Origin of the sequence: Kribbella antibiotica, from assembly GCF_004349055.1 — a bacterium.
In the GTDB taxonomy this organism is placed as follows: Bacteria; Actinomycetota; Actinomycetes; order Propionibacteriales; family Kribbellaceae; genus Kribbella; species Kribbella antibiotica.
This window is the reverse complement of sequence record NZ_SMKX01000014.1, coordinates 1-55,200: the sequence shown is the minus strand read 5'-3', so window position 1 is coordinate 55,200 and position 55,200 is coordinate 1. Positions and strand designations below refer to the sequence as shown.

Sequence of the window (55,200 nt, the reverse complement as noted above, 5' to 3'; positions counted from 1 at the left end):
TGGTCGTCGGCGCCCGCAGTACGGCGTTGGCGGCCGTCAACCCGGTCGTCCGCCGAGTCGTCGCCTCGAGCCGCTGCCCCGTCGCAGTCGTCCCTCACCCGGTCTCGTCCGCGGAACGAGACCGGGTTCGGCGTCGGACCCGCGAGTCCGACCCGGCGGTGAACATCCTGTACTGATAGTCCGGTAGTTACTGCGGGATGGGCGGTGCCGCGGTGGTACCCGGGTGCAGGATTCCGTGGTGCTGCAGGTGGTTTCGGGCCGCTCGAATGGCCTCGGGTGTGCTGGGGAAGACGCGGCCTTCGGCGCTGAGGGTCCTGATCACGTCGAGGGCGTCCAGCGGTCGGTGATGGCCGGGGCGGATGCCGGAGACGAGGACGGTCATCCCGCGGTGCTGGAGCTTCTCGATCGCGTCCTTCAGGACGAGGGCGCCGCTGGCATCGATCGCGCTGACTGCCGACATGCGCAGGATGATCACCGATGTGTGGGCGACCTCGGACAGTTCCAGCAGGAACCGGTGGGCGGCGAACAGCAGCGGCCCGTCGATGCGGTAGGCAACGATGTGTTCGTCCAGTAGAGCGCGCTCTTCCGCGGTGTGGTCGCCGGGGAGGTCGTGGTCGAGGGGTGTCTGCTGCAGCCGTGCGCTGCGTGCAACTGCACGGAGCGCGAGCGCACCGGCGACGATGAGCCCGAGGATCACGGCCTTGACCAGGTCGAGTGCGAGGGTCGCGATGGCGGTGAGTGCGAGGACGATCGCGTCCGCGCGTGTTGCGCGAGTCATCGCGCGGACCGATCCGACCTCGACCATTCGTACGGCGGTGGCCAGCAGGACGCCTGCCAGAGCCGCGAGTGGGATTCGTCCGACCAGGGGGGCGGCGGTGTAGATGATCGCCGCGAGGAGGGCGGCGTGGACCAGAGCGGCCAGGCGCGACCCTGCCCCAGACCGCACGTTGACGGCCGTTCGGGCGATCGCTCCGGTAGCGGGCACTCCGCCGAACAATGGCGTGACCAGGTTGGCCAGCCCTTGGCCGAACAGTTCGCGGTCGGGGTCGTGCTTGTGGTTGACGCCCATGCCGTCGGCGACAGCTGCGGAGAGCAGGGATTCCAGCGCGGCCAAAGCGGCCACGGCCAGTGCGGGGCCGGCCAATGACCAGAGTGCCGACGGGTCGATGAAGGCCAGCGACGGGGACTGCAAGCCGTGGGGGAGCTGGCCGATCTGGGCGATCTCGAGTCCGGCGAGATTCGTGACGAGGGTCGCTGCGAGGACGGCAACGATCGAGAACGGGATCGTGGGCCGCAGGCGTCCCCCGACCAGGATGACCACCGTGACACCTCCTGTGACAGCAGCAGCCGTCCAGTGCGGGTGGCCGGCGAACGACGCGACGGCGCGGGCGGCGACGAGGACGACCTGGTCGCCTTCCGGTGGGTCGATGCCGAGCGCGGCGGGCAGTTGTTGCAGCCCGATGACGCAGGCGATGCCGAGGGTGAATCCTTCGACCACCGAGGCGGGGACGTAGGCCATGTACTGTCCGGCCCGGGCAGCCGCCAGTCCGACCAGGATCAGCCCGGCCATGAGCCCGACCGTCAGGACCCCGCCCGCGCCGTGCGCGTGCATGATCGGAACCAGTACGACGGTCATCGCGCCGGTCGGACCGGATACCTGTAAGGCAGATCCGCCGAACACGGCTGCCAGCGCCCCGGCGACCACAGCGGTGGTCAGACCGGCCGCGGCGCCGAGACCGGACGAGATCCCGAATCCCAGCGCGAGTGGTAAGGCGACGATGGCCACGGTCAGACCGGCGATCAGGTCGCGCCGGGGCTGACGAACCATGGCCGCGAGGTCGTTACGGGCCGGAAGCAGAGCGAGCATCCGGTGAGCCACGCTCATCGGTTGACGGCCTCGGCCTCACGCAGCTCCGCGAGCAACTCGCTCTGGCCGACCAGCAGTTCGGTGAGGATGCGGCGCGCGGTCCGCATCAGCTCCGCGATGTCGCCACCGGCGATCTCGTAGACCACCGTCGACGCCTCGCGGTGCGACACCACGATGCCGTAGCGGCGCAGAACTCCGAGCTGCTGGGACAGACTGGACGCCTCGATGCCGATCTCGGCCAGCAGGTCGCGCACCGGCCGTGGACCGTCCTGGAGCAGTTCGAGGACTCTGATCCGGACCGGGTGGCCCAGGATCCGGAAAAACTCCGCCTTGGCCTGGTAGAGCGGAACGGGCGCGCTCACCGGTCGACACTCACGTCGCCGACCTCGACGCCGTGCTCCATTGCCAGCCTCAGCATGCTGTCGAGCTCACCGAGCCGAACGTCGGCGGCGTACAGATCGTCCTCGGCGCGCGCTTCTGCTAGCGCCTGTCGTGCCTCGCGCACCCGGCGCCGCAGATCGACCGCGAACTCACCGCTGTTCATCAGGTCTCCGCCCTTCGATCTGGTGACTTCATCATGTAGTGACTTGAAGAACTTTGCAAATCCGATCGCGGTGCCGGGGCCGAAAGCCGGGGCCGAGAGTCCTGTTCGGACAGGCGAACGACCGGCTTCCCGGCCATCAGGCGCTGCTCGGCGTCCGGCGGTTCTTCACCAAGGAGACGGTGGCGACCACGGCCGAACGCTGCACCAGATCGGCTCCGGTGCCTGGGAGTCGTTCTACCGCGATCGGTGGAGCTACGACCGGGTCGTGCGGTCGACGCACGGTGTGAACTGCACCGGGTCGTGCTCGTGGAACGTTTTCGTCAAGGACGAGCTGATCACCTGGGAGCACCAGGCCACCGACTACCCGACGACGGGTCCGGACAGCCCCGACTACGAGCCGCGCGGGTGTCCGCGGGGCGCGTCGTTCTCCTGGTACGAGTACTCGCCGTCACGCGTGCGCCACCCGTACGTGCGCGGGTCGTTGCTCACCATGTTCCGGGCAGGCCTGAAGCGGTTCAGGCCGGTGGCGTGATCGGCTGGACCAGCGGTATCGCCGCCTTCGGCCCGTTCTTTTCGGCGTCGGCCTCGCTATCGTGTCGCCCGTCGCCTTCTACGCGATCGGCGCGGCCTTCGCGGTCATGTGCATCACCATCACCTGGATCCGCTACGCCCGCCCCGGCGCTCCCAAACCGTCCTGAATCGGGCCGACTCCGAGGAGATGGACCCATGCGCCGATCGACGAAGCCGCTCGTCCCCCTCAGCACGGCGCATGGGGTTTCCTCGGCTTCCCGGTGTCGAGGGGGCTAACTCTCGCAGGCTGGTCGCCCTGGCTCATCGCGGCCGCGGTCGCCTGGGTGGCGGCGTACCCGAGCAGTTGGGCGGCTGACCGGCATTCTGACGGCCCTTCGGCCGGCCCGCTACTGTCGAGCAGCGATAGTCTGGATGCCGATCTGCATCGTCGCCGGCGCTTTCGTGCTCGTCGCCAGGCTCTGGTTGACGTGGGTGCTCACGGCGTATGCCGTCCTCTTCGGCGTCAATCTGCGACAGGCCTGGGCACACCGCGAGCGTTCCCTGACCAACGACCTGGTACTTGTCGCCTAATGCGTGCTCCTGGTCGGCGACGCATTAGACGGATCCGGATTCCAGCCGCCACTCCCGCCGGTGACAACAGTCTCAGTCCAGATCGCTTCCAGCTTTCGGCACCAACCTTCACCCACCGCGGCGAGACCGGACGTCGCCGGTGTTCGGTCCGGGTATCTCCTTGGAAGTTGCCCGCTGCATCGAGCGGCTGCGGAAGGCTGTGGCATCAACGTAGACCAGCTCCCCGTCGCTCATCGCCTTGCCGAGCGTCGACCGGACTTGGTGCCGTTTCGCCTCAGATACCAGCGCAAACCGGGTGCGGGCTGTCGATCTCGCCGGTATTGACGACTGGTCGATCGGGGCGCAGCAATTTTGGATCCCGGCAGGGTTCAGGTGCCGTGGTCTCGCCTCCGGAGTTGGCTCTGGGAGACGTCGCCCGCCTGAACGGCCTCGGTGAGGTGCAAGGTGTGGATCATCGGGCAGGCTCCATCTTGTAGTGCAGACGCATCATCCAGGTGCTCCGGATCCGCAGCTCGTGGTCGGTGCGGAGCACCCCGTAGGAGTCGCAGTACAGGCGGAAGGTCTCGTGGAGCGGGACGCGCGCCGCGAAGTCCCGTCCGTTGTCGTGGACAACGACGTACGCGCCGTCCTGTCCGAATCGCCCTGGGGGCGACTCCAGGACAAGCCCGCCGTCGTCGCTGATGACCGGGCGTAGGAAGATCTGGACGTTCCCGGACTCGAGTGGGAACGCGACATGGACGCTCGGCTGCGCCGCGCCGGGGAGACGCCGCGCCGAGTAGCAGCCGCTGAACACGTAGCGGCCCGACGGCCGGAGCGTCCGCAGCCACGCGGCGCCGACCTGCTCGCCGTCACGGTCGCGGATCACGCGGACCTGGCTGTCCATTCCGTACGCGACGTCAAGCGGGCGCATCGGCAGAGACAGCTGCTCCACCCGGCGGCCGAACAAGCGCGCGATCAGCTCACCTGCCGGCCAGAACAGCGGTGACCATCCGGACCACACCTCCATGTGCCAGGCGGCGGTGTGCTCATAGAAGTCGCGGATCCGTGGATCCAGTCGGGAGGCGTCGAACCCGGGGCCGTCGAGGATGGTCATCGCAGGGAGCAGGCCGGGTGCTGGGCCCGCTGAAGGACCTGTGGTCGCGGCACCCTCGTCGACCGTGCCGCCGTGGTGCGCAGCCTCGGCGGAAAGCCAGCCGTCCCCGACCGCGGAGGAACGACTCATCGGGGCGCGCAGCCAGGAGTGGTTCGCGGCGAGGTCGACAGGCCTGCCGACCAGTCGCCAGAACTTCCGGGACCCGAGGTCCAGCACATGGTTCACGACAACGCATTCTTGCAGGGGTCCGCCGATGAACTCGCCTGTGGATGGGTGCGGGGCTCACGCGATCTTGCCCACATCAACGTGGCCTCGGCGCTCCGGCGACGACCAGAACCTCGCCAGTGAACCGAGGTGACCTGACCAGTATGTATGTACTGTCTGCGCCGATACGAGAGTCGACCATTTGGACCACGGCATCAACGTCGACGAGATCCCGCAGCCGCACCGCCTCGCCGAGCGCGGCTGGTAATCGACCGGACCTCTACCAGGGCGACGGCTCGTAGTCCTTGAGGAAGCAGCCGTACAGGTCGGTTCCGGCCTCGCCCTGGACGATCGGGTCATAGACGCGGGCGGCGCCGTCGACCAGGTCGAGGGGCGCATGCCAGCCCTCGGCGGCGATTCGCAGCTTCTCCTGGTGTGGGCGCTCGTCCGTGATCCACCCGGTGTCCACCGCGGTCATCAAGATCCGGTCTTTCTCGAACATCTCCGCCGCGGAGGTCCGGGTCAGCATGTTGAGGGCGGCCTTGGCCATGTTGGTGTGCGGGTGCCCCGGGCCCTTGTAACGGCGGGAGAACTGCCCCTCCATCGCCGAGACGTTGACGACGTACCCGCGGCGCGCCTTGGACGTCGCCGCCCGCAGCGCGGGCCGCAGCCGGGAGATGAGCAGGAACGGCGCGATCGAGTTGCAGAGCTGGACCTCCAGGAGTTCCAGCGGGTCGACCTCGTCCACGACCTGGGTCCACGAGTTGCTCGTCTGCAGGTCGGGGAGAAGCCCGCCGGCGTCGACAGCCGTGCCGGCCAGGTGGGCCTCCAGGGAGGCCGAGCCCGCCCGAAGCGTCAGCGCCGTCAGGGACGCCGCGGTGTGCATTGCGACGGCGTCGTCCTGCGACTGCCCCTCGTGGTGGGCGACCGACAAGGCAGTCAGCGCCCCCGCCATCGCGGCAGGGTGTGCCTCCGAGACGTGTTCGAACGTGACCATCTCCGGCTGCTCCAGCCCGTAGGGAAGCGGGGCGACGGGCGACGACTCGCCCGCGACGAGCTGCGAGTAGGCCCCGGGGGACCGGCGGACCGTCTGGCAGGCGTTGTTGACCAGGATGTCGAGCGGACCCGCGGCGGCGACGTCGTCGGCCAGGGCGATCACCTGGGCGGGATCGCGCAGGTCGATCCCGACGATCTTGAGCCGGTGCAGCCAGTCGGCGGCGTCGGGCATCGCCGAGAAGCGGCGCACCGCGTCTTTCGGGAAGCGGGTGGTGATGGTGAGGTGTGCGCCGTCGCGCAGCAGGCGCAACGCGATGTACATGCCGATCTTCGCCCGCCCCCCGGTGAGCAAGGCGCGGCGGTCGGTCAGGTCCGTGCGCTGGTCGCGCCGCGTGTGGCTCTTCGCGGCACAGGACGGGCACAGCCAGTGGTAGAACGAGTCGACCAGCGTGTAGTCCGTCTTGCAGATGTAGCAGCCGCGGGCGGTGCGCAGCTCCCCGGCGAACGACCCCGGCGCGGTCGAGACCAGCGGGATGCCGGCGGTCTCGTCGTCGATCCGCGCCGGCGAACCGGTCGCCGTCTGCTCGATGATGCTCCGGTCGTGCGCCTGACGCTCCTCGCGGATCGCGCCCCGACGGGACTTCTTGAGCAGCTTCCACATGTAACCGGTCGCCCGTTTGACCGCCTGGACGTCGGGATGGTTGGGCTCGAGGTCGTGGAGCCGGCTCAGCACCCGAAGGGTGATGGCAAGCTCGTCCGGGTCGATCCCCGTGTTCGTCGGCACTGCCGTAGGGTAACCGGCCCCCGCTCGGCGCCTGGCTCGGTCCCCTCGAAGCGCCATCACTGCTCGCCTGACCGGCCGTTCAGCTCACTGAGCTGGTGGCCGCTGTCGAGGGTAGGCGATGGGTGATCACAGTCAGCCTTCTCGGTCGGCAAGGTCAGACACCGCGGGCCGCCAGGCCGCCGTCGCCCGGGAGCAGGACGCCGTTGACGTAGGCTGCGCGGTCGCTCATCAGGAAGAGTGCTGCGTTTCGACGACTGCGCCGCTGATCGGGACTCCGACGTTGTTGTGCAGTCCACCGGGTGGCTGCCACGCGGCGACGACCTCGGCCACGGCACGTGCGACGTCGTCCTCACGAGTTGCATCGGCCTGTACGGCGAGCGCCGTACCGCCTGCTGCGTTGATCTCCTTGGTGATCCGGTCTGCCGCGGCTGGGTCGCGATCCACGCAAGCGACCGCTGCGCCTGCTCGGGCGTAAGTCAGCGCTGCCGCCTGGCCGTTGCTGAGCCCAGCCCCACTGGAACCGGCGCCGAACACCATCACGACCCGGCCGTGAGCCAAAACGGGTCGTCGGCTGGGGCGGCGGGTTGCTAAGGTCGCCGACGTGCATCGAATCATCACTCCGCCGACCGCGGTTTAGCGGACGGCAAACCTCAGCGCGCCCAGGGTTCTGACCTGGGCTTCTTTGGGCTGTTCGCAGACGCCCCGATCTCTTCGTGCGAACACCCTGGAGTGTCTGATGTATCACCGTCTCGCGCCGTCGTCGGCGCGCGGTCTCCTGTACGTCGCTTTGGCCGGAATTGCTTGGGGCACTGGCGGCCCCACCGGCGCCCTGCTCTTTCAGTACAGCGGCCTGAACTCGACAGCGATCTCCTTTTGGCGTCTTGTCGGCGGCGCCGTCTGGCTGGCTGTCGCCTGCCGCCTGCTCGGGCGGCGCCGGACTGTCCACGAGTTCGCGGCCGCCCCACTGCGGTACCTCCTGAGTGGCCTCGGCCTCGCTGTTTGCCAAGTCGGGTATTTCGCCGCGATCCCACGCGTCGGCATCGCCGTCGCTACCGTGGTCTCGCTCGGCGTCGGGCCACTCTTCATTGCCCTGGGCGCTCGCGAGCGCATCACCGGTGCGTTGCTGCTCGCCGTACTCGGGCTTGCCCTACTTGTCTGCGGGGGCGGCGGTGCCGGCGGTACATCGATTGCGGGCATCGCCTTCTCGCTGCTTTCCGGAGCCGGTTACGCAGTCGGAACCCTGCTGAACCGTGGTCAGCAAGATCCCATCAGTAGCGCCATGCTGGGCCTCGGTGCCGGTGCCCTCATTCTGTTGCCGTTGGCAATGACAGAACGGATCACCCCGGCCTCGGGTAGCTGGCCGCTACTCGCGTACTTCGGTCTGGTGCCGACCGCCCTCGCCTATGCCTCGTTCTATGCCGGCCTCAAGGCGGTCCGCGTGTCCACTGCCGCCGTGGTGGCCCTGATCGAACCCCTGCTGGCCGCGCTGATCGGCGTACTCGCATTTCATGAGCATCTGAGGCCCCTCAGCCTCATCGGTGCGGCCGTACTCCTCGTTGCCATCGTCGTCCAAGCTGTGGGCGGTGGCAGTGGAGATCGTCGTTAGCGGACACCGAGGATGACGTCGACGCTGGCTGTGATGGCTGGGCTTAGTAGCGGGTGGTGGGGTCCTGTCCGGCCGTGTACACGGCCCCGGTGTGGTCGAGGGCCGCGCGGGTGAAGATTCCAACTCGAGCACGATCAGATCGGCACGCCCACAGGCTGAATCGGTCAGTGCGCCTTGGACACCCTGGCCCACTGACCAGTATGGCGATGCACCCGTAGTCTGAGGGGGCGATCGTGCGGTGGCCGTCACCGTGAGGAGCGAGTTCAAGCGCCTGCATGGCAGACGAATATCGTGCCCCACGAGAGGGAAGCCGATGGACGAGCGACCAACGCCTTCAGAACGACCGGACGACGCAGGTGTGCGCGAGGCCGCGTTGGAGTCGCGAGAGAAGGCCGTTGAGGCCAAGGAGTCCGCGCAGGCGGGTCGTGAGGAGGAAACTCGCGCCATTCTCGAAGCCGCGGACGCGCGGGACGCGCAGGCGGACAAGCGCGATGCGGTGGCCGACGAGCGGGACAAGGCGGCCAGCTTGCAGTCGTTTCTTCGGGATGTGGACTTCGCGCCTGCGCACCAGGCGCGATTGTCCGCCGGTATGGATCGTTCGGACTCGAAGGGCGATCGGACTTCGGCGGCCGACGACCGCTTCAAGCTGGCCCAGGACGACCCGGAGCCGCCTGAGCCTGACGAGGCCTAGGCCCGGCGGTGTCAGGACAGGTCAGCCGGCCACTGCCAGTTGCGGACCTCGGGAAGGTCCTCGCCGTGCTCGACGATGTAGGCGTGATGCCGTGCGCGTTGGTCGGTGAGCCATTGGCGGGTTTCGGCCGCGCGGTGGCCGAGGCCGGGGACGCGGTCGATCACGTCCATGGCCAGGTGATACCGGTCCAGGTCGTTGCGGACCACCATGTCGAACGGCGTGGTCGTCGTACCCTCTTCTTTGTAACCACGGACGTGCAGATTGGCGTGATTGTGCCGGCGGTAGGTGAGCCGGTGGATCAGCGACGGGTAGCCGTGGTAGGCGAAGATGACCGGCTTGTCGGTGGTGAAGATGGCGTCGAACTCGGCGTCGGACAGCCCGTGCGGGTGCTCGGAGGCGGGCTCTAGACGCATCAGGTCGACGACGTTGACCACGCGGATCTTCAACCCAGGAACGTGTTCGCGTAGCAGGCTCACCGCGGCCAGCGTCTCGAGAGTCGGTACGTCGCCCGCGCAGGCCAGTACGACGTCCGGGTCGCCGTCGTCGTTGCTCGCCCAGGGCCAGACGCCGATACCGCGGGCACAGTGCAGTACGGCGGAGTCGTGGTCGAGCCAGCTGGGCTGCGGTTGCTTGCCTGCGACAACGACATTGATGTAGCCGCGACTGCGCAGGCAGTGGTCGGAGACGACGAGCAAGGTGTTGGTGTCCGGCGGCAGGTAGACGCGGATCACTTCGGCCTTCTTGTTCACCACATGGTCGATGAAGCCGGGATCCTGATGGGAGAACCCGTTGTTGTCTTGTCGCCAGACGTGGGACGTGAGGAGGTAGTTGAGTGACGGAATCGTACGTCGCCAGGGGAGCGCCCGGGACACCTTGAGCCACTTGGCGTGCTGGTTGACCATCGAATCGACCAGGTGCACAAAGGCTTCGTAGCAAGAGAACCAGCCGTGCCGCCCGGTCAGCAGATAGCCCTCGAGCCAGCCCTGGCAGGTGTGCTCGCTGAGGATCTCCATCACACGTCCGCCGGTGGCGAGATGCTCGTCGGTCGGGAGTATCTCGGCGTTCCAGGCCTTGGCGGTGGTTTCGTAGATCGCGTCGAGGCGGTTCGACGCGGTCTCGTCGGGTCCGAAGACCCGGAAGTTCTGGAGGTTGGCGCTCATCACGTCGCGGAGGAAGGTCCCGAGCACCCGGGTGGGCTCATGCGGTCCGCTGCCTGGCTGCGGGACGTCAACGGCGTACTGCGACAAGGGTGGAAGATTCAGCGATCGGGTGAGCAGCCCGCCGTTCGCGTGCGGCGTGGAACCCATCCGGCGTTCTCCGGCCGGAACCTGGTCGGTCAGCTCGGCGACCGGGCGACCATCTGCGTCGAGCAGTTCCTCGATCCGGTAGCTGCGCAGCCACGTTTCGAGCATGGCGAGGTGCTCCGGGGAGGTCCGTACGCCGGTCAGCGGCACCTGGTGGGCACGCCAGGTGCCCTCGATCGGGACACCGTCGACCTCGCGCGGTCCGGTCCAGCCTTTCGGCGTCCGGAGAACGATCATCGGCCAGGGGCGACGCGGCGTACCGGGGTTGGTGCGTGCCTCGGTCTGGATCTCGGCGATCTCGTCCAGTACGACGTCGAGTGTCGCGGCGATCGCCTGGTGGACGAGCTCGGGGTCGTCGCCGTCGACCAGGTAGGGCCGATGGCCGTATCCCTCGAGGAGCTTGGTGAGTTCCTCGTCGCCGATCCGGGCCAGGACTGCCGGGTTCGCGATCTTGTAGCCGTTGAGGTGCAGGATCGGCAGTACGGCGCCGTCGGTGCGCGGGTCGAGGAACTTGTTGGAGTGCCAGGACGCGGCCAGCGGCCCGGTCTCGGCCTCGCCGTCGCCGATCACGCAGGCGACCACGAGGTCCGGGTTGTCGAAGGCAGCGCCGTACGCGTGGCTGAGGGAGTAGCCGAGTTCGCCGCCCTCATGGATCGAACCGGGCAGCTCGGGTGCGACGTGGCTGGGAATTCCGCCAGGAAAGGAGAACTGGCGGAACAGGGTTTGCAGGCCGGCGGCGTCGCGGGTCACGTCGGGGTAGGTGTCGGTGTAGCTGCCCTCAAGCCACGCGTTCGCGGCGATGGCGGGACCACCGTGCCCGGGCCCGATGACGTACATCATCGACTGGTCGCGTTGTTTGATGACTCGGTTGAGGTGGGCGTAGATCAGGTTCAGGCCAGGCGTCGTACCCCAGTGACCGAGCAGGCGTGGCTTGATGTGTTCAGGTTGCAAAGGCTCGGTCAGCAAGGCGTTGTGCATGAGGTAGATCTGGCCGACCGAAAGGTAGTTGGCGGCTCGCCAGTAGGCGTTGATCGCCTGGAGTTCGGCGCTCGCGAGTGGCTTGTCCAGCAGTTGGCGCATGGGGGACTCCCGATCCTCGGTGCAGGTCACCACCAGCGTCGCTCCGCACCATCGCCTACCGCTGCGGTCAACGGTCCTGAACCGTCGGGCCTTTCGGCACCTGCGCGGGTGACCACGGGCTCTGCCTGCAACCGGCATCCGGGAGACACGATCGGGGCACACTCTCCGAACCGGAAGGAACCACCGTGTCTTCCACCACGCCGTCATCCGAAACCGTTCGCCCAGTGATCCAGGTCGGGATCGACGGTGCGTGGCGCGAGGCCGGAGCGCTCCACTGGGCGCTGTACGAGTCCCATCTGCGCGACGAGCCGCTGCATGCAATCCACGCCGTCGACGAGACGGTCCGGCGGTCCCGGTACTACGAGCCGATCGTCACCACGCAAGCCGAGTCGGACCTGGCCGACGACGTACGGACCTGGATGAAGGATCAGGCCGACGGTCTCGACCATGAGGCGACGCTGGTCGAAGGCTCGCCCGCATCTGCCCTGTCTGATGCGGCTCAGGGGAGCCGGATGCTCGTGGTCGGCCGGCGGGGGATGGGAAGTTTCAAACGCCTGCTGCTCGGGTCCACCTCCGAGGCGGTCGCAAGTCGGGCACAGGTGCCCGTGGTCGTCGTACCGGACGGCTGGACCGCTCGTACGGCGGGTGGCCCGGTGGTTGCCGGTTTAGATGACTCAGGAGAGAACGGGCCCGCTGTCGAGTTCGCCGCCGAGCTGGCCATCGAGCGGAATGTGTCGCTGCGGCTGGTGCATGTCTGGGACGTTCCGCCTGTCTACGGCTGGGACACAACCTTGGTGGCGGGCGTCGCGGAGGACTGGGCGGCTACTGCCGACAAGCACTACGAAGCCGTTGCGACGCAGTGGCGGCACAAGTACCCCGACCTGGAGATTCAGCTCGATATCCGTCGCGGTCACGCGGTCGAGGGCCTACTGGATGCGGCGGCGGCCTTCCAGGCACAGATCGTCGTGATGGGCGGGCATCACCGTTCGCACCTGTCGGTTCTCCTGCTCGGCTCGGTCGTCCGTGGCGTCCTCCAGCACGCGACCTGCCCGGTCGCGGTGGTGCACTGCGATCACTCGGACTCTGCCTGATGCCCAACGCGCCAAGTGCCGGTCCGGTTGCGATCGTGCCGCACCGCCCTGCCTACGGGAAGCAACCGAGTGACCCGCGTGTGCCTCTCGAGGATGCCTCCCGTGACCTGCGATGAGCCCATCGGTTGAGTCGGGCATCGAGCTGTACTGGCTTCCGCTGGGGGCGGGCGGCCGGTCGGTGCGGTGGAACGGCCGGGTGCTGGAGCGGTTGCTGTCGTGGCGGGATCATCGGCCGGCTGATGATCTGTTCCACTCTGCGTTGCAGGTGCGTGCTCGCGGGCAGCGGTTCGTGATCGAGATGGCGCCGGTGTGGAGCAACCGTGAACCTGATCGCGGTGTGGTCTGCGAAGGCCCGGTCGGGTTCGCTTGGCTCGGCCGGTCGCGATATTTCCGGTACGAGGTGCGCTGCTGGGCGGGCGGGCAGATTCCGGACGTGGCCGAGGCAGTGGCCGGACCGACCATGGTCAGCCAGGACGAGAACCGCGCGGCTGCTCTGATCGACCTCATCGGGTCGGTCCCGCCCCTGACTTGGGGGAGGGACGAACTGGGCGCGGGCGACATGTGGAACTCGAACTCACTGACCGCCTGGCTGCTCGCCCGAACCGGTCACGACCTCAGCACCATCCATCCGCCAGCCAGGGGCCGCGCTCCGGGGTGGAACGCGGGCCGCATCCTCGCAGCGAGGCAGCCGCGGTCAGCGGACGATCGCGACCGGGCAGCGGGCGTGGTGGAGGATGGTCAGGCCGACGGATCCGAGGAGCAGGCTGGCGAAGCCGTTGCGGCCGCGGGAGCCGACGACCAGGAGTTCGGCGTTGTCGGCTGCGGCGACTAGTGCCTGGGCCGGGTGGCCGGTCAGCAGGAGCAGTTCGAATTCGACGTCGGGGTAGTCGGTTTGGGCGCCGGCCAGTGACTCCGCGACGAGCAGTCGTTCCTCGTTGGCGCTGTCGGCCGGGTCGAAGATGAGTAGTCCGAGGCCGCCGCTGAAGGTGGGCGACGGGTGCGGAGTCACGTTGACCACGGCGACCCGGGCTCGGCGGGACTCGGCCTGGGCGAAGGCGAAGTCGATCGCCTTGGCCGAGCTCTTCGAGCCGTCGACGCCGACGACGATCGTGGGCTTGTCCTGGATCCAGGGCGAGGTCACTGCCGGAACCACGACGACGGTGTTGGCGGAGTGGATGCTGACTTGCAGGGCAACGGAGCCGAGCAGTACGTCGGTCCAGCCGCCGAGCCCTCGTGATCCCAGCACGGTGAGGCGGGCGTTGGCCGATTCGTCGACCAAGGCCGAGGCGGCAGAGTCTTCGATCAGGACGCTGTCGACGGTGAGCTCCGGGTGCTGCAACTGGACGCCTTCGGTGAGGGTGTCGAGGGCGCGTTCCTGGAGGCGACGCAAGTCGGCGACCGGCACTGTGCCGGCCGTGAGGTAGTCGGCCGGGATGGGCTCGGACACCTCGACGATTCGCAGCGGCGCGAGGTACCGGACCGCCTCGGCGGTGGCCCAGCGCAGGGCAACGCGGCTGCCGGGCGAGCCGTCATACCCGATGACAACAGGATTGGGTGTGGTCAGTGCCATGAGATCTCCTCGGACAGCGGGTAGACGGGCGGGGCATAGGCTGACAGTGGATCGAGGGCGTGCAGCCGTCGGCCGGCCCGGGATGAGGCAACATGACGATCAGCGTGTTTCTGCTCGACGATCATGAGGTGGTCCGGCTCGGGGTCCGGCAACTGCTCGAAAGCGAACCGGACATCGAGGTGGTCGGTGAGGCCTCGACCGCGGCCCAGGCACTGGCCCGGATCCCGGCGCTGCGCCCCGATGTGGCCTTGCTGGATGTCCGGTTGCCTGATGGAGACGGCGTGACGGTGTGCCGCGACGTCCGTTCGGCGATGGAGCATCCGCCGGCCTGCTTGATGCTGACGTCGTTCTCCGATGACGAGGCCTTGTTCACGGCGATCATGGCCGGAGCCGCCGGGTATCTGCTGAAGCAGGTCAGCGGGCTCGACCTGGTGGGTGCGGTTCGCCGGCTCGCGGCGGGGGAGTCCCTGCTCGATCCCGCGATGACGAACGCCGTACTGGAGCGGTTGCGCAATCCGCTCGGCGAAAGCGAGGACGATCCGCGCTATGCCACGCTCACCGAGCAGGAACGACGGATCCTCGACCTGATCGCCGAGGGGAGGACGAATCGGCAGATCTCCGTGACGATGTTCCTGGCCGAGAAGACGGTCAAGAACTACGTGTCCGGGCTGCTCCGCAAGCTGGGCGTCGATCGCCGGACCGAGGCTGCCGTGTACGCCGTCGAACGGGCGCAGCGCATTCCACCGCAGTAGTGTGGACGGGATCATCTGCCGGCCGGGGTCAGGACTGTCACTTCCGCGAGGTCGGTGACCACGACGTCCGCGCCATGGGCGGTGAGGTCCGCAGCGTGACCGGTGCGGTCCACGCCGATCACGAGACCGAATCCACCGGCCCGTCCGGCCATGATTCCGGCGGGCTTGTCCTCGATCACCACCGTCCGGCTCGGCTGGACGACCAGCCGGCGCGCGGTGGCCAGTAGGACAGCAGGATCCAGGGCCGTCGCTCCTGCGTCGCTCCGAGGCGGGACAACGTCGACGGTCAACCCGGCCGCCTTCAGCCCGGCGATCAGCGCCAGGGTGCCGAGGCTCGCTACGCGCCAAACCTCGGGGCCGAACAGGACAGCGTCGTACCGGTCGGGGCTGAGTTCCATCGGCTGACCATGATTGCGGAGCGGAGCGTCGGGGCCGGACCACGCCATCCGCCTGGTCCAGTCGCCGAGAGTGGCCCGGCCCGGGCCCGGCCGCCCGGCAGCTTGCAGGCTGTCGTGGATGTCCACGGTCCACTGCTTGATCGCTGCCCAGTCGCGGGAGTCGCCGGACATGCGGCTGCGTGCCATCCATTGCGCCAGTACGCCGCGCGCGGTGTGTCGTTCGAGGCGGCCGGCGAATGTCTTCGGTGTCGCGCTGCCGAGCTGCTTGGCCAAGCGGGCGACTTTGCGGGGCGCGGCTTGCTCGACATCCTTGTCGGGCCCGATCGGTCCGCTGTGGAACAACCAGACCGGCCGATTGTTGCTGCTAGCAACGAGCTTTCGGAGGACGGCGACCGCCTCCGGGCGCCATCGACCCAGGTAGATCGCGCTACCGACGACGACAGCGCCGTACGGCGTCGTGTCGGTCACGTCGCCGGCATCGATGACGTCGACGTCGTGCCCAGACCTGCGCAGGGTCTGGCCGATCGCCTCGGCAATGCCGGCGGTGCCGCCCATGCGGCTGGCGTAGGCCACGAGAACCTTGGTGGTGCTCATGACGTTTCACCCCGTACGACGTCTGCCAGCGGGCGACGCGGTGAGGTCGCGTGCTGGGTGGTGTGGGCGAAGCGGATCACCATCTGGGCGAATCCGGGCTTACCGGTGAGGTGCTGAACATCGGCGCGGAGGTCGTCGAACTCGAGCGGCTGATTGAAGAATGACGCGGTCAGCCCGTCCCTGGTCGCGGCGAGAAGCACGTGCTCCAAGGCGATACCGGCCACGAGGTGGTCGACCGGCCGGTCCCGGTCGGTCGACAGCACGGCCAGCGCCGCATCGGCCTCGAACGCGGCTCGCGGGCGTGATTGGTCAACGGGATGGACACCGAGATCGCGCACCGGCGCTGTGTAGCTTGTCGGACGTGGTCCGAGGACGCTGCTGGGGACTCCGTCGCCGACACGCTCGCCGCCGATCCACTTGCTTCTCTCGGCGGTCCGCTTCCAGTCGCCGACCTCGCGCAGGTCAACGTCGAGATTCATGGCCATCAGGTGCGCTGCATCCGTTTTCTGCAGCCAGGTCAGTTCAGCGCCTTCAGCAAGCGCCGCCTGCATCAGACCGATCCTGGAATCCGCGGCCGGTGGTGCCGGGCGGGCCGGGAGTCTGCTGGTGTGGCGCCGTACCACCTGCAGATAAAGGTGCTTCAGGGTCAGGTCGAGCTGCTGCGCGTCCTCGAGCACGATCCGGGCGACGAGGTCGGGCTCGAGCGGATTGGGGGCGAGCCCGTACCCGGAGCCCAACCCGAGATGAGCCGCGGCACAGCGCAGGTTGAACACGGCCGCGCCGGCCGCGATCCGCATCGCCCGCCCGGTGGGATCCTCGGCGGGCAGGGCACGCGCCCCGTCCAGGAACACGTCGATGACCGTGCCGTTGACCTCGAACCGCCACGGCTGCGTGTTGTGCATCGACGGTGCCGCAACCGCTGCCCTGAGCAGTATGTCGATCTGTTCCATCGACAGCTGGTCGTCCATGGGATGCCTCCTCGGCGGGCCAGGGTGGCCACGCTCTCAGCCTGCGTGCGGAGGAGGTGTCCTGGCTGCGGTCGTCGGTCCCGACCTGGCAGGTCCTTCGGCACCTGTGCTGGGGACCACGGGCCCTCGCTGATCGCCGTACGGGTCATGTGCTGGGGCAGCCAGCGGCGCCCGGAGCTCGAGGACGGTGCCGTGCGGTTGGCGCTCGGTCACCCGGACCGTGCCGCCGAGGAGGGCGGCCCGTTCGCGGAGGTTGCGCAGGCCGCTCTCGGTGGCCGTCGAGGTGATTCCGATCCCGTCGTCGGTGACCTGGGCCGTGACCTCGCCGGCCGCGACGGTGATGTCGACCGTGACGTTCGTTGCGCGGGCATGCCGGGCCACGTTGGACAACGCTTCTCGGACCGCTGCGAGGATCTGGGGTCTGGCGACAGCCGGTACGACGCTGTCGACCGGGCCGGAGCAGTTCAGGAGCGGGGCGAATCCGAGGGTGACGGCGTACTCGTCAACCAGCGTGCGGACGTCGGCGCGCAGGGAACGCCGTCCGGGTTGGTGCTGGAGCTCGAAGATCGACGCGCGCAGATCCCGGACGGTGGCATCGATATCGGTCACCGCGCGGCTGAGGCGTTCCTGGGCATCTGGAGGCACGCTGCGGTGAATGGCCTGCAGTTGCAGGCCGGTGGCGAACAACCTCTGGATCACGAGATCGTGCAGATCGCGGGCGATCCGGTCGCGGTCGGCCAGGACAGCCAGGGTGGACTGGTCGTGGCGTGCGGCGGCTCGCTCCAAAGCCAAGGTGGTCTGGTTGGCGAACATGGTGATCAGGTCCGTGCCGGCGTCACCGAGCGGCACATCGCCGTGCTGTCCGGCAACCATCAAGATCCCAGCCGTATTGCGGGTGCCGGGCGGGAGCGGAACGAAGACTGTCCGGCCCAGGCTTTCGAGCTCAGGCACGTTGGCCAGTTGGCCGGTTCCTGCGGCCAGCTCGGCAAGGTCCTCGACGACCATGGCTGCCGTGCCGCGCAAGACATCGCGGAGTATCGGCCGGTCGGTGCTCATCCGGAGGCCGACGTGCCGCGTCAGCCCGGGCGGTCCGTCGACGGTCTCGATCACCAGGTCGTCCTCCTCGACCACGAGGACGGCACCCAGGACCGCGCCGGAGACCTCGCGGGCCCGGCGGGCGATCAGCTGGAGGGCTTCAGCCGGTTCGAACTCGCCCAGCAGTAGTTGGGTGATCTCGGCCGTCACTTCGTACCAGCGGCGCCGGCGCTCGGTGTCGGCGTACAGACGCGCGTTGTCGATCACCACACCGGCCGCGGCGGCCAGCGCCGCCACCGCATGCTCGTCGTCCTCGGTGAACTCGGCGCCGTCGGCCTTCTCGGTCAGGTAGAGGTTGCCGAAGACGTGATCGCGGATCCGGACCGGTACGCCGAGGAAGGCCTGCATGGGTGGATGGTTCGCCGGGAAACCGTACGACGCCGGGTGCTGGCTGAGGTCCGCGAGCCGGATCGGTTCGGGCCGGTCGATCAGCAGACCGAGGATGCCGTGGCCCTCGGGATAGGGACCGATCTTGGCGATCACATCCGCGTCGATGCCATGGGTGATGAATCGGGCCAGCTTCTTGCCGTCGGGCCCGACGACGCCGAGAGCGCCGTACCGGGCGCCGACCAGTTCGCAGGCGGCGGTGACGATCCGGTCCAGAGTGCTGTTGAGGTCCAGGTCGGAGCTGATGCCGACCACCGCATCCAGGAGCGCCCGGAGGCGGTCCTGGGAGTCCATCACTTCGTCGACGCGGCCGAGTAGCTCTTGCAGGAGCGCGTCGAGGCGGACGCGGGACAGGCCGGTGTTGTCCAGGGCACCTTCGTCCCACGATCCGGTGCGGGGTGGTCCTCGACCGGTCATGACCCCACCGTACGGACTGCCTGCAACTCAGGGAACGGATGACAGATTTTCGCCGCAGGGGCCGGGCTGCGGCCAGGCGGTGACCCGCCGCCCACGTAGCGACTCGATGGTGAGCCGGATGAAGTGGGGCCGCCAGCCGGGCATCAAGGAGTGGGGTGGAAGGGCAGGCGACACTTCGCTGATCTCGGAGTTGGTCAGGCGCGAGAGTCGCCCGACGACCGTCACGGTCCAGCCGGTCTGGCTGACCGCGTCGATGTCGTCGATTTCGAAGGCGACGATGTCACCGCGTTCCGCGGCCCGGTACTTGTCGCCGTCCGCGGTGCAGAACACCACGGTCTCGCCATCGACGATGAAGTTGACGGGCCGGACGGTGGGCAGCCCGCCCTCGGTGAAGACGAGGCGGCCGATCGGCACGGTCTGCATCAGCTTGAGGGAGTCGGACTCGTCGAGGATCTCGAGACCGGCGTGGTCGAATCGCTGCACAGAGCCAGTGCTTGGATCGGTCGTCATTGCGCTCACTTCCACCGTCGGAGAAGTTGTCCATCTCCATGGAAGCCCTCAGATGCCACCGCCTGGCAGTGCCGGACTACCCCGGAATAAAGGCCATTGGGCCCATTGTCCGTTCAGAATCACCCCTTGGTTGCCCCGGCGAGCATGCCGGAGACGAGGGCTCGTTGGGAGAAGAGGAAGACGACCAGTACCGGGAGGACCGCGATGATGATCGAGAGGGCGAGTTCGGGGCTGGTGATGTTCAGGCCGGCGCCGGCGACGGGGTTGAAGGACGGCGTGGTGGAGAGGAGCTGGTTGAGGCCTACCTGGATGGGGAACTGCTGGCTGCTGGGGAGGACCAGGTAGGGGAGGAAGAAGTTGTTCCAGTTGCCGACGAAGCTGAAGAACGCCACCAGAGCGACGACCGGTCTGGCCAGCGGCAGTGCGATGGCGGTGAACGTGCGCCATTCGCCGGCGCCGTCGATCCGGGCGGCTTCGAGCATCTCGGCGGGCAGGCTGGTGGCGAAGTAGATGTAGACGAGGTAGACGCCGAACGGGAAGAACGAGAACGGCAGGACGACCGACCAGACGGTCCCGATCAGCCCTAGTTTGTTCAGCTCGAGGAACAGCGGGAGCACCAAGGTGGCCGATGGCATGATCATCACGAGCAGCGTCACGGAGAGCAGCAGTCCGCGACCGCGGAACTTGGTCAGGGCGAGGGCGTAGCCGGCCGGCACGCTGGTTGCCAGGGTGAGGACGAGAGATCCGGCTGAGTAGATCGCCGAGTTCTTGAGCCAGACAAAGATGACACCGTCCTCGAACGACGTCAGGTTCCGCCAGGCGGTGGCGAGATTGCCGAAGCCACCAAAGGAGAACGGGCCCGCGCTGACCAGCTCGGAGGCCGTCTTCGTGGGCGCCAGCAGCAGCCAGGCCACTGGAAGCGCGAAGAAGACAACGAGCAGTGCGAGGAGCAGGGCAACCACTCCGATACCAAGCGCGCGTGCGGGCCGGGTGCTGCTGAGGTTCGTCGTCATGCATCCACCTTGAACAAGCCGGAACGGCGGACCAGCAGCCCGGCGCAAAGAAGGCCTAGCACCAGCAGGATCAGGGACACGGCGGCCGCGCCGTTGAAGTCGCCGTACCGGAAGGCGAGTACGTAGGCCAGTTGGTTGGGGGACCAGGCTGGGTCGAGCCTGCCGAGGCTGGCGGTCTGCAGCATCTGCGGTTCGACGAACAGCTGAGTGCCGCCGGCGAACGCCAGGATCGCCATGTAGGCAATCCATCGACTGATCATCGGGATCTGGACGAAGAGCGCCGACTTCCACGGGCCGGCGCCGTCGATTCGGGCCGCTTCGAGGATCTCGTCGGGGATGTTGTTCAGTGCGCCGTACATGACGACGATCCAGCCGCCGGCACCGGTCCAGAACGCAATCAGTACGAAGACCAGCGGCAGATTCTCAGGGGCGATCACTTGTGAGAACGTGTCGAACCCCAGGGCCCGGAGCAGCCCGGAGGCCGGACTGACCGACGGGTCGAGCATGAACAACCAGACCAGCACGCTGGCAACTCCGGCCAGCGCGCCCGGTACGTAGTACAGAAAACGTAGCGTCGCCGACAAACCGGGCCGCATCCGTCCGCGGAGCACCACCGCGATCCCGACGGTCAGGATCAGCAGCAGGACCAGCCACAGCACGAGGTAGACCGCGACATGCGCGAACGCCGGAGCGAAGCGGTAGTCGCCGATCACCTTGACGAACTGGTTGAGGCCGGTGAACTGGCCCCGATCGTTGGTGAAGGCGAGATAGAAGGCGTAGGCGGTCGGCACGATTCCGAACGCCACCAGCAGTACGACGTACCCGGCGACGAAGAAGTAGCCGGCCTGGCCGCCGCGGAGGCTCCGAGTCATCGGGCCGCGATCGTGTAGCCGGCGGCCTTCGCCTCGTTCTCGATGGCGGTCTGCCAGGCGGGCAGGGTCGCGGTCAGAGTCTTCCCGGCGGTCACTGCAGGCAGTACGACGCTTGACCAGGCCGTCGCGTCGCTGAAGCGCGTGTTCGACCAGCCGGGCCAGACGGCACTGGCGGCGGCCTGGAAGGCCGGGCTGACGTCACTGGCGAAGTACTGGCTGTTCTTGGGGTTTGCCAGCCAGGCCTTGGCGGCCGGGGCATAGGCAGGGTAGGTCGGTGCGCCGGCCTGGTTCTCGTCGGATGTCGTCAGCCAGCTGACCAGATCGGTCGAGGTCTTCAGGTTCGCGCTGTGCGAGGAGACCATCCAGACCGCGCCGCCGACGTTGCCGGTGGCAACAGTCGGGTCGCCGTCCCAAGCGAGGGGTGTTGCGGCACCGATCTGACCTGCGGGCGTCTTGAAGGCCGCGTTGAACAGGTACTGCCCGTGCCACGACGGCCCGATCGCCATCAGGACCTTCGAGCCACGAGCCTGCGCGAAGTTCTGGCCGAAGAAAGCCTCCTTGCTCACCGACCCGTTGGCGATCATCGAGTCCAGCAGGGTGGCCATCCGGGTGCAGTTCGGATCTTGCAGATCGGTGCGCAACGTGGTGGGACCGGTCAGCGAGAAGGCAGGACACTGGCTGGACCAGAAATACGACTCATGGGAGTTCGTGTCACCGACGGCGCCGAGGAGATAGCCCGGGTGTTCCTTGGCGACCTTCGCTCCGAGCGCCTGGTACTCCTGCCAGGTCTTCGGTACGGCGTACCCGAAGTCCTTGAAGAGTTTCGCGTTGTACCACGCGACAACCTGAGCGATGTCGTTCCGCAGGCAGTAGACCTGCCCGTTGAACTCACACGGTGACAGCGATCCCTTGGCGAAGTTGTCCAGCGTCGGCTGCGGCACCAGCCCTTGGTTGAGCGGCGCGGCGAACGCCTGTGCGTTGGGCCCGGTCGGCGCCGAGGCCCAGGTGACATCGGTCGGCGAGGCGAAGACGACATCCGGCCAGCCCGAGCCGGTCCGGTCGAACAGCTGCACCTTGGTCTGCAGATACGTGGATCCGTCGGCGCTGCCGTCGTACGTGACGATGTTCAGCTTCTTGTCCGGGTGCGACTTCTGATAAGCCTGGACCGAGGCCAAGCGGGTGGAGTCGGTCCAGACCGTCACGGTGGCCGCGTCGTTCTGCGGCGCCGGTGTGAACGATGCGGGGCCTGTCGGCGCGGCGGTCGAGTCCGCGCTTGCGCATCCGGCCAGGGCGGCCAGCGCGGCCAGGGTTGCGGTGAGGATCAAGCGTTGCTTCATGGCGGGTCCTTCGTCAGGGGAGATGGTCGTCACGGCGTAGTGGTGACGAGGTGCTGCAGCGGTGCGGGGTAATCGAGGTGTGCGGGCAGGGCGATCCCGGGTGCGAGCGGGGCATGCACCAGACCGTCTGCGTCGACGCAGGACTCGCGCCGGACATCGGTCGACGTGACCAGCGACTCGTAGTACGTCGTGTTCGAGATCGCCATGCACAAGTGCTGGTTGGGGATATCGGAGCCGTGGACCTCGGCTCGGAGCCGGTACGAATCGGCCAGGTGGGCGATCCGCATCGCGCCGGTGATCCCGCCGCGCAGCGTCGTGCTTGCCCGTACGCCGAAGGTTGCCGCGCCCGCGTTGATGAAGTCAGCGGTGTTGAGGTGCGCGCCATCGGATGTCTCGCCGACCAGGAGCGGCACTCCGACCGACTGCGCCAGTTGCCGGTACGCCGATATGCTGAACTCGCGCATCGGCTCCTCGTACCAGAGGTAGTCCAGGTCGGTGAGCGCGCGGCCGAGCCGGATCGCGTCAGGCAGATCAAAACCTGCAGAGCCGTCGTACATCAGCGGTACGTCGTCGCCGACGTGGTCACGTAACGCGGCGCAGAGCTTGGCATCGCGGCGGGCGTCACCCCAGGCGTGGAGCTTGATCGCCGCGTAGCCGGCCTCGAGACACTGCGTGGCCACGTCGAGGAACTCCTCGGTGGTGGCGAAGGTCGAGGTCGACGCGTAGGCGGGGATGGATCGCCGGTAACCACCGAGAAGCTGCCAGACGGGTTGTTCGGCGACCCGTCCCGCCAGGTCCCAGAGTGCGACGTCGATCAGACCGAGCACGGGCAGCGGGAGCTCCTCGATCCGGTCGAGTTCCCAGACGCGATGCCACAGCCACTCGCGCTGGTAGGGATCCTGGCCGATGAGCTCCGCACGGAACACCCGGTCGACAAGCTCCTCCAGCTGGGCAGCCGCGCCGGGACGGGCGAACAACGCGACGCCCTCCGCGCCCTCGTCGGTTCCGATCCGTAGAACGGCCCCGGTGGCGTCAGGGGCACTTCCGCCGAGGCCGGCCCGCCAGCTGAACTGGGGGCTCGCGGCGGGGATGCGGACCGGGTGCGTCTCAACGTGGGTGATCTTCATGGAATCTTTCTGCGGCGGCGGATGGGCAGGCGCCAGCGAGCCGGCGCCCGAGGCGGTCGGCCAGTTGGTCTGGGTGCAGTTGTCTAGCGGGGGCTGGTCAGCCGGTCGTGGATCCGGCGCTCGAACTGCTGCCGGGTGGTCGTGATGTGCTCGACCATCCGGTCGGCGGCCAGCTCCGGGTCACCGGCGGCGATCGCCTCGGCGATGGCCAGATGCTGCGCCCCGGCGACCTCGAACGAACCGGCCGCGTCGTGGTGGAAAAGCAGCAGATCGGACTGAGCGGCGTACCGGCGCAAGCTGACGACACTCGCCGCCAGGAAGTCGTTGTGGGCGGCCGCTGCGACAGCGAGATGGAACTCCGCATCGGCCTGCGCGAACTCGTTGATGTTCGCGTTGCCGGCGGCATCGATTGAGCCGAGCGCACCCGCGCGGATGGCGCGAACCTCGATCGGCGTCGCGGCCAGCGCCGCCCGACGCGCTGTCTCCGCCTCCAGCAACCGGCGGTGATCCAGCAGCATCACGACCTGGTCGAGATCTGTCGGCTGGAAGTGGACCAACTGGTCGCCGCTCATCACCTCGACGGAAGCCGCCACGAAGATCCCCGCGCCCCGGCGGACCGACAGCCGGCCCATCGCCGTGAGGATCTTGATCGCCTCCCGGGTCACGGTCCGCGACGCACCAAGGATGTCGGCCAGCCCCTGCTCGGTCGGCAGCCGATCCCCTGGCCGCAGGTCCTGGCCCGCCAGGTACTGCAGTAGTTGCTCGGCCACCCGCTCGTAGCCCGGACGATAGCGATCCATGTCCGCCTCTCACGATGGATATGATCAATGCGCCATCAAAGTAGCAGGAGATGGGCAGATGTGGCCATACATCAGATCTATTGCGTTCAGATCTCCTAGGGTTTGGGGTCTGATCTGAAATGAGTCTGGTTCATCGGAGGCTTCGTCCTCGGCTGGCCGCCGCCAAGCTCATCCACGGCGAGACGTTCCCGGTCTAGTCACGTTCCCGCCCGCCGTCCAGCCACCCTTGAGTACCCATCAGTCACCTGACCCCCGCCGAAGCGCCTGACCCGTGCTCAAGGCCGCACGCCCGCCCCACTTTGAGCACCCACCAGTCATTTCCCGGCCGGATCCGTGACTGACCCGTGCTCAAAGTCGGACCGGGTTCGCGCGGAGGCCGGTGGTCGACTGGGTCGCGGATACCGGTGGGGCTGGGGAGCGCTACGCACTCGAATCGGCAGGTAGCACTCCCCAACTCCCGCAACGAAGCACCAACCCCGCGACCACAAACCCGGCCCGGCTGCAGCCAGCGCAGCGATCGGTTGACACCCGCAGCCTCAGGCAGGGCGGGTCAGTCCAGGCAACGGGAACGCGATCACCGACGGCAGTTCAGCAACCCTAGCCAAAGCCCGGGACCTCAAGCAGCGCGAGCCTAGGTCGCCGACCTCGCCATCCCGCCTCAGCCACCGCGGCGACCAGCCACCCGCTTTTCGAGTCGGCCGGTCGCGGCGAGCAACCACGCACCCACGCCCCCGGCCGAGTCCTCACCGGACCTTAACCGGGGCTGCGGAACCCCGCCCGCCCCAAGGGCAATCGACTGAACCCTCCGAGCACGCCGGGCGACTGTGGGCAGGGTGTGGGCTGGTGTGGGCTGACAAAGTAGCCCACAGAAAACCTTGTAAATAAGGGGTTCTGGGTCGAAAACTGTCGGTGGGCGTGGCTATGCTTTTGGGTATGGAGATGTTGACGATGCCCCCAGTGTGGTCCCTGAGCGTCACCGAACTGGTGACCTCGCTGGACACTGCGCACGCTGTCAAAGCAGCGCTCGACACCTTCATCCTGCAAGCTGGTGGGCGCCTCGACGAGATGGGTGCCGCGCAAGAGCTCGGTGCTCGTGACACTGTCGATTTCTTGTCCGAGCGTTACCGGGAGGCTCCTGCCGAGGTTCGTAAAGCTCTCGCGTTCATGGCTGCTTTGCGTAAGTACCCGCTCGTGGCTGAGGCGTTGCCGGATCCGACCGATCCGGCCCGGCCATGGACCGTACGTCCCGCGCAGGGCGCGGTGATTGTCGAGACGCTGGAGAAGGTTCCGTCGACTGTTGCGGTCGAGACGCTCGAGTTCACCGAAAACCAGATGGTCGGTGTCGCCAAGGACCAGGACCCTCGTCGGCTCGCCAAGTTCGGCAACGATGTCCTCACACGGCTCAACACCGACGGTGCGGAACCTTCTGAAGAAGAAGCGCATGCGAAGAGGTCGCTGCGGTTGCGGCAGGTCGATGGCGGGGTGAAGTTCTCTGGGTTCTTGCCTGGTGCTGATGGTGAGCAGCTCACGACGCAGATACATACGTTGTCGAAGCCGCATAAGACTGTTGATGGTGAGCGTGATCCGCGGCCACAGGACGTGCGTCAGGCCGATGCTTTGGTAGCCACCATGGACGCCGCGGCCGGCAACCCTGACCACCCGGGTGTCCCGCACCTGACCGTCACGATCGACTTCGACGACCTGAAAGCTGCTCTCGGCGAGACGGCAGGTGCGGTGGGTGAGTTGGTGTTCGGGAGCAACCTGTCCGCCTCGGCGGTGCGGTTGCTGGCCTGTGATGCCGCGATCCTCCCGATCGTGCTGGGTGGGGATTCGCAGCCGCTGGATGTTGGGACTGAGCAGCGGTTCGTGAATCGGTATATGCGGCGGGCGTTGATCAAGCGCGATAAGGGCTGTGTTGTGTGTAAGGCGCCGCCGTGGATGTGCCATGCGCATCACATCATTCATTGGGCTAACGGTGGTCCGACCAGCATGCAGAACCTGGTGTTGCTGTGTGCGTCGCATCACCGGGCTGTGCATGCCGGGCAGTGGGCGGTATCGATCACCGGCGGCGTCGTGGAGGTGACTCGGCCGAGTTGGGCGGACCCAGCACCGGTGACAGACCCTGCTGTACTGGCCGCCGCGCTCAGTTGGGCGAGGCCTGCGGGCAGTGCTAGTAGTGGTGGGTCTGGCCTCCATGGCGGAGTCGGTGTCAGCAGTGGCCTGGGGCATGAGCAACCTGATCGGCTCCCGGCAGCTAGCGCCCTGGCCGACTCGGAACGGGATGCCAAGCGCGAGGCCTTCCGCGCCCGACTGCTCGCACTCGTGCCCAATTATTCCGATCCCTGGGCCACTGACGCCACACCAGCAGCAGGCCCGTAGTCCCCGCCTGCCCTCGCCGTCCCTGGCCTCCGCGCGGTCATCACCCCGCGGAGCGCCTAGTCATGCCCGGATACCGTTGAAGTCGCGGGTCGGAGCCGGCGGTGGACGACCAGTGATCCTGACGGCAGCCGAGGAGATCTTCGCGCAGGACGGACCGACAGACCGGAGCGGTTGAGGACGTACTCGGTCTGGAAGCGCAGCGTGAAGGGGCAGCCGTACTGCGGGTACAGCACCCACTCCAGGACCAGGCGATCGCGACGATGGCGCACCGGTGTCCACGGCAGGAAGAGCGCAAGCCCGTGGATGGCGCTGTTGTTCCAGTGCTCGCTGATCGGCGTCTCGTAGTCCGCGCCGCGGAAGGTGTACTTTCCGCCGTCGATCCGGTCGACCCAGGGCAGCAGGATCTTCCCCATGTGGCGCGGAGTAGCTTTCCGGCGTGGCGCCGATCAGTGGCGCCGATCAGTGGCACCGATCAGGCCGAGGTGGAGCCTGCTCTACCTCGGGTCGCCAGCTGGCGGGATGTTGGCGGCGCTCGAATATTTCTAGCGTTGCAGGCATGACGAAGAACATGCCGTTGTTGACCGAAGTTCCCGCCGCGGTGCGGGTGGAGCAGCTCACGCGAACGTACGACGCCGGCGGCCAGCTGGTGCATGCCTTGGCTGGAGTTGATGTGAGCTTCGTGCCGGGAACGTTCACTGCGGTGATGGGGCCATCAGGCTCGGGGAAGAGCACTCTGCTGCAGACTGCGGCCGGGTTGGACCGGCCGACCTCGGGGCGGGTGTTCGTGGGTGACACAGAACTGTCCGGGCTGTCGGAGACTGCGTTGACGCGGCTGCGCCGTACCAAGATCGGGTTCGTCTTTCAGATGTTCAACCTGATCGGGGCGCTGAGCGTGGAGGAGAACATCACGCTGCCGCTCCGGCTGTCCGGGGTGCGGCCGGATCGGCGCTGGCTGGCCGAGGTTGTCGATCGGGTCGGCGTTGCCGAGCTGATGCACCGGCGGCCGTCCGAGCTGTCTGGTGGCCAGCAGCAACGAGTTGCCATTGCGCGAGCGCTGGCCATTCGGCCGGAGGTTGTGTTCGCGGATGAGCCGACCGGAGCGCTGGACAGTACAACGGCCGCCGGTGTTCTCGGGTTGCTGAAGTCGATCGTGGACGAACACGGTCAGACCATTGTCATGGTGACTCACGATCCGGTGGCGGCGTCGTACGCCGATCGTGTGGTCGTACTCGCCGATGGCCGGATCGTTGCCGACGCACCGCAACTCGGATCGGCGGCAGTGGCATGATCGGGCTTGCAGCGCGCCTTCTGCGCCAGCGGCCGGGTAGTGTCCTGGCCACTCTGATCGCGTTGATCGGCGGCGTCGCGATCCTCACGAGCATGGGCGCGCTGGTGGAGTCCGGGCTGCGTCCGATGCCGGAACCTCAGCATTCGACCGCCGACATCGTCGTGGCCAAACGCGATCTGACTGTTACGGGTAAGCAATTCGGCGATCCCTACACGGCGACCGTGCAGCTGCCCGAGCCGGGAGTCGTGCCCGCCAGACTCGCTGCTGAACTGCGCAAGGTGCCGGGCGTCGACAGTGTCGAGACGACCGCGGATGCACTTGCGGTTGAGGTGAACCCGCAGACTGACCGTGGGGTAGTCACCGGCGCGGTGGAGCGGCTCGCGGAGTCCGTTGGCGCAAAAGCCTATACAGGCAAGGATCGGATGCTGGTCGAGCGTCCCGATATCGCCGCTGCCCGCGGGCTGCTGGTCCAGGTCGGCGCGGCGTTCGGCGGGTACGTCGTCATGTTGGTCATCTTTGTAGTGGCCGGAACCATCGGCTTGTCGATCCGCAATCGCCGCCGTGACCTGGCGTTGCTTAGGGCAACGGCTGCAACCCCAGGACAGGTACGGCGGATGCTGATGGCCGAGGCTGCGATTCTGGCTGCCGGGGGCTCGCTGATCGGCGTACCGGCCGGATTGCTGGCCAGCCGCTGGTTGGGGGACCAGTTGGTTGCCCGCGGCTTCATGCCAGCCGACTATGACCTCTCCCTTGGGCTCCTGGCTGCGCCGGCCGCGGTCCTCCTCATTGTCCTGGTCGCCCTCGGATCGGCACTGCTTGCCGGGCGGAAGATCTCCGGTATTCGCCCGGCCGAGGCCCTGTCGCAGATCGCGGTCGAGCCTGCACAGCTGAGCAAAGTACGCCTTGGGTTCGGGCTCGCGGCACTCGCCGGTGCCATCGGATCCAGCGCTGTCTCAGTGGGAGCCGGAGGCCAGGCTGCTCTCGCCGCCGCGGTCGGCATGCTGTATCTGTTCGTCACTGCGGTCGCTCTCCTCGCCCCGTGGATCAACAGCATCACCGCCCGGTTCCTTGGTCCGGTCCTCCGTGCCGGATGGGGGAACAGCGGTTATCTCGCCGCGAAGAACCTCGCGGCCAACGCCCACGGCGGCGCCACCGTGTTGACCGCCCTGGTGTTGTCGATCGGCTTCGGCGGATCGGTCTGGTTCCTGCAAGACAACGTGGAACGGCAGACCGTCCAGCAGTTGAAGTCCGGAACACTCGCGCAGTACACAGTGCTTGCACCCCAGGGCGTCGCGAGCGGCGCGGTGGAGAAGCTCAGCCGGATTCCCGGAGTCGAGGCCGTGACTCCGACGCGCCAGACCTCGGTCATCGTGAAGATGATGGACAGCCTGGAAGTCGTTCCGGCGCAAGCGATCGACGCGGCCGGCGCCAAGGCGACGCTGGACCTCAAGTTCCGCGAAGGTGACCTAGCGGCTGTCGGGCCGAACAGCATTGCGGTCTCGTCCGCGCGGGGCTGGAAGGTTGGCGACGAGGCCGAGCTGTGGCTCGCCGACGGAACCCCGAAGCGACTACGGGTGGCAGCGATCTACGAGCGCGGCCTCGGCTTCGGCGACGTCGTCCTCTCACCGGCGACAATCGGGAAGCCGCCGACCAAGCTGCTCGTCCGAGCCACACCCGATGCCCTCCCAGCGCTGAAAGCAGCCACTGCACAAGGGACCCTGATCTCCACCGAGCAGGCAACGGTCGGCGTCTCCAAGGATCTCGCCATCAGTGCTTGGCTCAACAAGTTGCTGATCACGGTGATGATCGCGTTCGCAGCCTTGGCCGCAGCCAACACCATGACGGTCGCTGCCTTGGCCCGCCGCCGCGAACTCGCCGTACTGCAACTGGCCGGAGTCACCACCCGCCAGGTCAAGCGCATGGTCCGCGCCGAACAGGCCGGCCTGCTGACTGTTTCCGTCCTCATCGGCAGCGCAATCGCCGCGGTGACGCTCACAGCGGTGGTCTATGCACTGACTGGCAGCATCGTCCCGTACGTGCCACTGACCGGCGTACTGGCTGTGCTCGGCGGCGCCACGCTGCTCGCGATGGGCACCACGATCGTGCCGGTCGCCCGTCTGCTGCGGCAGTCCTCCCTCGCCGCTGCAGGCACCCGAGAATGATCATTAGAGCGCGATAGCGGGACCAATAGTGCAGCTTTTTGCAATTGGAGCTTGACTCGTCACCAGGGGTGCGGTTTTACTGGCGCAACGCACCCAGCCGGTAAGGAGTCGATAGCTCCGAGTCCGGTCGTCAGGCGCCAGGGCCCCGGCCCGAGGCGGGGTTGCACCTCGTGACCGATGGAGAGATCGTGTCCGATTCCCCTTCTCCTGTCGATGACCCCGGTGTGTACCTGGGGATCGACGGCGGCGGTACCAAGACGGCGTTCGCGCTGATCAGCGGTGCGGGCGAACTGCTCGCTACCTCGACGGCACCGAGCTGCTACTACCTGGGCCGGAGTATCGACCTGGTCGACGACGTCCTGCGCTCCGGCGTCGGTCTTGTCTGCGCCCAGGCCGGTATCCGGCCCGACCAGATCGCCTACGCGTTCGTCGGGCTGCCCGGGTACGGCGAGGTCAGCAGCGACGTAGAGACACTGAACGCCATTCCCGCGCAGGTCCTCGGGCATCAGCGATACGGCTGCGACAACGACATGGTCGCGGGCTGGGCCGGCTCATTGGGTGCGGTCGACGGGGTGAACGTGATCGGCGGGACGGGGTCGATGGCCTACGGCGAGTACGACGGTCGCGGGCTGCGCGTCGGTGGTTGGGGCGAACTGTTCGACGACGAGGGATCGGCGTACTGGATCGCGATCCAGGGTCTGAATACCTTCGCGAAGATGGCCGACGGCCGGCTGGCCGAAGGCCCGCTGCGCCCGCTGCTGGCCAAGCACCTGCAGCTCGGGACGGATCTCGACCTCGTCGATGTCGTCTTGAACCGCTGGCAGGGCGACCGGGCCCGGATCGCATCCCTTGCGCCAGTCGTCACCGCTGCGGCGGCCGACGGCGACGAAGCCTGTACGGCGATTCTCGCCGCGGCCGGACGGGCCCTCGCGGGACTGGTGAAATCCACGGTGGCCCAACTCGGGTTCCCATCCGGCCAGGTCGTCCCCGTCTCCTGGTCGGGTGGAGTCTTCGCCAGCGACCAGGTCCGTACGGCGTTCCTGGCGGATCTGGCCGATACGTCGGTGGAGCCGCGCGACCCGATCGTCTCGCCGGTGCTCGGCGCGGCCTTGTATGCGGCGCGATTGGCCGGCCACCCGTTGAGTGCCGAGAGTGTGCACACGTTGCAGGAAGTCGGCGGAGGCAATGATGAGTGACCGAATCGGTGTCGTGGCGCGCGTCGGCGGGGCGAAGTGGGTCCCGTACGCCGGACTGCTGGTGCTGTTCTGGGGTGTGTGGGGCGCCTTCTCGGGCACCCCGACCTCGAAGTACGGCTATCCGAACGAGATGGTCTACATCCTCTGGGCCTTCACGATGCTCATCCCCGCGTACTTCGCGATCCGCGGCCGCACTCTCGATCGGCGGCCGGTCGCGGCGTTCTACGGCCTGCTGGTGGGACTGTCCGGCGCGGGTGGTCAGTTGGTGTTGTTCAAGGCGCTGACGCTCGGACCGGCGTACCTGATCTTCCCGCTGATCTCGATCTCGCCGGCGATCACGGTCCTGATGGCCGTCTTCATCCTGCGCGAGCGCATCCGCGGGCTGGTCGTCGTCGGCGTCATCGCGGCCCTGGCCTCGATCGTGCTGTTCAGTATCAGCAGCGGTTCCGGCGACAACGCCGGCGGCTCCTGGCTGTTCCTGGCCCTGATCGTGATGGTTGCCTGGGGCATCCAAGCCTTCTTCATGAAGAAGGCCGCCAACGTCGGGGTGAACGACGCGACGACCTTCGCATGGATGACCGTCAGCGGTCTGCTGCTTGTTCCGGTCGCCTGGCTGATGATGGGCTCGTTCCCGAGTGGGGCCCCTTGGCAGGCGCCCGTCCTGACCTTGGGCACCCAGCTGCTGAACGCCGTCGGGGCCTTGTTCCTCGTCATGGCGCTGTCGCGCGGCAAGGCTGCCGTCGTGGCGCCGGTGACGAACGCCCTCGCGCCGGTGCTCACGATCGTTCTCTCGCTGGCCGTCTATCAGACCGTGCCCTCGGTCTACGGATTCCTCGGCATTGCCCTCGCGATCGGCGGATCCACCCTGATGGTGTACGCCGACGAGGCCGCCTAGGGTGATGCGGCGGGACTACCGGCAGATCGCGGCGTCGACGACGTTCTCGACGGCAGCGGCCATTTCGAGGGTGGTCGGGAGCGTCGTGACCGCGACAGTGGCCTGGCGGCGTCCGTCGGTGGTGATGGCGTTGCGGGTCTCGTAGCCCGGGGCGTCGCCGCCGTGGCTCCAGGCGAAGCCGCCGCAGCTCAGCTTGAAGGTCTGGATTCCGAGCCCGTACCGCGCAGCGCCGCGCGCGCTGGCATCCGGCGCCTCAACGGTGGTGAGCATCTCCTCGAGCTGGGCGGGCTTGAGGAGCTTGCCGCCGATCAGCGCGCTGAAGAACTTGTTCAGGTCACTGGGAGTCGAGATGAGAGCTCCGGCGGCCCAGGCCAGCGAAGTCTCCTGCTCGGTGACATCGACCAGCGGCTTGCCCGGCTCGGTCATCCAGTAACCCTTGGGGTGGTCCTCGCGGATCGTCTGATCCCCGGTGGCCGGCCAGTACGTGTGCTGGAGCCCGATCCGGTTGATCACCCGCTTGGTGATCTCCTCGCCGAGCGGACGCCCGGTCACCTTCTGCACCAGTAGGCCCGCGATGATGTAGTTGGTGTTGCTGTAGCTCCACTTCGTGCCCGGAGCAGACTGCGATCCATGAGCCAGCGCCACATCGACAAGCTCCCGCGGTTCGAAGTAGGTGTGCCGCACGGTCAGATAATCGGTGACCAGGTCCTGGTCGTAGTCGGCCAGACCGCTGGTGTGCTGCAGCAGCTGGCGGACGGTGATCTTGTTCGCGTCGATGCCCTTGCCGCGAACCATTCCCGGCAGGTACTTCTCGATCGGCTCGTCCAGCGCAATCTTGCCCTCGCCAACCAATTGCAGAACGACGGTGGCGACGAACGTCTTGGTATTACTGGCGATCCGGACCTGCCCGTCGACCGGAACCTTCGCCTTGGTCTTCAGGTCCCCGGCACCGGCGGTGTAATTGCGGGTCCGCCCATCACGATCCCGTACGGCGGCCAGCGTGGCGGGGAAGTGGGAGTCCTTGACGAGCCGGTCCAGGTCGCGCTGGACGGCGTTGCTCGGCCGGGAGGCGACAAGGTTGCTATCGGCAACGGCCGGCGGAGTGGCGGTCACCACGGCGGCCGTCACGAGACCGGCGGCGACTGCCGCAGCGGCGAGCTTGGTACGGGTGGAGGTGGTGCGGTGGTTTGTCATGGCAGCAGCTTGTTCTGTTTCGCCCGCCCGAACGATCCGGCAGCCTGCACGATCCTTGGTGGAGCAGGCTGCACCATCGGTCGCTAATAGCTTAAAGAATTTGCCTAAAAGGATTAGGCTGGCTATCGTCGAGCTATGAAGCCGATCACTGAGAGCGAGATTCGTCGTTCCTTCGTCAACTGCTCGCAGGGTGAGGCGAAGCGGCTGGCGGTTCCGAAGGACCTGGAGACACTGCCCTGGGAGCATCTGGACTTCCTCGGCTGGCGCGACGCCGGCGCCCCCGATCGCGGCTACATCGTCGCTGAACGTGAAGACGGGACGCTGACCGGCATTACGCTGAAGGCGGCCAAAGGCGCTGCTCGGGGCTTTACCTCGCGGAGCATGTGCTCGCTGTGCAAGACGACTCGGACGGGTGGCGGCGTCGCGTTGATGGCCGCTCGGCGCTCAGGTGTCGCCGGTCGGCAGGGCAACACGGTGGGGGAGTACTTGTGTACTGACCTGGCCTGCTCGCTCTACGTCCGCGGCAAGAAGCAGGTGGCGTCCGAGCCGGGTCTGGAAGAGACCCTGTCGGTGGAAGCGAAGATTGCGCGTCTCGAAGCCAACCTGACGACCTTCGTGGCGAAGGTGACCAAGTAGCGTCTAGGCGTGTTGTTGCCTGAGACGTCGGTGCCGGGGGCGGACCTGCCTGTGCGGGCGGTGCTGCCTGCGACGGTGGACGCAGTGCGTTCGCACGGTACGGCGGTGTTGGTGGCGCCGCCTGGGTCGGGCAAGACGTCGTTACTGCCGCTGGCGCTGGGGGATGCGCTTGGCGGCACGATCATCGTGGCGGAGCCGCGGCGGATGGCGACCCGCGCGGCCGCGGCGCGGTTGGCGATGCTGGTCGGCGAGCCGCTGGGGCAGCGCATCGGTTATGCGATGCGCGGTGAGCGCAGTGGTGGCGCAGGCCTGAAGGTCGAGGTGGTGACCACAGGCCTCCTCGTACGGCGCCTCCAGCAGAACCCGGAGTTGCCGGGCGTGGCCGCGATTGTGATCGACGAGTGTCATGAGCGGCACCTCGATGCGGATCTGCTCCTCGCGTTCTGCCTCGACATCCGGGCGAATCTCCGCGACGACTTGGCGATCGTGGCGACCTCGGCCACGCCGGACACGGTCAGGCTGAGTCGTGCCTTGGGTGCGGCGCCCGTGATCACTGCGTCTGCTGCTTTGTTCGACGTGGCGATCGAGTGGGCTCCGCCGCCGGTCCCGGTGCCGTTGCTGCCAGGTGGGCGGGTTGATCCGCGGCTGCTGGATCATGTCGCGGCGGTTGTCCAGCGTGCGCTCGCGGAGAACGAAGGCGACATCCTCGTGTTCGTGCCGGGGGAGGGCGAGATCAACGGGGTGACTCGGCGGTTGGCCGGTCAGAACGTGCTGCCGTTGTTCGGTCGCCAGTCCAGAGCTGAGCAGGATCGTGCGCTGGCCGCGTCGGGCACTCGCCGGATCGTGGTGACGACGTCGGTCGCGGAGAGTTCGCTGACAGTCCCCGGGGTCAGGGTGGTGGTCGACTCGGGGCTGGCGCGGGAGCCGCGGACCGATCAGTCCCGTGGTCTCGGGGCGTTGGTGACTTGCCGGGTATCGAAGTCATCGGCCGAGCAACGTGCGGGTCGCGCCGGGCGGGAGGCTCCTGGGCGCGTGTACCGGTGCTGGTCGGCGACCGATCACGCGCATCTCGACGATCATCCGGCGCCCGAGATCGCGATCGCCGATCTGGCTGCTTTCGCCCTCGACCTTGCGGCCTGGGGTGCACCTGCTGGTGAGGGTTTGACGTTGCTCGAGGCGCCGCCGGTGGTTGCGATGACCGCGGCGACCGAGTTGCTGCGCCGCCTCGATGCCATCGACGACGACGGCCGGATCACCGAGCGTGGACGGCGGATGGCCGCGGTCGGGGCGCATCCGCGGTTGGCTCGGGCGTTGCTGGACGGGACACCACGGGTCGGCGCCGACCGGGCCCGCGAAGTGGTCGCGATGCTCTCCGACGACTCCGGTCGTGACTTCGGCGATGACCTGCCGGCCCGCTGGCGAGCCCTCCGCCGCGGCGACGACCGCGGAGCCACTGCCCGCTGGCGAGAAGAGACCAAGCGCCTCACCCGCGGTACGACGGCCAACCGCGAGCCGGGGACGCGCGTCGTACCGGATGATTTGGCGGCGGGGATTGTGGTGGGTCTCGCGTATCCGGATCGGATCGCGCGAGCTCGGGCGGCGGACTCGACGACGTACCAGATGTCTGGTGGGACGGGTGCTGCGCTCGATCCGCAGTCGCCGTTGCGGACCACGCCCTGGTTGGCGATCGCGGTGGCCGACCGGGCACCGGGGCGGGCCGATGCCAGGATCCGTTCCGCGGCGCCGATCGATGAGCAGACCGCGCGTGACATCGCCGGTGATCTCGTGGCGACCACCGACCAGATCCGTTGGGACGACGGCCGGATTGTGACTCGCCGCGTTGAGGCACTCGGGGCGATCGTTCTCAACGACCTCCCGCTGGCCAAGCCCGACCGCTTGCTCGTCCAGGCTGCCGTCCGCGACGGGATCCGGCGCAGCGGCCTGTCCGTACTGCGCTGGTCCGAGGCCGCATTGGCCTTGCGCGAGCGACTCGCGTTCTGCCACGCCCACCTCGGCGCCCCTTGGCCCGCAGTCGACGACGAAGCCCTCCTGGCTAGCCTCGACGACTGGCTGGGGACCGAGCTTGCCTCGGTGCGAGGCGCGCGCGACCTCGGCCGCATCGACGTGACCGCGGCGCTCCGGCGCCTGCTGCCCTGGCCGGCAGCAACCCGCTTCGGCGAACTCGCGCCGGAAAAGCTCCACGTCCCTTCCGGCTCCGAAGTGCGTCTCGCGTACGACGGCATCGAGTCACCCGTCCTGGCCGTCAAGCTGCAAGAGGTATTCGGCTGGACGGTAACGCCGACCGTCGCAGACGGCCGTGTCCCGGTCGTCCTGCACCTCCTGTCACCAGCCCGGCGCCCAGTCGCGATCACCAGTGACCTGGCCTCGTTCTGGAAACAGGGCTATCCCCAGGTCCGGGCCGACCTCCGAGCCCGCTACCCCCGTCACCCCTGGCCCGAAGATCCGCTCAGCGCGATCCCAACCAAGCGAGTGAAGCCTCGGTGATCAGCGGACCTTCAGGGCCTTGAGGAGGATCGGGAGCGACGAGTGGAGCTCCCGTTGCCAGTAGGACCAGCCATGCGTGCCAGGACCGTAGAAGTTCGTCGTCAGGTGCTTGGCGCCGGCTCGGGTGAGGGCGGTGGCCAGTGCGTGGTTCTGGCGATTGAAATCGGCTTCCAGGGCGTCGGTTTTGCCGGGTGGGTCGAAGGGGCCGGCGGTGCCGTCGCCGCAGGACAGGTAGATGGGGAGCGATCTGAGCCTCGAGGCGAGGTAGTAGGGGTCGTGCGCTTCCCAGATACGTCGTTGGGCGACCGGGTCGCCCCAGACCCGCAGCGGATCATCGCCCTGGCCGCCGAAGAATCCCAGGATCCGGTTGACCGACTCGGCGTCGAGCAGCGGGTGCGTCGAACCGGAGTACGCCGCTGCGGCGCGGAACATGCCGGGGTGACGGGCGGCGTACAGGAGTGCGCCTTGGCCGCCCATCGACAGCCCCGCCACCACCCGGTTGCTGCTCGCTCCCCAGCTCTTCTCGAGCAACCGGCGGAGCTCGACGGTGTGGAAGGTCTCCCAGGCGGGGTCGCCGCCCGCACCGTGGTTCCACCAGTCGCTGTACCAGCCGTTCCAGCCGGCCTCCGGCATCACCACGAGCACTTTGCGCAGGCTGCCGATCGTCGCGATGTCGGTCCCCGACCAGGATGTGTAGTCCCCGCAGCAGCCGGCGAGTAGCCAGAAGGTCGGCCAGTGCTGCCGGCTCTGCGGGCTCCACCCGTCCGGTGTCAGCAGCCGAACCTTGACGACGCGGTTCCCGAGCGCCGGCGACCGGACCGAAAGGTCCGTCAACCGGTCCGCGACCTTGGTGACGCCGACGACCTCCGCACCCGTCGAACGGGCGGCCGGTACGGCGAGGTCGGTGCTGGGCGGGACTGCCGCTGCGGGTGCGAGCGGGGACAGCGCGAGCACCACGGCAGCAGCGAGTACGACGCGCCGGCCGATCCAGGATCGTGTCATGCGGGTTCACCTCAGGGGGCGGGGGAGGGAATAAAACCAACGCTGTGTTTTTCTCAACTGCCGACTACCGTAAGGCGCCCGCCGGCTTCGGGCAAGACCGCGATCGTGATCCGGCTGGATGCCGTCGGCAACCAAGGGTCCACAGAGTAGTGACCGGCCACCACAGGGTTCGGTTTGTTGTCTTGTTCGCCTACTAGCCTGATGCCTTGTCCTCCTGACTACGTCGGAAGGGTACGGAAATGACTATTCCGAAGGTCCGGATCACGCTGCTCGGCCCCGTGCGGGTGTGGGGAAGCGCCGGCGAGGTCGAGCTCGGATTCGCCCAGCGCAAAGCGGTGCTGTCAGTGCTCGCCCTGCAGGCCGGTCACTCGGTCAGCAAGAGCGAGTTGGTGGACGGCGTCTGGGGTGACGAACCGCCCGCGAGCGCTCAGGGCAGTATCTACAGCCACATCTCCGCCCTGCGAGCGTCCCTTGAGCCGCATCGACCGCCGCGTTCCGAAGGCACCCTGCTCACGTCGGCCGGCTCGGGATACTGCCTGACGCTGCCCGCCGGTGCTGTCGATGTCGATCACTTTCAGCAACTGCGTGACCAAGCGCGGGCCTGCCGCAACAACCGGGACACCGCCGGTGAGCTGGTCGCGCTCGACGCCGCGCTCGCGTTGTGGTCCGGCGATGCGCTGGACGGTGCTCCCGGCCCCTTCGCGGTCCGGCAGCGGGCCCGGCTGGTCGGGCTGAAGCTCGACGTTGTGGAGCGGCGCGCGCGGATGCTGCTCAACGCGGGCAGGCCGCACCTGCTCATCGACGACCTGCACGATCTGACCAAGCAACACCCCTTGCGGGAAGGCCTGCACGGGCTCGTCATGCAGGCCCTCTACCTGACCGGCCGCCGGCAGGCAGCCATCGGCGTCTACCAACGGTTGCGCAGCGCAACGATCGAGAGCCTCGGCGCCGAGCCCAGCGGCCAGCTGATCTCGCTCAACGACAAGATCGTGCGCGACGATCCCGCACTGTGCTGGACGGTCGACGGCGTCCCTGGGGTGACCCGGCCGATTCCCCTTGTCTCCAAGCCAATTCGGGCCGTCCATCGAGGCCTGATCGGCCGGGAGGCGGAAGGCGCAACGCTCCGTGCCGCGGTCAGGTCGGTCAGTCAGGGCACCGGCGGAGTGGTCTGGCTCGAAGGCGAGCAGGGCATCGGCAAGACGGCATTGCTGGCTGAAGCGGTCACAGGCGTGAAGGGTTGCCAGCTCGCCTGGACGACCGCCGACGAGCTCGGGCAGGGGGTTCCCCTGCGTGCCCTCGTGGATGCGCTGGACGTGACCCGGTTATCGCCGGATCCGCGCCGGGCCGCCCTGGCGGCCGTTGTCCGCGCGTCCGACGACTCCGCCAGTAGTGAAGGAGTGCTCACCCTTGTCCGCCAGTTGTGTGCAGACGGACCGCTGATCCTGGTCGTCGATCAGCTGCAGTGGGCGGATCCAGCCAGTCTGCAGGTCCTGCAGCGGCTGGCCGCCGAGACCGCAACGGTGCCCTTGCTGATGGTTGCGGCACTGCGGCCGATGCCCACCCGGCCGGAGATCGATGAAACCCGTACGGCGCTACTTCCGCACGCCGAGGTCATCACGCTAGGACCGCTGGCGGACGACGCGGTCGAGGAGTTGGTCGCCGCGCTCGCTGATGCCTCGCCGGGCCCGACCTTGCGAGGCATCTCCCAGCAGGCCGCGGGAAGCCCTTGGCTGCTGGAGGTTCTCATCGAGAACCTGATCAGCAGCGACGCACTGGTGATCGGCGATGGTCAAGCCGAGCTCCTCGGCCTCAGACCGCCGCCGAACCATTGCACCATTGCCGACGTGATCACCGATCACACGCGCGCTCTGCCCAAGCCGGTGCGGGATCTGCTGGGCTGGGCTTCGTTGTGCGGCGACAGCTTCACCCTCGTCGAGATCACGGCGGCGCTGGCGTTACCGGCCGCCGAGGTCTCAGCGGTGGTCGCCGAAGCCGTTGCCGGGGGCTACCTCACGATGTCCGGCGATGCGTTCGCCTTACGCCACAAGATGATCCAGCGCGCGTACTACGGCCGGTACGCCGCAGCGATCCGCGGCTCGCTTCATCGCCAACTCGCCGAGGTGTGGGCAGCAGCCGCCGTACCGGCGGAGCGGGTTGCCGAGCAGTTGATGCATGCCCCCGTCGACAACAGCTTGTGGCTGAACGACTGGCTGACGGCGAACGCGGCCGCTCTCGTGGTCCGAACACCCCGACTGGCCTCGACCCTGCTCGGCCGCATCATGTCATCGGATGCGATGCCGCTCGCGAGCAAGGCGACGTACGCGGCCTTGTTCGCGAAGCCTGCAACGCGTTTCGGCCATGCCGCCGACCATGTTTGACACGCTGGTGCGGATCGACCTGCTGGGTCATCTGCGGGTCCGGCTGGAACACGAGGAGGTCCAGCTCGGACCGGCTCGTCGGCAGGCAATCCTCGCCGTACTGGCGGACAACCTCGGTCGGCCTGTTGGCCGTGACGAGCTGATCCACGGCGTGTGGGGATCCGCACCGCCCGCGAGTGTCGACGGCAACGTGCACACCTACATCTCCGGTCTGCGCCGGCTACTGGAGCCGGAACGTGCGCGCTGGTCCGGTGGTGAGCTGCTGGTCTCGGAGCCACCTGGCTACCGGCTGCAGCTGCCGCGCAACAGCACCGACCTCGCCGCGCTCGGCAGCCTGAAGGAGCGCGCGAACGAACGGCGGGCGGCCGGTGATCATGAAGCGGCCGTGCAGCAACTGGACTCCGCGCTCGCCCTGTGGCGCGGTGAGGCGTTCGGCGGGCTGCCCGGTCCCTACGCGGAACGACGGCGTGCCGAACTCGGCGAGGAACGACTCGTGATGGTCGAGCAGCGCATCCAGAACATGCTCGCGCTGGGGGAGCACAACGGCCTGGTCCCCGAGATCGAAGCGCTGGTGCACGAACATCCACTCCGCGAGTCGGGGTGGGAGTCGCTGATCATCGCACTGCAGCGCGACGGACGCAGGATGGAGGCGCTCGACCGGATCGCCTACCTACGCGCCGTCCTGCGCGAGCACCTCGGGGTCGAACCCGGTACGGCGATCCGTCGCCTGCACCAGGAGTTGCTGGCCGGCGATCCAGCCTTCGCGACGCCGGAACCGCATGTCGGCCGCCGGTCGAAGCGTGAGCTGCTCTCGATCGTTCCCGGGGGAGTTACCCGGTCCCAGTTGGCGGGCCGGGAGCTCGAGATAGCGAAGCTGAAGTCGTGCATCGGCGAGCTCAGAACCAGACGCGGACGCGTGGTGCTCGTCGAGGGCGAGACGGGGATCGGGAAGTCGGCGCTGCTGTCCTCCGTTGCGCCGAGCTCGTGTCACCTCGCGTGGGCGGTGGCCGACGACAAACAGCCGCTCGGTGTGCTGATCCGAGCACTGGGCCTGGAGCCCACCGCCTCGATCGCCATGAGCGACGTACTGAAGCGCGTTGAGCAACTGTGTGCAAGCGCATCGCTCGTGCTTGTCGTGGACGATCTGCACGAGGCCGACGAGGCCAGTCTGCTCGGGTGGGATCTGTTGGCCATGGCTAGCAGATCTTTACCGTTGCTGATGATCGCGACCTGCCGATCGGGTGAGCACAAGCCAGGTTTCGCGCGACTGCGACGGGCGTTGACCGCGCGCGACGCCGTACTGATGCCGTTGCGGCCGCTGAGCCGGGCTGCCTGTGCTCAGCTCATCCACCAGGTGATCGGCGTGCCACCGGGACCGGCCCTGCGGGCACTCGCCACTACTGCGCTGGGCAACCCGCTCGTGTTGCGGCAGACAATCGCGACGTTGGTCCGCGACGGTTCCATCCGCACCAGCAACGGCTTAGTTGATCTGTACGACGACGCTGGCGCCGCAGCAGCCGAACGCGTGCTCGTGGCGGCGCTGACCGCGCGGCTCGACCGGCTGTCCGGGATTGCCCTGGAGACGTTGCGCGCGGCCGCAGTGCTCGGGATGCGGTTCACCGCTGGTGAAGTCGCCGCTGCGGTTGGCCGCCGGCCGTCGGAACTTGTCGACGTACTGGACGAAGCGATTCGCGCGAAGGTGCTCGCAGACGTCGGCGGGTTCCTCACGTTCACCCACCCTGCGCAACGGCGCGCGCTCTACGACAGCACGCCGCCGGATCAGATGACTCCGGCCCGCAGCGCGTAGGCGACGGCCTGCGGCCGGTTCCGCGCCCGCAACCGGGTGGTGATCGCGAAGATGATCTTCTTCACGGTGCGCTCCGAATAGGACAGACTGCGGGCGATCTCGATGGTGTCGAGACCGTCCGCCATCAGCCGGAGCACCTCGATCTCCCGTGGGTCGAGGCCGACGCCGGCCAGTCCGCTCGGCTCGAGCACCTCGCGGTAGAGCCGCTCGGTGTGCTCGACGAGCTGACCGAGCAGATTCGGCGGCAGGTGCGCGCCACCGGCCGCCGCGGACCGCACAGCCCTACCCAGTCGGCCGTCCACGCACGCAGCCCGGGGCAGGATCGCGACGACACCACACCCCACAGCCGTCGGCAGATCGCCGTCCTTGATCTCGTTGATCAGCAGCACCGTCGGCCGGCGGACCTCGGCGGCGCTGGCCCGCATCTCCTGCAGAGCAGCAGTCGACAGCCGTTCGAACGCGGCGACGACCACCTCGGCGCGGAGTTGTTGCTGCTGCGGAACGACGATCAGGTCCGGTTCGGCCGCGAGGCAGTTGGCCACGCCCGCCTTCGTGATCGGATCGATTGCACATACGCCGACCTGGACCAGGTTCATCTGTCGCTCCTGTCGTCGTTCCCGTGACCGACAGTATTGACGCGACGACTTCACGCGGTCTCTGATGGCAGATCGATCCAGCTGCCCACCGCAGTGGGCACTGTCAGCCCCACGCCGAGCTGCTTCGGCTCGAGGTAGGTGGCGATCGCTTCCTTCCACGCCGTCTGGTTGCGCGCCTGGTCGGCCTGCTGCACCTCGGCGAACCGGATGATGCCCTCGGCATCGATCAGGAACGTGCCCCGCCTAGCCACCCCGGCACCGTCGTTGAACGTCCCGTACGTCGTGGCCACCTCGCCGTGCGGCCAGAAGTCGGACAGCAACGGGAACGGGTACTTCTGCTTCTGGGCCCACTCGTCGAGGCTGAACGGTGAATCCACCGAAACGCCGAGCACCTGGATGTTGTAGTTGCGGTAGAGCTCGATCTCGTCGCGGATCTGGCACAGCTCGCCCTTGCAGATCGGCGTGAACGCGCGCGGGTAGTAGATCAGCAGCACGCTCTTGTCGCCGATGAACGAGGACAACGTGACCGGCCGGAGTTTGTTGTCCTCCAACGTGAAGTCCGGAGCCCGGGAACCGACTTCCAATGCCATGGCAGAGTCTCCTTTCCGTTATGAAGAAGGTGTGCGAACGGACTGGCGGACCTTCTCGACGTCGAGCGCCCGGGCCTGCCGGATCACGTCGGCGAGCGCCTGTTCGGTCAGCGAGCCTTCGTGTACGAAGATCAGCGCGCCGCCCCGCAGCACCGCGACAGTCGGGATCGTCTTGACGTTGAACGCCGCGCCCAGCTCGTGCTGCTCGTCGGCATCGACCGAGGCGAACACCACGTCCTCGTACGACGAGGCGGCGTGGCGGAACACGTCGGTGAACGCCTGGCACGGACTGCACCACTCGGCGGAGATGTCGATGACCATCACATCGCTGGTCCTGCTCAGTTCCTGGAACGTGGGCACGTCCAGTGCGATTACTTCTCGTGCCATCAGAGTCCTACCTTCAGCGGTTCGGCAGCCTGCTCGACGCGTTGCACGACGTACCCGATCAGTTCGAGCAGCGTCTGCCGGACCTCACCGCGGTCGCGGGCGTCACAGCGCAGGACCGGGACGGCCGGATTGATCGCCATGGCACGCCGGACGTGTTCGAGGGGGTGGTGCAGAATCCCGTCGAAGGTGTTGACACCCACGACGTACGGGATCTTGCGGTTCTCGAAGAAGTCGATCGAGCTGAACGAGTCCGACAACCGCCGGGTGTCGGCCAGCACCACCGCGCCGAGCGCACCCCGGACCAGGTGGTCCCACATGAACCAGAAGCGTTCCTGGCCTGGAGTTCCGAACAGGTAGAGCAGCAGGTCGTCGTCGAGGGCGACCCGGCCGAAGTCCATCGCCACCGTGGTCGCGACCTTGTCCGGGATCCGGGTGGTGTCGTCGAGCTCGTTGCTGACCACCGTCATCATCGCCTCGGTGGTCAGCGGCTCGATGTCGGAGACCGCCCCGACGAACGTCGTCTTGCCGACCCCGAACCCACCGGCCACCACGATCTTCGTCGAGGTGATCGAGCCGGCCTTCTTCATCGGACCGAATTCAAGTCTTTTCATCGCGCGTTCCTCTCCGTTCCGGTCCGTCAGTTCGCAGCGGAACCGGCGGGCACCGTCGCCGCGTCGTCGCTGCGTTCACCCGGCGTGAGCTGGCGGCTGAACCGGTCCACGAGCAGGGCCATCTCGTAGGCGATCTGGCCGATGTCGTAGCCGGGGTCGGCCAGGATGGACAGGCAGGACCCGTCGCTGATCGCCATCAGCAGCATGGTTCCGGCATCCATCTCGACGATCGTTTCCCGGACGTTGCCCGCCTCGAAACAGCGGGCCGCGCCCTCGGTCAGGCTCAGCAAGCCCGACGACACCGCGGCGAGCTGGTCCGCCCGGTCCTCGGGCAGCGTGCCCGAGGCCGCAAGGAGCAGCCCGTCCGCTGACACCGTGACCCCGTGGGCCACACCGGGGACGCGGTCCACGAAATCGTTGATCAGCCACGACGACTCGTTCACGAGCTCCTCGTACGTCATCGCTTCCTGCTTCGGCTCTCCGCTCATTTCGTTTCCTTCCTCTCCAACACGGTCCAACCGCCGGTGTGCTGTTGTCTGCCGCGCATCAGGTCCTCTTGTTCCTTGGCTTTCCGAACACCCAGCTGGTAGCTGGACAACCTCCGCCGCAGCTGCGACGGGTCACGTTCGACCGCTGTGACCTGCTCCGGCTCGTCCGGTGCCTGGTCGTCGGTCGCGATCGCGGCCTGCAGGTGCGCGCCGCTCTGCCGCATCGGCAGACCGTCGTCGGTATAGGTGTAGGAGTTGGGCTCCTCGGCTTCCGGCGGTGGCGGCTCAGCCGGTACGGCGAGGTCGCCGCCGGCCTTGAACCATCGCGACGGCACTCGGGTGTCCTGGCCGTCAACGGGCGTGGGCTCCATCGGCTCCATCGGCTCCTCAGGCTCCTCCGGTTCCTCAGGCTCGGCGGCGAGTTCGGCGACCCGCTGGCCGGGCACCCGCATCGGCAGCACTTCCGGTACGTCGGCATGTGTCTGGTCGATGCGGTCGGTCCCCACCGGGTCCCGTTCGGTTCGCCACGACGGCGACCTGCTGTACCAGGACGACATCTGGCGTGGACTCGACTGCTCGTTCTGGCCGGCGTGCGTCGTACCGGTTCGCCGGAGGGTCGTCCGCACCGCTACTGCCGAACTCGCCTGCCGCGCGCCGGTGAGGACTCGCCGGTCGCCCGGCAGCGTCGCGCGGACGGCGTCCTCCTCGAGCAGGACCGAACTCGGCACCGACACGAGCGCCGAAACACCCACGACGTCGTCGCCGCCGAACAGCTCCACCTTGAAGCCGTTGCGGCCCGCGAGCCGGCCGACCACGAACAGCCCGACCCGGCGCGAGCGCGCGATCTCCAGCGAGCCAAGCTTCTTCAGCTGGTCGTTGACTCGGCGGATGTCCTCGTCGGACATCCCGATCCCGTTGTCGAACACGCCGATCGACAGTCCTTGGTGCCGCCCGAGTTCGGCGTTGATCGTGACTTCCTTGTCCGGCGCGCTGAAGGCCGTCGCGTTGTCCAGCAGTTCGGCGATGATTCGGATCAGGTCGCCCGCGGCGGTGTTGGAGACACGGACCGACGGCGTACCGAGCACCCGGATCTTCTGGTACTTGTCCACCTCCGACATCGCCGCGCGGAACACGTCGGCGATCGTCACCGGGTTCTTGGTGGCTCGCACCAGTTCGGTTCCGGCCAGCACCAGTACGTTCTCGTTGTTGCGGCGCATCCGCGTCACGAGGTGGTCGAGCTGGAAGAACAGATGCATGTCTTCCGGTGTCCGGTTGCCCTGCTCCAGGCGCTCGATCACCTGCAACTGGCGTTGCAGCAAGGTCTGGGTACGGCGGAACATGTTGACGAACACCTCGGTATAGCCCAGTCGCAGGTCCTCGTGATCGGCCGACGACTGCAACGCGGTCGCACACGCCTCCTCGAGCGCGCCGACCTCGCCGTACAGGGTTTGCTGAGCTCGCGACAGCCGTCGCCCGTACTCGAACATGACGGCACCGACGCAGACGGCAGCGGGCAGAGCCGCCAGCCAGAGCCAGTCCGGGGTGCGGATCACGGCCGGGACAGCTACCAGCACGATCTGCGTCAGGGTCAGGGTGGCGAATACGAACTGTTTGCTCACAAGACCTCCTCTCCGGGCGCTCATCGACTCTGTGCTCATCGGGTGGCCGACAGCCGGGCCAGGCCGGAGTAGACCCGCCGCAGCAGCTCGGCCGGCGGCAGTCCGTCCACGATGGCCACTGGTTGGTGGACGCGTAGGTATTGCCTGTCGATGGCTTCGCTGATGATCGTTCGGGCCAGCCCCAACGGGGCCGAGATCGCGACCGCGACCTCCGCCACGGATTGCGGCATCACACAGACCCGGCAGATGTGCCGTTGGTCCTCGGTCAGGTCCTTGATCGGCAGCGAAGCGTAGGGGCGGGCGGCTTCGACCAAGGTCTCGAACTCGAGGTTGTACTTGACCTCCGACCGGCCTCCCGACCGCACGTACGGCCGGATGATCGACGAGTCCGCGAGGTCGGCGGCCGGGTCCGGCCCGTCGGTCGGCGCCAGGCCGTTCGACGGCATCCGGCAACCGTTGCGCGCACCAGCGCTCGTCTCCTCCAGCAACACCTTGATCGGCACCAGATCGGTCAGCGCCTCGACGACGATCGCGACCTGCCGAACATCGCCGGACTCCTCGGCCGGGGCCCGGTCGCGGAAGTCGCGCTCGGCCCATTCGCGGTAGTCGGCCCAGCCACCGAACCGAATCGCAGTCATCGGTCCTCCGCGGCGTGGTCGGTGCCGTGGCCGATTCCGCGTCCCGCCAGCGGCCAGGTGGAGTCGAACTCGGCGGCGGGAACCGGTGCCAGCAGCGGTCGTGGTGGCTCGCGGTAGGGCAGCGGGACACTGAGCTGGACCGGGTGCGCCGAGTCCGCGACGAGCACCTTGATGGTGGTGGTGAGCGACGTGCAGTTGGGCGACTGCGCGACGCCGACGGCGAGGCCGGTGAGAAGTGCCAGCACCGCAACGAGAACTGGTGAGTTCAGCCGCACGACGGACTCCTTTCTTTGATCACCCGGGTCACCAGGGCCTTGTTCTGCAGCTCCTTGGCGTAGTTGAGGACGGCAACCGAACGGTCGAAGCCGATGACGCCGACCAGTTCGTCGTTGGACAGATAGCCGGACAGCGACCGCTGCGTCGTGGCCGCCGGGTCGAGCGACACCCGTTGGCTGCCGACGGCGGGCATGCCCGCCGCCTGGATGCGCAGACCGTGCTGCTCGGACCAGAAGCGGGGGATCGGTGTGAACGGCGATGCCGACTCCCGGCCGCTGAGCAGGCTTTCGGCTGCGGCGCGCCCCATCTCGATCGCGTTCGTCCAGTGCTCGACGCGCCGCGGCGTGGTCTCGAAGCGCAGGTTCGGCCAGGACGCGACGTCGCCGGCGGCGACCACGTCCTCCATGCCCTCGACATGACAGGTCGCGTCACACACCACACCGTTGTTCAGCGTGGCACCGGAATCCCGCAGCCAGGCCACGGCCGGAATCGAGCCCACCGCGACGATCACGGCGGCCGCACTGAGGCTTCGGCCGCTCGACAGCCGTACGTCGATCCGCGACGCGTTGCCTGCCCACGTCTCCACCTTGGTGCCGAGCTCCAGCCGGACTTTGTTGCGCCGGTGCAGATCCGTCAGCCGGGTGGCCAGGTCAGTGTCGAGCAGGTTGTTCATCAGCATGCTCGCCCGGCCGACGAGGGTGACCGGGCGGTCCATGTGACGCAGGCTCGACGCGACCTCGCAGCCGATGAAACCGGTGCCGATGACAACGATCTGCTCCCGTGATCCGTCGAGCAGCTGACGCAACCGCCGGGTGTCCGCGCGGGTGCGGATCACGGCGGCACGCGGATGCCCGCTCAGTCCGCCGGGATGCCGCCGCGACTCGACCCCGCTCGCGATGACCAGGCCGTCGTACTCGAGCTCTTCACCGCCGGGCAGATGGACGATGCGGCGCTGCGGATCCAGCTGCGACACCGTGGTGCTCAGGCGCCAGATCAGGCCGAGGTCGTCCGCCGGGGCGGTGAGGACGTCCTTGGCTCCGAGCTCGCCGGTGAGGAACTGCTTGGACAGCGACGGGCGATAGACCGGCAGCGTCGACTCGGAGCCGATGATGACGATCTCGCCGTCGAACCCGAGCTCCCGCAGGCGTTCTGCGGAACAGAGTCCGGCGATACCGGCTCCGACGATGACGATCCGCGGCAGGTCGTTCATGAGTCCTTCCCCACGATCTCGATGGCTCGCATCGGGCAGGACCGCGCTGCCGAGATCACGTCCAGGTTCCGTGACACCTCTGGGCTCTGCCGGTAGGCGAGCCGGCCGTCCTCACCCAGCTGGAACACGTCCGGCGCCTCGGACTGGCAGAAGCCGTACCGGTGACACCGCTGGTTGTCGACGCTGATGCTGAGCGGGGCCGCCTTGTCGATCGGGGCGGCGGAGGCGTTGTCACCCTCGATCAGGCCGATCCGCACTAGTGCCCGAGCCGGCAGGAAGCGGACCGCGAGCAGTGCGATCGCGGGGGCAGAGATGGTCAGACCGGCCAGCCACAGCAGCTCGAAGTTGCCGTTCGCCCAGGCGCCCCACCAGGCGTGGGCAACTCCGAGAACGAAGACCACATAGGCGGTCTGGTGGAAACGCAACCAGTTCCGGTAGCGGAACAGCCGGTGCATGCCCGACGTGATCATGATCGCCACCATCAGGTCGAAGGCGATGATGCCCAGCGCGTGCCGTACATAGCCGTTCAGGAAGGGGACGACGACCTGGGCGCCGACCACGAGCTGCTCGTCCAGGAACATGAAGCCGAAGCCGTGCACAGTGGCCGTCGCCAAAGTGAAGGTGGCGAGCATGGCATGACCACTGCGCAGTGCCTGGTGGCCGGTGAAGCGGCGGATCCAGCCGGTTGCGGTGAAGATGCCCCAGCACAGCGTCAAACACATGGTCAGGTAGGCCAGCCGTGCTGAGAATGCGACCACGCTTCGTACGCCGTTGTCGTTGCCGGTGAAGCCGGCGGCAACGACAGCCTCCGGCAGACTCATCAGTCCCATCGCGCCGCCGCCTCGTCTTCCTCGGCGACCTCGGCCGGCCGCACCCGTGAGCCCAGCCGGACGAGGAGCAGCGTCGCCAGCCCGATCGCTAAGGCCACTGCGATGCCGCGTCCGAGGTCCGCGGGTGCTGGGATCGACTGGTACTGCGCATCTGTTCCGGAGTGCACGGCCAATGCGTCGGAGGTGGCCAGTCCGGTGCTCTCCAGCAGCGCCATGTGGCGGGAGACGTAGGTCTCGGCAATCGCTGCCATCGACCGGATGACGTCGTTCTGCGTCGTGGACCGGACCGTCGCGATGGCCATGTACACCGAGCCGTGCGCGGCCCTGGCCAGGTTGACGTACAGGCGGTCGAGCTTGTCCCCGGTGGCCGCCCTGATTTCGTCCTGCCAGGCCTGCTGCTGCGGTGTCGGGGCTTGCGGCAGCTGGATCTGTAGCCGGTCGGCGGCGGCCATGTTGTCCTCGTGAAGCACGTGGTGCTCCCTGTCGAGCTGCTCCGCGACCTTGCGCACCGCCGGGTTGCTGCTGCGCAGTGCGACGTCCGCACTCGCTGGCGCTTCCCACAGGCCGGCCTGGGCGACGGCTACGAGCATCTTGATGTCCGCCGGGTACAGCGCGCCGTACTGCGCAGGCATGGTGGTGTCCTTGCGCTGGTGCTCGCCGGGCACCTCGCCATGCCAGCCACCGGTCGCCGAGATGCCACAGGAGCTGACCGTTGCGATGACCGCGATCACGAAGAGCAGTCGCAGGATGCGCATCTGTCCACTCCGTTCCGCTCGGGGTCGCTAACGCCTAGTAAGCAGTCGGTGCACTCGCCGGGGGAACGGAAGTTCCCTTTATTAGCGAGCCGCGTGCCCGATCGGGACCGGCAAGGCACCTGACCTGAAGGCGTATGCGACGGCATGCGACGGGTTGTTCAGGTGCAGTCGGTCCAGCACGCCGCGGAGTGTGTTCCGGACAGACCGGTCCGGGCAGCCGATGCGGGCGGCTATCTCGACGACGTTCAGCCCGTCCGCGACCGAGCTGAGTACCTCCCGCTCGCGGGAGTCGAGTAGTGCCATCGACAGCCCGTTCGCTTGAAGCATTTGGTCAAGCTCGCGCAGGAGTGCCGCCTGTAGATCAGGGGGCATCAGTGAGATGCCTCTGGTCGCTCCGGTCACGGCGGCGACCAGCAGGGCCGCAGTCGCCGACGCCGCCGGTACGACGCTCTTCACACCGAGCTGTACTGCCAGGAGAACGCTGCCCGAGTCGAACCGGTCGGTGACCACCACACACCTGGCTGGCCGATGCTCGTTGAGCGCGTGCAGCCGCCCGGCGCCCACAGTCCGTTCAGCGAGGACGATCACATCCGCAGGCCCGCTTGCCTCCACTGCGATCTCGGCACAGGTGCTCAGCATTGCGCCGATCCCCGCGCGAACGATCGGGTCCGAAGCGCGAATCAGTACTTGGATCGGGCGCATGCCGACAGCCTGTCTCGGCGGACTTCATTCCTTCTCGGAGCGTCTCCGGCCTCGACTAGGCTGAGCAGCATGATGGTTGACGAGCGGACAGCCCGGGAGCTGCGTGGGCTGGCTCGGGTGCTGGTCCGGTCGGGGTACGCCGACCATGCTGCGATCACTGCTGCGCTGACCGAGGCTGTTGCGGAAGACGCTCCGGACATGGACGCGGCCGCGCTGGTCCCGCTGCTGATCGGCGAGGCGGTCATGGACGTGGCCGAGGACGCCAATGGCTGGCCGGAGGTGACCGACCCGGAGCGGCTGGAGGCGGTGCTGGCTGAGCTGGAGGCGCTGGGTGTAGTCGTCGTTCGCTACACCGCAGACCACCATGACGCTCGGCAGGTGCTGGAGGCAGCCACTGAGCCGCAGGGGCTGGTGTTCTTCACCGACACCGACGTGTGGCACGCAGTGGACTTCGGGATGCTGGAGCTGAAGGTGTGGCACCCGGACACCGCCAATGTGGCGCCGGGGGAGCCGTTGCTGGAGGACGTGCTCGCGCTGCTGAACGAGCGGAATCTGCCGGCCACCTTCGACGAAGGCCGGATCGAAGTCACCCTGGACTGGCAAAGGCGGGTAGTGCTGTGAGCAAGCCTCTGATCGGAGTGTTCGCACTCCAGGGGAACGTGCGCGAGCACCTGGCGATGCTGGAGCAGGTCGGGGTGCAGGCGCAGCCGGTACGGCGTCCGTCCGAGCTGGAGCAGGTGGATGCGCTGGTGCTGCCGGGTGGTGAGTCGACCACGATGGAGAAGCTGGCCAGGACGTTCGAGCTGTTCGAGCCACTGCAGAAGCGGATCGTGGACGGGATGCCGGTCTTCGGGACGTGTGCCGGGATGATCCTGCTCGCGAACGAGATCACCGGCGGGATCGCCGGTCAGGCGACGCTCGGCGGGCTCGACGTGACGGTCCGGCGGAACGCGTTCGGGCGGCAGGTCGACTCGTTCGAGGTCGACCTGGCCTTCGAGGCGTTCGAGACGCCGTACCACGGTGTGTTCATCCGTGCACCGTGGGTCGAACGGGTCGGACCGGACGTCGAAGTACTGTCGACCGTGAGCTCGGGCCCCGCCACGGGTAGGATCGTCGCGGTTCGTCACGACCAGCTGCTGGCTACGTCGTTCCATCCGGAGATGACCGGGGACGCGAGGCTGCACGGCTACTTTGCCGAGCTGGTCCGCGGGCTCTAGGTTTTGTTCGGCGATCAGCTGTCGGCGGTAGAAGGGTTGGGTTCGCGATGTCAGGCCACTCCAAATGGGCCACCACGAAACACAAGAAAGCGGTCATCGACTCGAGGCGCGCCAAGCTCTTCGCGAAGCTGATCAAGAACATCGAGGTGGCGGCCCGCACCGGCGGCGGTGACCTCGCGGGCAACCCGACCCTGTTCGACGCGGTCCAGAAGGCGAAGAAGTCGTCGGTTCCCAACGACAACATCGACCGCGCGGTCAAGCGTGGTTCCGGCGCCGAGGCCGGTGGCGCGGACTGGCAGGCGATCACCTACGAGGGCTACGGCCCGAACGGTGTCGCGATGCTGATCGAGTGCCTGACCGACAACCGCAACCGCGCGGCCGCCGACGTCCGGACCGCGATGACCCGCAACGGCGGCTCGCTGGCCGACCCGGGCAGCGTCGCGTACCTGTTCCACCGCAAGGGCGTCATCGTGGTGAACAAGGAGCAGGACGGCAAGTCCTACTCCGAGGACGACGTGATGGAGGCCGTCCTCGAGGCCGGCGCCGACGAGGTCAACGACATCGGCGAGTCCTTCGAGGTGATCAGCGAGGCCACCGACCTGGTCACGGTCCGGACCGCCCTGCAGGAGGCCGGCATCGACTACGAGTCGGCCGACGCCTCCTTCGTGCCGTCGATGACGGTCGATCTCGACGCCGACGGCGCGGGCAAGATCTTCCGGCTGATCGACGCGCTCGAGGACAGCGACGACGTCCAGAACATCTTCGCCAACTTCGATGTCTCCGACGAGGTCATGGCCGAGATCGACTGACCGGTCCTTCCCGACAGCCGCCGTGGACTCCGGTCCGCGGCGGCTGTTCGCGTTCCCGACGTCGCCACAGTCTTTTCGCTGAGATCTTTCTTTAGTCGGCGATGGGTGCTAAATCTGGTAGCTGCCGAACCCCCTCCGGGTTTCTGTGCTCCGAGTAACCGCCCCTACTGAGGAGACGCTGGTGAAGAGAACTCTTGTCTTTTTGATGGCACTGGCCGCGTTGCTGATTCCAGGAACTTTCGTGGCTTCGACAGCCGAGGCCAAAACGACCGCCGCAGTGGCTTGTACCTTTACCGACTGGGTGCAGGGCCAGTGGTACACGACCGGCAGCATCGTGAAGTTCCAAGGTGCTTATTACATTGCCGAGCACGACAATCCGGGCTATTCGCCGACCGAGAGCACCTGGTACTGGGATCCCACCAGTTGTGGCGACACCCCGCCGCCGGCCAACTGCAACTACCCCGACTGGGTGCAGGGCCAGTTCTACGCGACCGGCGCCATCGTGAAGTTCCAGGGTGCTTATTACATTGCCGAGCACGACAATCCGGGCTATTCGCCGACCGAAAGCACTTGGTACTGGGACCCCTACAACTGCGGTGGCACCAATCCGCCTGGTCCGGGAGGATTCCCGGTCAGTGAGGCCGTGTTCAACCAGATGTTCCCGAGCCGGAACAGCTTCTACACGTACGCCGGGCTGATCAATGCGCTCTCCGCGTATCCCGGATTCGCCAACACCGGTGACGACACGACCAAGAAGCGCGAAGCCGCTGCGTTCCTGGCCAATGTCAACCACGAGACCGGTGGCCTGGTTTACATCAAGGAGATCAACGAGGCGGCGTACCCGAACTACTGCCACCCGGAGTTGCCGTACGGCTGCCCGGCCGGACAGTCGGCGTACTACGGCCGTGGCCCGCTCCAGCTGAGCCACAACTTCAACTACAAGGCGGCCGGGGATGCGCTCGGGCTGCCGCTGCTGACCAACCCCTGGCTCGTCGAGCAGGACCCGGCGATCTCCTGGAAGGCCTCGCTCTGGTTCTGGAACACCCAGACCGGCGCCGGCACGATGACCGCGCACAACGCGATGGTCAACAACCAGGGCTTCGGCCAGACCATCCGGACCATCAACGGGTCGATCGAGTGCAACGGTGGTAACCCGACGCAGGTCCAGGCCCGGGTGACGGCGTACCAGAACTTCACCAGCCGACTCGGTGTCTCGCCGGGCGACAACCTGTACTGCTGATCCTCCGACCGCCTCACCTGGTACCTTGTGTCGCAAGGAACCGGGTGAGGCATGGGAGCGGCGTGATGGGTATAACCAAAGACGCAACGGCTGAGGTACGGCGCTATCTCGATGACCTCTCGCGCTTGCTGGCCGACGTACCGGCCAATGAGCGGTCCGAGATCGTCGGTGAGATCGCCGAGCATCTGCGACAGGCCGAGTCGACGGGCGACGCAGACGCCGTACGGGATGCCCTCGTGCGCCTGGGGTCTCCCGAGGTGGTCGCCGCCGCCGCGCGTGGTGAGCAGGTCGCGCCAGTACGACGCTCGCTCGCCGACCGCTGGACTGTCGTCGTAGCCGGCCTGGCGGCGCTCTGCGCGACCGACGGCTTCCTGCTGCTCGGCGTCCTGATGTCGATCACATCCCACTTCGACGAGGACGCGGACTGGAACATCCACCCGGCCGCAGTGCTGTTCAGCATCGGCCTCGGCCTCTTGGCTGGGTTCTTCGCAGTCATCCTCGTCTGGGTCGGCAAGAGCTGGAGCCGGCGCCACAAGATCGGCATCACCGTCATCTGGCCGCTGGCCGCCGCCGTCATGATCGCCGCAGGTGAGCTCTCCGTGGCGCTGCCAATCGGCGTCGGCTTCCTCGTTGCCGGGGTCGTCATCCTCGTCGGCGCCCTGGCAACAGTCCTGATCGGCCGCTGGACCCTGCAGGCCGTCGCTTCCTGATGTGATGCCGCAGGGGAGGTAGCATCCGCGCGTGACTCGCCTCCTGCTGGTAGATCTAGATGAAGACCTCGTTGCTGCGTGGCAGGTGGCGTTCGCTGCGCAGATCGACGAGGGCACGGTTGAAGTGCGGCAAGGGTCGCTCCTCGACGCGCTGCCCGAGGTTGACGCTGTCCTGACGGCTGGCAACAGCTATGGCCAGATGGACGGTGGTGTTGATCGAGCCCTGTCCCAGCACTGGCCCAGTCTGCAGCGGTCAGTCTGGGCAGCGCTGGGAGACGACTTCCACGGCTATCTGCCGGTGGGTTCGGCCAGTGTGGTGCCCACGGGAGATGACTCCTGCCGGTGGCTGGTCTATGCGCCGACGATGCGGGTGCCGATGCCACTGGTCGGTGGGCTCGACATGGCGGCTCATGACGCCTTCTGGGCAGCGCTGCTGGCGGTGGGGCGGATCGCTGAGCCGGTCGCGCGGATTGCTGCGCCTGGCTTCGGTACCGGGTACGGCCGGCTGCGCCCCGAGCGAGCGGCTCAGCTGATGGCTGCTGCGTTCACCTTGTGGAAGTTGCCGTCAACGACGCAGATCTCGCATCGTGAGGCGTTGCTGCGGCGCCGCGAAGGGTAGACATCGGATCTATCTTTCGGCATCCTCGCTCAGGAGCTGCGGATCTGCGCGTGAAGTGTGCGGATTCGCCCGATCTCTTGAGAGGCCCGCCCATGCCTGAGCTGAGTCGTCGTGCTGTGCTTGCTGCTGGTGGTCTGGGGGCCGCCGCCTGGGTTAGTGGGGTGAGCGTGGCGTCGGCGCTGCCTGTGATCAGGCCGGGGCGGTTGGAGTATGGGCAGCCGGCTCGGGCTTGGGAGTCGGGGGCGTTGCCGCTCGGGAAC

At 67.5% G+C, this 55,200-nt stretch carries 53 protein-coding genes and 3 pseudogenes (1 of these 56 only partly in view); 24 read left to right on the top strand and 32 right to left on the bottom strand.

The features are described 5' to 3' along the window. Window positions 1-176 carry the 3' end of a universal stress protein gene (locus E1263_RS07275; RefSeq protein WP_132166395.1) on the top strand. The gene continues 616 nt to the left of window position 1, outside the view, so only the last 176 of its 792 coding nucleotides appear in the window; its start codon lies beyond the left edge, outside the window; the stop codon is at window positions 174-176. Between the two features lie 11 nt (window positions 177-187). On the opposite strand, the gene E1263_RS07270 is transcribed toward E1263_RS07275, so the two are convergent. From E1263_RS07270 to E1263_RS07260, 3 genes are read right to left on the bottom strand one after another with little or no spacing between them, the layout of a single operon-like run. Then, window positions 188-1,885 (bottom strand): SulP family inorganic anion transporter, encoded by a 1,698-nt coding sequence (locus tag E1263_RS07270; protein WP_132166394.1) that lies wholly within the window; start codon window positions 1,883-1,885, stop codon window positions 188-190. After that, window positions 1,882-2,229 (bottom strand): ArsR/SmtB family transcription factor, encoded by a 348-nt coding sequence (locus tag E1263_RS07265; protein WP_132166393.1) that lies wholly within the window; start codon window positions 2,227-2,229, stop codon window positions 1,882-1,884. The genes E1263_RS07270 and E1263_RS07265 overlap by 4 nt, the downstream gene beginning before the upstream one ends. Then, window positions 2,226-2,411 carry a hypothetical protein gene (locus E1263_RS07260; RefSeq protein WP_132166392.1) on the bottom strand — a complete coding sequence of 62 codons (186 nt, stop codon included), beginning with the start codon at window positions 2,409-2,411 and terminating at the stop codon, window positions 2,226-2,228. Before E1263_RS07260 ends, E1263_RS07265 begins: the two co-directional genes overlap by 4 nt. A gap of 70 nt (window positions 2,412-2,481) precedes the next feature. Between E1263_RS07260 and E1263_RS44295 the strand changes: the two are divergent. The 3 genes and pseudogenes from E1263_RS44295 to E1263_RS43555 all read left to right on the top strand — a co-directional run. Then, a pseudogene (locus E1263_RS44295) lies at window positions 2,482-2,928 on the top strand (hypothetical protein); the annotation flags it as partial. A 181-nt stretch (window positions 2,929-3,109) separates the two neighbouring features. Then, window positions 3,110-3,274, top strand: a pseudogene (locus E1263_RS44290) (YwiC-like family protein); the annotation flags it as partial. A 19-nt stretch (window positions 3,275-3,293) separates the two neighbouring features. Continuing rightward, complete coding sequence (locus tag E1263_RS43555) at window positions 3,294-3,512, top strand: YwiC-like family protein (RefSeq protein WP_337590273.1); 219 nt, start codon at window positions 3,294-3,296, stop codon at window positions 3,510-3,512. Window positions 3,513-3,963: 451 nt separating this feature from the next. Here the strand turns inward: E1263_RS43555 and E1263_RS07235 are convergent, their stop codons facing one another. The 3 genes from E1263_RS07235 to E1263_RS07220 all read right to left on the bottom strand — a co-directional run bounded on the left by E1263_RS07235 (window position 3,964) and on the right by E1263_RS07220 (window position 7,126). After that, window positions 3,964-4,830 carry a hypothetical protein gene (locus E1263_RS07235; protein WP_132166390.1) on the bottom strand — a complete coding sequence of 289 codons (867 nt, stop codon included), beginning with the start codon at window positions 4,828-4,830 and terminating at the stop codon, window positions 3,964-3,966. 259 nt (window positions 4,831-5,089) lie between these two features. After that, complete coding sequence (locus tag E1263_RS07230; RefSeq protein WP_132166389.1) at window positions 5,090-6,589, bottom strand: SDR family NAD(P)-dependent oxidoreductase; 1,500 nt, start codon at window positions 6,587-6,589, stop codon at window positions 5,090-5,092. A 228-nt stretch (window positions 6,590-6,817) separates the two neighbouring features. Further along, window positions 6,818-7,126 carry an SDR family NAD(P)-dependent oxidoreductase gene (locus tag E1263_RS07220; protein WP_238161114.1) on the bottom strand — a complete coding sequence of 103 codons (309 nt, stop codon included), beginning with the start codon at window positions 7,124-7,126 and terminating at the stop codon, window positions 6,818-6,820. Between the two features lie 199 nt (window positions 7,127-7,325). Here E1263_RS07220 and E1263_RS07215 point away from each other — a divergent pair, with 199 nt between their 5' ends. Both E1263_RS07215 and E1263_RS07210 read left to right on the top strand, forming a co-directional pair. Next, window positions 7,326-8,195: a DMT family transporter gene (locus tag E1263_RS07215; protein ID WP_132166387.1), complete on the top strand. Its 870-nt coding sequence runs from the start codon at window positions 7,326-7,328 to the stop codon at window positions 8,193-8,195. Window positions 8,196-8,508: 313 nt separating this feature from the next. Further along, a complete protein-coding gene (locus E1263_RS07210; RefSeq protein WP_132166386.1) occupies window positions 8,509-8,886 on the top strand; it encodes a hypothetical protein in 378 nt (125 codons plus the stop codon). Between the two features lie 11 nt (window positions 8,887-8,897). Here E1263_RS07210 and E1263_RS07205 read toward each other — a convergent pair whose 3' ends face one another. Continuing rightward, the gene (locus E1263_RS07205) at window positions 8,898-11,270 is read right to left on the bottom strand and encodes a phosphoketolase family protein (RefSeq protein WP_132166385.1); all 2,373 of its coding nucleotides are present in this window, start codon (window positions 11,268-11,270) and stop codon (window positions 8,898-8,900) included. Between the two features lie 185 nt (window positions 11,271-11,455). On the opposite strand from E1263_RS07205, the gene E1263_RS07200 reads away from it, so the two are divergent. Further along, the gene (locus tag E1263_RS07200) at window positions 11,456-12,361 is read left to right on the top strand and encodes a universal stress protein (protein WP_132166384.1); all 906 of its coding nucleotides are present in this window, start codon (window positions 11,456-11,458) and stop codon (window positions 12,359-12,361) included. 112 nt (window positions 12,362-12,473) lie between these two features. Beyond that, a complete protein-coding gene (locus tag E1263_RS44285) occupies window positions 12,474-13,193 on the top strand; it encodes a hypothetical protein (RefSeq protein ID WP_420323375.1) in 720 nt (239 codons plus the stop codon). Here the strand turns inward: E1263_RS44285 and E1263_RS07190 are convergent. Continuing rightward, a pseudogene (locus E1263_RS07190) lies at window positions 13,119-13,931 on the bottom strand (universal stress protein); the annotation flags it as partial. The gene E1263_RS44285 and the pseudogene E1263_RS07190 overlap by 75 nt on opposite strands. A 92-nt stretch (window positions 13,932-14,023) precedes the next feature. Between E1263_RS07190 and E1263_RS07185 the strand changes: the two are divergent. Continuing rightward, window positions 14,024-14,683 (top strand): response regulator, encoded by a 660-nt coding sequence (locus E1263_RS07185; protein ID WP_132166382.1) that lies wholly within the window; start codon window positions 14,024-14,026, stop codon window positions 14,681-14,683. An 11-nt stretch (window positions 14,684-14,694) separates the two neighbouring features. Here E1263_RS07185 and E1263_RS43550 read toward each other — a convergent pair whose 3' ends face one another. The 9 genes from E1263_RS43550 to E1263_RS07140 form a co-directional block, all read right to left on the bottom strand. After that, window positions 14,695-15,675 carry a flavodoxin domain-containing protein gene (locus E1263_RS43550; protein ID WP_132166381.1) on the bottom strand — a complete coding sequence of 327 codons (981 nt, stop codon included), beginning with the start codon at window positions 15,673-15,675 and terminating at the stop codon, window positions 14,695-14,697. After that, entirely contained in the window at window positions 15,672-16,643 is a 972-nt protein-coding gene (locus E1263_RS07175) for an Acg family FMN-binding oxidoreductase (protein WP_132166380.1), read from the bottom strand. Before E1263_RS07175 ends, E1263_RS43550 begins: the two co-directional genes overlap by 4 nt. A 36-nt stretch (window positions 16,644-16,679) precedes the next feature. Then, a complete protein-coding gene (locus E1263_RS07170; RefSeq protein WP_132166379.1) occupies window positions 16,680-18,542 on the bottom strand; it encodes a GAF domain-containing sensor histidine kinase in 1,863 nt (620 codons plus the stop codon). A gap of 27 nt (window positions 18,543-18,569) precedes the next feature. Next, window positions 18,570-19,052 carry a pyridoxamine 5'-phosphate oxidase family protein gene (locus tag E1263_RS07165; RefSeq protein ID WP_132166378.1) on the bottom strand — a complete coding sequence of 161 codons (483 nt, stop codon included), beginning with the start codon at window positions 19,050-19,052 and terminating at the stop codon, window positions 18,570-18,572. A gap of 119 nt (window positions 19,053-19,171) precedes the next feature. Beyond that, window positions 19,172-20,065, bottom strand: a complete 894-nt coding sequence (locus tag E1263_RS07160; RefSeq protein ID WP_132166377.1) for a carbohydrate ABC transporter permease — start codon at window positions 20,063-20,065, stop codon at window positions 19,172-19,174. After that, window positions 20,062-20,937: a carbohydrate ABC transporter permease gene (locus E1263_RS07155; protein ID WP_132166376.1), complete on the bottom strand. Its 876-nt coding sequence runs from the start codon at window positions 20,935-20,937 to the stop codon at window positions 20,062-20,064. Before E1263_RS07155 ends, E1263_RS07160 begins: the two co-directional genes overlap by 4 nt. After that, window positions 20,934-22,274, bottom strand: a complete 1,341-nt coding sequence (locus tag E1263_RS07150; RefSeq protein ID WP_132166375.1) for an ABC transporter substrate-binding protein — start codon at window positions 22,272-22,274, stop codon at window positions 20,934-20,936. The genes E1263_RS07155 and E1263_RS07150 overlap by 4 nt, the downstream gene beginning before the upstream one ends. A 29-nt stretch (window positions 22,275-22,303) precedes the next feature. After that, the gene (locus E1263_RS07145; protein WP_132166374.1) at window positions 22,304-23,401 is read right to left on the bottom strand and encodes an enolase C-terminal domain-like protein; all 1,098 of its coding nucleotides are present in this window, start codon (window positions 23,399-23,401) and stop codon (window positions 22,304-22,306) included. Between the two features lie 83 nt (window positions 23,402-23,484). Beyond that, the gene (locus E1263_RS07140) at window positions 23,485-24,201 is read right to left on the bottom strand and encodes a FadR/GntR family transcriptional regulator (RefSeq protein ID WP_132166373.1); all 717 of its coding nucleotides are present in this window, start codon (window positions 24,199-24,201) and stop codon (window positions 23,485-23,487) included. A 933-nt stretch (window positions 24,202-25,134) separates the two neighbouring features. On the opposite strand from E1263_RS07140, the gene E1263_RS07135 reads away from it, so the two are divergent. Then, on the top strand, window positions 25,135-26,580 hold the full coding sequence (locus E1263_RS07135) for an HNH endonuclease signature motif containing protein (RefSeq protein WP_165956532.1): 1,446 nt from the start codon (window positions 25,135-25,137) through the stop codon (window positions 26,578-26,580). Window positions 26,581-26,636: 56 nt separating this feature from the next. Here the strand turns inward: E1263_RS07135 and E1263_RS07130 are convergent, their stop codons facing one another. Then, window positions 26,637-26,993 carry an aldose epimerase family protein gene (locus E1263_RS07130; protein WP_132166371.1) on the bottom strand — a complete coding sequence of 119 codons (357 nt, stop codon included), beginning with the start codon at window positions 26,991-26,993 and terminating at the stop codon, window positions 26,637-26,639. A gap of 143 nt (window positions 26,994-27,136) precedes the next feature. On the opposite strand from E1263_RS07130, the gene E1263_RS07125 reads away from it, so the two are divergent. The 4 genes from E1263_RS07125 to E1263_RS07110 all read left to right on the top strand — a co-directional run bounded on the left by E1263_RS07125 (window position 27,137) and on the right by E1263_RS07110 (window position 32,121). Then, complete coding sequence (locus E1263_RS07125) at window positions 27,137-27,868, top strand: ABC transporter ATP-binding protein (protein WP_238161112.1); 732 nt, start codon at window positions 27,137-27,139, stop codon at window positions 27,866-27,868. Continuing rightward, entirely contained in the window at window positions 27,865-30,030 is a 2,166-nt protein-coding gene (locus E1263_RS07120; RefSeq protein WP_132166370.1) for an ABC transporter permease, read from the top strand. Before E1263_RS07125 ends, E1263_RS07120 begins: the two co-directional genes overlap by 4 nt. Before the next feature lie 188 nt (window positions 30,031-30,218). Beyond that, the gene (locus E1263_RS07115) at window positions 30,219-31,226 is read left to right on the top strand and encodes an N-acetylglucosamine kinase (RefSeq protein ID WP_202868762.1); all 1,008 of its coding nucleotides are present in this window, start codon (window positions 30,219-30,221) and stop codon (window positions 31,224-31,226) included. Beyond that, window positions 31,219-32,121 carry a DMT family transporter gene (locus E1263_RS07110; protein ID WP_132166369.1) on the top strand — a complete coding sequence of 301 codons (903 nt, stop codon included), beginning with the start codon at window positions 31,219-31,221 and terminating at the stop codon, window positions 32,119-32,121. The genes E1263_RS07115 and E1263_RS07110 overlap by 8 nt, the downstream gene beginning before the upstream one ends. Window positions 32,122-32,136: 15 nt before the next feature. Here E1263_RS07110 and E1263_RS07105 read toward each other — a convergent pair whose 3' ends face one another. Next, window positions 32,137-33,315 carry a serine hydrolase domain-containing protein gene (locus E1263_RS07105; RefSeq protein WP_132166368.1) on the bottom strand — a complete coding sequence of 393 codons (1,179 nt, stop codon included), beginning with the start codon at window positions 33,313-33,315 and terminating at the stop codon, window positions 32,137-32,139. A 135-nt stretch (window positions 33,316-33,450) separates the two neighbouring features. Between E1263_RS07105 and E1263_RS07100 the strand changes: the two genes are divergently transcribed. Next, window positions 33,451-33,951 carry an FBP domain-containing protein gene (locus E1263_RS07100; protein ID WP_132166367.1) on the top strand — a complete coding sequence of 167 codons (501 nt, stop codon included), beginning with the start codon at window positions 33,451-33,453 and terminating at the stop codon, window positions 33,949-33,951. Window positions 33,952-33,960: 9 nt separating this feature from the next. After that, window positions 33,961-36,456, top strand: a complete 2,496-nt coding sequence (hrpB, locus tag E1263_RS07095) for an ATP-dependent helicase HrpB (protein ID WP_132166366.1) — start codon at window positions 33,961-33,963, stop codon at window positions 36,454-36,456. On the opposite strand, the gene E1263_RS07090 is transcribed toward hrpB, so the two are convergent. After that, window positions 36,457-37,458, bottom strand: coding sequence for an alpha/beta hydrolase (locus E1263_RS07090; RefSeq protein WP_132166365.1), 1,002 nt, complete (start codon window positions 37,456-37,458; stop codon window positions 36,457-36,459). It lies immediately after the preceding gene. A 239-nt stretch (window positions 37,459-37,697) separates the two neighbouring features. Between E1263_RS07090 and E1263_RS07085 the strand changes: the two genes are divergently transcribed. Further along, window positions 37,698-39,836 carry an ATP-binding protein gene (locus E1263_RS07085; RefSeq protein WP_132166364.1) on the top strand — a complete coding sequence of 713 codons (2,139 nt, stop codon included), beginning with the start codon at window positions 37,698-37,700 and terminating at the stop codon, window positions 39,834-39,836. Further along, the gene (locus tag E1263_RS07080) at window positions 39,829-41,643 is read left to right on the top strand and encodes an ATP-binding protein (protein ID WP_165956530.1); all 1,815 of its coding nucleotides are present in this window, start codon (window positions 39,829-39,831) and stop codon (window positions 41,641-41,643) included. Before E1263_RS07085 ends, E1263_RS07080 begins: the two co-directional genes overlap by 8 nt. Here the strand turns inward: E1263_RS07080 and E1263_RS07075 are convergent. From E1263_RS07075 to E1263_RS07015, 12 genes are all read right to left on the bottom strand, one after another. Beyond that, window positions 41,616-42,239 carry a helix-turn-helix transcriptional regulator gene (locus E1263_RS07075; RefSeq protein WP_132166362.1) on the bottom strand — a complete coding sequence of 208 codons (624 nt, stop codon included), beginning with the start codon at window positions 42,237-42,239 and terminating at the stop codon, window positions 41,616-41,618. The genes E1263_RS07080 and E1263_RS07075 overlap by 28 nt on opposite strands. 50 nt (window positions 42,240-42,289) lie before the next feature. Then, complete coding sequence (locus E1263_RS07070) at window positions 42,290-42,829, bottom strand: peroxiredoxin (protein ID WP_132166361.1); 540 nt, start codon at window positions 42,827-42,829, stop codon at window positions 42,290-42,292. A gap of 18 nt (window positions 42,830-42,847) precedes the next feature. Next, window positions 42,848-43,216 (bottom strand): thioredoxin family protein, encoded by a 369-nt coding sequence (locus E1263_RS07065; protein WP_132166360.1) that lies wholly within the window; start codon window positions 43,214-43,216, stop codon window positions 42,848-42,850. Beyond that, on the bottom strand, window positions 43,216-43,827 hold the full coding sequence (locus E1263_RS07060) for a GTP-binding protein (RefSeq protein ID WP_132166359.1): 612 nt from the start codon (window positions 43,825-43,827) through the stop codon (window positions 43,216-43,218). The genes E1263_RS07065 and E1263_RS07060 overlap by 1 nt, the downstream gene beginning before the upstream one ends. 26 nt (window positions 43,828-43,853) lie before the next feature. Next, window positions 43,854-44,315: a roadblock/LC7 domain-containing protein gene (locus E1263_RS07055; protein WP_272949650.1), complete on the bottom strand. Its 462-nt coding sequence runs from the start codon at window positions 44,313-44,315 to the stop codon at window positions 43,854-43,856. Next, window positions 44,312-45,934 carry a sensor histidine kinase gene (locus E1263_RS07050; RefSeq protein ID WP_165956529.1) on the bottom strand — a complete coding sequence of 541 codons (1,623 nt, stop codon included), beginning with the start codon at window positions 45,932-45,934 and terminating at the stop codon, window positions 44,312-44,314. Before E1263_RS07050 ends, E1263_RS07055 begins: the two co-directional genes overlap by 4 nt. Before the next feature lie 35 nt (window positions 45,935-45,969). Continuing rightward, window positions 45,970-46,572 (bottom strand): DUF742 domain-containing protein, encoded by a 603-nt coding sequence (locus tag E1263_RS07045; protein WP_132166357.1) that lies wholly within the window; start codon window positions 46,570-46,572, stop codon window positions 45,970-45,972. Further along, on the bottom strand, window positions 46,569-46,847 hold the full coding sequence (locus E1263_RS07040) for a hypothetical protein (protein ID WP_132166356.1): 279 nt from the start codon (window positions 46,845-46,847) through the stop codon (window positions 46,569-46,571). Before E1263_RS07040 ends, E1263_RS07045 begins: the two co-directional genes overlap by 4 nt. Next, window positions 46,838-48,058, bottom strand: a complete 1,221-nt coding sequence (locus tag E1263_RS07035) for an NAD(P)/FAD-dependent oxidoreductase (protein ID WP_132166355.1) — start codon at window positions 48,056-48,058, stop codon at window positions 46,838-46,840. The genes E1263_RS07040 and E1263_RS07035 overlap by 10 nt, the downstream gene beginning before the upstream one ends. Next, entirely contained in the window at window positions 48,055-48,888 is an 834-nt protein-coding gene (locus tag E1263_RS43545) for a ferric reductase-like transmembrane domain-containing protein (protein WP_238161111.1), read from the bottom strand. The genes E1263_RS07035 and E1263_RS43545 overlap by 4 nt, the downstream gene beginning before the upstream one ends. Beyond that, window positions 48,879-49,643: a DUF4142 domain-containing protein gene (locus E1263_RS07020; RefSeq protein ID WP_132166354.1), complete on the bottom strand. Its 765-nt coding sequence runs from the start codon at window positions 49,641-49,643 to the stop codon at window positions 48,879-48,881. The genes E1263_RS43545 and E1263_RS07020 overlap by 10 nt, the downstream gene beginning before the upstream one ends. 81 nt (window positions 49,644-49,724) lie before the next feature. Beyond that, window positions 49,725-50,345, bottom strand: a complete 621-nt coding sequence (locus E1263_RS07015) for a helix-turn-helix transcriptional regulator (RefSeq protein ID WP_132166353.1) — start codon at window positions 50,343-50,345, stop codon at window positions 49,725-49,727. A 69-nt stretch (window positions 50,346-50,414) separates the two neighbouring features. On the opposite strand from E1263_RS07015, the gene E1263_RS07010 reads away from it, so the two are divergent. From E1263_RS07010 to E1263_RS06985, 6 genes are all read left to right on the top strand, one after another. Further along, window positions 50,415-50,966, top strand: coding sequence for a DUF6891 domain-containing protein (locus E1263_RS07010; RefSeq protein ID WP_238161110.1), 552 nt, complete (start codon window positions 50,415-50,417; stop codon window positions 50,964-50,966). After that, a complete protein-coding gene (pdxT, locus tag E1263_RS07005) occupies window positions 50,963-51,562 on the top strand; it encodes a pyridoxal 5'-phosphate synthase glutaminase subunit PdxT (RefSeq protein ID WP_132166352.1) in 600 nt (199 codons plus the stop codon). The genes E1263_RS07010 and pdxT overlap by 4 nt, the downstream gene beginning before the upstream one ends. A 47-nt stretch (window positions 51,563-51,609) precedes the next feature. Then, window positions 51,610-52,371, top strand: coding sequence for a YebC/PmpR family DNA-binding transcriptional regulator (locus tag E1263_RS07000; protein ID WP_132166351.1), 762 nt, complete (start codon window positions 51,610-51,612; stop codon window positions 52,369-52,371). Between the two features lie 181 nt (window positions 52,372-52,552). Next, window positions 52,553-53,611, top strand: a complete 1,059-nt coding sequence (locus tag E1263_RS06995) for a glycoside hydrolase family 19 protein (RefSeq protein ID WP_238161109.1) — start codon at window positions 52,553-52,555, stop codon at window positions 53,609-53,611. Between the two features lie 65 nt (window positions 53,612-53,676). Beyond that, window positions 53,677-54,321 carry an HAAS signaling domain-containing protein gene (locus tag E1263_RS06990; RefSeq protein ID WP_132166350.1) on the top strand — a complete coding sequence of 215 codons (645 nt, stop codon included), beginning with the start codon at window positions 53,677-53,679 and terminating at the stop codon, window positions 54,319-54,321. 31 nt (window positions 54,322-54,352) lie between these two features. Further along, window positions 54,353-54,940 carry a macro domain-containing protein gene (locus tag E1263_RS06985; RefSeq protein WP_132166349.1) on the top strand — a complete coding sequence of 196 codons (588 nt, stop codon included), beginning with the start codon at window positions 54,353-54,355 and terminating at the stop codon, window positions 54,938-54,940. The last annotated feature ends 260 nt before the right edge of the window (window positions 54,941-55,200 follow it).

Excerpts from the sequence above, each read along its gene's own strand:
- E1263_RS07105 (WP_132166368.1), bottom strand. The coding sequence starts at position 33,315 with ATGACAAACCACCGCACCACCTCCACCCGTACCAAGCTCGCCGCTGCG.
- E1263_RS07140 (WP_132166373.1), bottom strand. The coding sequence starts at position 24,201 with ATGGATCGCTATCGTCCGGGCTACGAGCGGGTGGCCGAGCAACTACTG.
- E1263_RS07090 (WP_132166365.1), bottom strand. The coding sequence starts at position 37,458 with ATGACACGATCCTGGATCGGCCGGCGCGTCGTACTCGCTGCTGCCGTG.
- E1263_RS43545 (WP_238161111.1), bottom strand. The coding sequence starts at position 48,888 with ATGGGACTGATGAGTCTGCCGGAGGCTGTCGTTGCCGCCGGCTTCACC.
- E1263_RS07170 (WP_132166379.1), bottom strand. The coding sequence starts at position 18,542 with ATGACCGGTCGAGGACCACCCCGCACCGGATCGTGGGACGAAGGTGCC.
- E1263_RS07075 (WP_132166362.1), bottom strand. The coding sequence starts at position 42,239 with ATGAACCTGGTCCAGGTCGGCGTATGTGCAATCGATCCGATCACGAAG.
- E1263_RS07035 (WP_132166355.1), bottom strand. The coding sequence starts at position 48,058 with ATGAACGACCTGCCGCGGATCGTCATCGTCGGAGCCGGTATCGCCGGA.
- E1263_RS07065 (WP_132166360.1), bottom strand. The coding sequence starts at position 43,216 with ATGGCACGAGAAGTAATCGCACTGGACGTGCCCACGTTCCAGGAACTG.
- E1263_RS07205 (WP_132166385.1), bottom strand. The coding sequence starts at position 11,270 with ATGCGCCAACTGCTGGACAAGCCACTCGCGAGCGCCGAACTCCAGGCG.
- E1263_RS07020 (WP_132166354.1), bottom strand. The coding sequence starts at position 49,643 with ATGCGCATCCTGCGACTGCTCTTCGTGATCGCGGTCATCGCAACGGTC.
- E1263_RS07260 (WP_132166392.1), bottom strand. The coding sequence starts at position 2,411 with ATGAACAGCGGTGAGTTCGCGGTCGATCTGCGGCGCCGGGTGCGCGAG.
- E1263_RS07220 (WP_238161114.1), bottom strand. The coding sequence starts at position 7,126 with ATGGTGTTCGGCGCCGGTTCCAGTGGGGCTGGGCTCAGCAACGGCCAG.
- E1263_RS07085 (WP_132166364.1), top strand. The coding sequence starts at position 37,698 with ATGACTATTCCGAAGGTCCGGATCACGCTGCTCGGCCCCGTGCGGGTG.
- E1263_RS07130 (WP_132166371.1), bottom strand. The coding sequence starts at position 26,993 with ATGGGGAAGATCCTGCTGCCCTGGGTCGACCGGATCGACGGCGGAAAG.
- E1263_RS07270 (WP_132166394.1), bottom strand. The coding sequence starts at position 1,885 with ATGAGCGTGGCTCACCGGATGCTCGCTCTGCTTCCGGCCCGTAACGAC.
- E1263_RS07215 (WP_132166387.1), top strand. The coding sequence starts at position 7,326 with ATGTATCACCGTCTCGCGCCGTCGTCGGCGCGCGGTCTCCTGTACGTC.
- E1263_RS07165 (WP_132166378.1), bottom strand. The coding sequence starts at position 19,052 with ATGACGACCGATCCAAGCACTGGCTCTGTGCAGCGATTCGACCACGCC.
- E1263_RS07175 (WP_132166380.1), bottom strand. The coding sequence starts at position 16,643 with ATGGACGACCAGCTGTCGATGGAACAGATCGACATACTGCTCAGGGCA.
- E1263_RS07080 (WP_165956530.1), top strand. The coding sequence starts at position 39,829 with ATGTTTGACACGCTGGTGCGGATCGACCTGCTGGGTCATCTGCGGGTC.
- E1263_RS07045 (WP_132166357.1), bottom strand. The coding sequence starts at position 46,572 with ATGACTGCGATTCGGTTCGGTGGCTGGGCCGACTACCGCGAATGGGCC.
- E1263_RS07110 (WP_132166369.1), top strand. The coding sequence starts at position 31,219 with ATGAGTGACCGAATCGGTGTCGTGGCGCGCGTCGGCGGGGCGAAGTGG.
- E1263_RS07145 (WP_132166374.1), bottom strand. The coding sequence starts at position 23,401 with ATGAAGATCACCCACGTTGAGACGCACCCGGTCCGCATCCCCGCCGCG.
- E1263_RS07135 (WP_165956532.1), top strand. The coding sequence starts at position 25,135 with ATGGAGATGTTGACGATGCCCCCAGTGTGGTCCCTGAGCGTCACCGAA.
- E1263_RS07100 (WP_132166367.1), top strand. The coding sequence starts at position 33,451 with ATGAAGCCGATCACTGAGAGCGAGATTCGTCGTTCCTTCGTCAACTGC.
- E1263_RS07125 (WP_238161112.1), top strand. The coding sequence starts at position 27,137 with ATGACGAAGAACATGCCGTTGTTGACCGAAGTTCCCGCCGCGGTGCGG.
- E1263_RS07160 (WP_132166377.1), bottom strand. The coding sequence starts at position 20,065 with ATGACGACGAACCTCAGCAGCACCCGGCCCGCACGCGCGCTTGGTATC.
- E1263_RS07185 (WP_132166382.1), top strand. The coding sequence starts at position 14,024 with ATGACGATCAGCGTGTTTCTGCTCGACGATCATGAGGTGGTCCGGCTC.
- E1263_RS07150 (WP_132166375.1), bottom strand. The coding sequence starts at position 22,274 with ATGAAGCAACGCTTGATCCTCACCGCAACCCTGGCCGCGCTGGCCGCC.
- E1263_RS07055 (WP_272949650.1), bottom strand. The coding sequence starts at position 44,315 with ATGAGCGGAGAGCCGAAGCAGGAAGCGATGACGTACGAGGAGCTCGTG.
- E1263_RS07155 (WP_132166376.1), bottom strand. The coding sequence starts at position 20,937 with ATGACTCGGAGCCTCCGCGGCGGCCAGGCCGGCTACTTCTTCGTCGCC.
- E1263_RS07015 (WP_132166353.1), bottom strand. The coding sequence starts at position 50,345 with ATGCGCCCGATCCAAGTACTGATTCGCGCTTCGGACCCGATCGTTCGC.
- E1263_RS07000 (WP_132166351.1), top strand. The coding sequence starts at position 51,610 with ATGTCAGGCCACTCCAAATGGGCCACCACGAAACACAAGAAAGCGGTC.
- E1263_RS07010 (WP_238161110.1), top strand. The coding sequence starts at position 50,415 with ATGATGGTTGACGAGCGGACAGCCCGGGAGCTGCGTGGGCTGGCTCGG.
- E1263_RS06990 (WP_132166350.1), top strand. The coding sequence starts at position 53,677 with ATGGGTATAACCAAAGACGCAACGGCTGAGGTACGGCGCTATCTCGAT.
- E1263_RS07070 (WP_132166361.1), bottom strand. The coding sequence starts at position 42,829 with ATGGCATTGGAAGTCGGTTCCCGGGCTCCGGACTTCACGTTGGAGGAC.
- E1263_RS07060 (WP_132166359.1), bottom strand. The coding sequence starts at position 43,827 with ATGAAAAGACTTGAATTCGGTCCGATGAAGAAGGCCGGCTCGATCACC.
- E1263_RS07120 (WP_132166370.1), top strand. The coding sequence starts at position 27,865 with ATGATCGGGCTTGCAGCGCGCCTTCTGCGCCAGCGGCCGGGTAGTGTC.
- E1263_RS44285 (WP_420323375.1), top strand. The coding sequence starts at position 12,474 with ATGAGCCCATCGGTTGAGTCGGGCATCGAGCTGTACTGGCTTCCGCTG.
- E1263_RS43550 (WP_132166381.1), bottom strand. The coding sequence starts at position 15,675 with ATGAGCACCACCAAGGTTCTCGTGGCCTACGCCAGCCGCATGGGCGGC.
- E1263_RS07210 (WP_132166386.1), top strand. The coding sequence starts at position 8,509 with ATGGACGAGCGACCAACGCCTTCAGAACGACCGGACGACGCAGGTGTG.